The organism is Plesiomonas sp. (genome assembly GCF_051652165.1).
Lineage (GTDB): Bacteria > Pseudomonadota > Gammaproteobacteria > Enterobacterales > CAMTGL01 > Plesiomonas.
The window spans coordinates 173,015-230,685 of record NZ_JBOFTR010000004.1 but is presented as its reverse complement, the minus strand read 5'-3'; the positions used below and the strand labels follow the sequence as shown (position 1 = coordinate 230,685).

Here is a 57,671-nt window from a genome sequence, read left to right as displayed (position 1 = left end):
TTTCAGCTAACCGTGCAGCACCACCGGTGCCAAAAATAGCCTCATGATGACCGCATTCGCTGCAAATGTGCATGCTCATGTTCTCGACAATACCCACTACAGGGACGTTCACTTTTTCAAACATAGCAATACCCTTAGCAGCATCTAACAATGCAACATCTTGTGGTGTTGTAACCACGACTGCGCAAGTCACCGGTGTTTGCTGTGAAAGGGTGAGTTGAATATCACCTGTGCCTGGTGGCATATCAATCACGAGATAATCAAGATCGGGCCACCATGTTTCATTCAACAACTGCCCCAATGCACGGCTGGCCATCGGGCCACGCCAGATAGTGGCACTGTCGGCCTCAACCAGATAACCAATTGAATTGGTAGCAATACCGTGCGCACTGACAGGTACCATATGTTGCCCATCCGGTGAGGTGGGACGCTGATCTTCTGTACCGAGCATCATAGGCACAGACGGGCCGTAAATGTCGGCATCTAAAATTCCTACTTTTCCGCCTTCTGCAGCCAATGCTAATGCCAGATTCACTGCTGTGCTCGATTTGCCTACCCCCCCCTTGCCTGATGTCACTGCAATAATATTTTTGACACCTTTCACGCCCGGCTGGGTATTAGCACGTTTGAGTGTGGCAACATTGTATTCGATAATCCAACGGATCTGTTTTGCCCCTGTTGCGGCTAAGATAGGGGCTTCTACAGCTTCTTTTAAGGCATCAAACCCCGATTGCCACGCAAAAGGCATATTGAGCCGTAATGTAAGTTCTTCACGTTTGATACTAGCTTGTTTTAATGCCTGCAACTGGCTCAATGGCTGCAATAATGTTGCATGAGTGAAAGTATCTAAAATGGGAACTATTTTAACGCTAATATCCGACTCTACGCCGAAAAGAGACTTAAGACTCACTCCGACTACTCCTTTTATGATGAATGTGGTGTTTTTCTTATCCAAGGTTGGGGGAATTTGATCTGCAAATCAACCCTATTGATTATAGGCTGTGGGTAGCGACAAACAGAATGATGCGGTAACATCACAAGATTCGTAAATCTGATACTACAACAGTAGAACTATTATTATGTCTCTCGATGCTAAGGCTATTTCAGCAAGAAAACTTCTGGTCACCTGTGCTTTACCATATGCCAATGGCTCTATTCATTTAGGCCACATGCTTGAGCATATTCAGGCAGATATTTGGGTGCGTTTCCAGCGTATGCGTGGGAATGAAGCCTATTTTGTGTGCGCTGATGATGCTCACGGTACACCTATTATGCTCAAAGCGCAGCAAATGGGAATTGCACCAGAGCAGATGATTGCTGATGTCAGCCGTGAGCATCAACAAGATTTCGCCGGTTTTAATATCAGTTTTGATAACTACCATTCAACTCACAGTGATGAAAACCGTGAGTTAGCGGGCATGATTTATGGCCGATTGAAAGAGAATGGTTTTATCAAAACGCGGACAATTTCTCAGCTTTTTGATCCCGAAAAAAGTATGTTTTTGCCTGACCGTTTCGTGAAAGGAACGTGCCCAAAATGCAAAGCAGAAGATCAGTACGGTGATAACTGTGAAGTGTGTGGTGCAACTTACAGCCCAACTGAGCTGATTAATCCACAGTCTGCAGTATCAGGTGCAACACCCGTCATGAAAGAGACTGAGCACTTTTTCTTTGATCTGCCCTCTTTTGAAGGCATGTTAAAGGCGTGGATCCGCTCTGGTACACTGCAAGATGAAGTGGCCAATAAAATGCAGGAGTGGTTTGAGTCAGGCCTGCAACAGTGGGATATTACCCGCGATGCACCTTACTTTGGTTTTGAGATCCCTGATGCGCCGAGCAAGTACTTCTATGTCTGGCTTGATGCGCCTATCGGCTACATGGGGTCATTCAAAAATCTTTGCGATAAGCGCAGTGATCTCAATTTTGACGAGTTTTGGAACACTGATTCTACTGCCGAGTTATACCATTTTATTGGTAAAGATATTGTCTATTTCCACAGTCTGTTCTGGCCAGCAATGCTCGACGGTAGCCAATTCCGTAAACCAACCCATGTTTTCGTGCATGGTTATGTGACCGTAAATGGCGCAAAAATGTCTAAATCACGCGGCACGTTTATTAAAGCCGGCACATATCTGAAGCATTTAGACCCAGATTGTTTACGTTATTACTACGCGGCAAAACTCTCTTCTCGCATTGATGATCTAGATTTGAATCTGGATGATTTTATCCAGCGTGTTAATGCGGATATCGTGAATAAGCTGGTGAATCTGGCCTCACGAAATGCCGGTTTTATTGCTAAACGCTTTGACGGTATGTTGGCAGATAATCTGGCTGATTCGGCGCTGTTTGCTGAATTTACTGATGCCGCAGAGATGATTGCACAAGCGTATGAAGCGCGTGAATATGGCAAGGCTATCCGCGAAATTATGGCACTGGCAGACAAAGCTAACCGCTATGTGGATGAGCAAGCGCCATGGGTCGTGGCTAAACAAGAGGGCCGTGATGCCGATCTCCACGCTATCTGCTCAATGGGAATTAACCTGTTCCGTGTGTTGATGACTTACCTAAAACCTGTAATGCCAATGCTCAGTGAGCGTGCTGAAGGTTTCCTCAACACAACGTTAACATGGGATAACGTAGCGACCCCCCTGTTAAATCACAAAGTAAATACCTTTAAAGCACTGTTCAACCGTATTGATCCTGACAAGGTCAATGCCATGATTGAAGAGTCAAAAGAAGAGGCTGCGGCAGCAATGCCGGTAAAAGAGCCGACTGAGCTGGATAAAAACCCAATCTGCGAGACTATCGGTATTGATGATTTCAGTAAGGTTGACTTGCGTATTGCGCTGATTGCAAAAGCAGAGTCTGTGCCTGAAGCGGATAAACTGGTGAAGTTGACACTCGATCTGGGCGGAGAGACCCGTCAGGTATTTGCCGGTATTAAATCAGCCTACAAACCCGAAGATCTGGAAGGTCGGATGACCGTGATGGTCGCCAACCTTGCGCCACGTAAGATGCGTTTTGGCATCTCCGAGGGTATGGTGTTGGCAGCCGGTGACGGCGGCAGTGATCTGTTTATTCTTAGCCCTGATTCAGGTGCAAAACCAGGCCAGCGGGTAAAATAACCCCTCTCTCATTGCTATAACATAAAAAAACAGCACGCATTGCGTGCTGTTTTTTTATCTACTGCACATTTCGCCACGCAAGGTACGCTTAGCGCACTTCGTGCTGTAACCACTCTGCCAGTTCGCTCAACTCAGCCAGATATTCTGGTTGCTCAGCGGCACATTGCATCACTGCCTGCTTAATACTGTCAGCACTATATTGCACGCCAACTAACAGCTCAGAAAGACTCTCGAAGATGGCTGGCGTTAGGCTATCAGTAAATATTTGTGTTTCTGATATCACACCTTTTTCAACATTGCAGTGCAGTGTCATGCCACCCCAGTTAAAACGTTGATCAAGTGTATGCGTGAACTGTGGCGCTTTGCCAAAGTTCCACTCCCAGCTTTTTTGCTGAGCATATTGATCGGCGAAGTTGGGCAAGTCAGGCATATGTTCCGGCGAAATAATTTCGGGAACAACAGATGTTTGATGATGGTCAAAAAATGCCTGCTGTATAGCATCGCAAATCTGCGCATGATCAATACCGGCCACCAGCTCATTGAGGTTTGCCACCCGTGAACGTACTGAGGTAATGCCTTTGCTGGCTAATTTTTTAGGATCAGGGTTTAGGTAATCCGCCAAACGTGAAAGATCGGCAGCCAACAGCAACGTGCCGTGGTGAAAACCACGATCAGGTGTTTCACGGTATGCTGAACCGGAGATTTTACGCTCGCCGTCTGCGGTTTCCACTATTAGGTCATTACGGCCAGATGCACTGGCATCAATACCCATTAGATGCAGTGCATTGATGATTATCTGGGTTGATACCGTTTTATCGTATTCAGGTTTTGCTGCCATAAAAGTGAAATTGGTATTACCCAGATCATGGAATACCGCACCGCCCCCACTTTGTCGACGTGCCAACTTGACACCATCTTCATCCATCCGACGGGTATTGCACTCTTTCCACGGGTTTTGCCCCCGCCCTATCACCACGGTATCGGCATTGCGCCATAAATACAGCACGGTTTGATCGGCCGGCATTTGCCGGAAAATGCACTCTTCAACCGCAAGGTTGAACCAAGGGTCAACCGAGTGTGAAATGAAAACTCGCACTGTTTTGGGTGTGATGCTCTGCATGATAACCCCTTGAATAGGCTGTCTATCTTATTATCAGTTACTCTAGTCGATTACCTCTGCTGACAACAGTAAAATCAGGTATATCATCTGTTATCCCCAATCTATAAAACGGTTCTCTATCCCGCAAACGTAAAAAACCGCCTAAAAAGGCGGTTATGTATATGGCGGCTAAACATAGCTGCCAACTAAACATGCTTTTGGTAAATTACTCGAGCTCTTGTGAACCACCACCACTGACGGTCAGCACTTGGCCACTAACCCATGCCGCACCAGCAGAGGCTAAAAACAGCGCCGCATATGCGATATCTGAAGGTAGACCTAAACGCCCTAGTGGGGTTTTTTTCAGCATTTGATACTCAATTTCTTCGGTTAACACCGTTGATAATGCATGAGTGCGTACTGCACCAGGTGCAATAGCATTAACACGAATGCCGTGTGCACCCAAATCAAACGCGATATTGCGCGTTAGATGATTCAGAGCTGCTTTTGATGAGGCATATGAAGCCATATTGCTATTAATGTTCTCACCAGCCATTGAGGTGATATTCACTACCGAACCACCACCGTTATCCGCCATGTGTGGTGCACACAACTGACATAACCTAAATGCAGGGAATACATTGAGCTGATAAGCTCGCTCAAAATCATGCATTGGCATATCAAAGGGTTTTGGCCCACCACCACCTGCATTATTAACTAATAACGTAATTTTTCCGAATGCTTGCAATGTCTTTTCAATCAATGCATTCAGATCAGACTCTTGGGTAATATCACAAGCAACTGCAATAGCTTGACCACCCGTACCGATAATTTCATCAGCCACACTTTGTGCTGTTTTTAAATCAATATCAGAGATCACGACTGCTGCACCTGCATCAGCAAACACAGATGCAATGGCTTGGCCTATACCTGCCCCAGCGCCAGTAATAATGGCAACATCACCATCTAGTCTAAATACTTTTTCGATCGACATATGCTTATCTCATATTAGATATCTACTTCATTATAATAAATGCGCATAATCTGCCAGATGTGGCGAATTATGCGCATTGATAAGTGTAAATGTATCTAAATATAAACTTAGGGATATATATCCCACATTAGCATATTACTGCTGCGTGATCCGAAACGGTGGTGTTGTACCGTTTTCTGAACGAGGCATTACATCTAATGTTTGTATATATTTTGCAATATCAACAGCTTGTGCCTGCCAACCCGCACTCATTACACGAACCATGTCAGCATAACCATCTTTTTGCTGTGGCAAAGTTTGCACAAAACTTTGTTGCCAATGTTGATTATTATGCGTCAGTGTCCAACGACCACTGATCAGCACAGTACCATCGTAACGCCCTTGGAAACGATCAACTTGCACGCTCAATTGCCATGGCGTGGTTAACGTTGTGTTTGATGCAACCTGCCATTGTGGAAGTTGCGTCGTTAACGTTGCCGCTAAAGTCCGTGTTAACTGCGCAGATAAGTTATCTACCCATAAGTTTTGCTGTGTTACTACCATCTCAATATCGTTTGTTTGGTAAGCAATACCAGGGCCTGCCAAATAATCCGCGACAGAAACAGGGTTCACTAACAATACATTATTACTTTGCTGTTCTATTTTGGTCGCTGCAGGCTTTACCGCTAACTGATAGTAAGCAATATCTGGTGTACTGCTACAGGCAGAGAGTAGGAATGTACAAGCTACCACCCACTTTTTCATCATCAACCCTTTCCAATTCTCAATCATGTTATCTTGCCTTCTTAGGTTCAGGATCAGCTACCGAAGAAGATCCAAATATCAATGAGTTCGGTTTTTGATTAATCTTTTGTATTACTGGCTGAGTATCACGCAGCACTTTATCAAGTGATTGCAGATTATTATTCAAGCGATCATAAACTGGTGAGCCTGGATTTAAGCTTTTCAGTGTTTGCTGCAATTCGCTCAATGTTACACGTAGCTCTTTTGGCAATTGCTCATTATTGGCTTGTGTTGCCAATTTATCGAGTGTGCTTGCCAATTTAGACGTTGAACGTAACGTGTTTTGCATCTCTTTTGTTGTGTTAGTTGTTGCTTGTAACAACGCTTCAACAGGTAATTTATTGAGCTTATCTAGCACTTGTTGCACTTTAATCTCGATAGAGCTAAATCCACCTGCAACCGTTGGCATAACCTGAATACCATCAATATCTTTATGCAAGGTTATTTTAGGTGCATTTTCTACCATGTTTAAATCAACAAATAACTGGCCTGTGAGCAAGTTGCCTGTTTTTAACATCGCTCGCATGCCCTGTTTAATCGCCATATTAATGTCTGAACGTAATTCAGGTATCGTTAAGCGATCAGGCAAACGCCCAACTTCCAAACGGATCAATACAGGGATCCCACCGCCTGTCTCTGCTAACTTCAACTTATTATCAAAGTTATACGGTACGCTCATTACTGTACCAATACGTACACCTCGATACTCAACAGGAGCACCAGCACTTAACCCACGAACTGACTCATTAAAGAACAACACATAAGGAATAAATTTATCGTATAAGCCTTGTGTAATACTTTGCTTGTTTGCATACAATTCAAAAGAGGTATTTTGTGGGATAGACTCCCCTAAAGGCCAGCCTGTAGGAACTTCAAAGCTCACCCCACCACTCACCAGTGAACTTAGTGATGCCATATCAACACGGAAACCCTGTGCTGACAGGTCAACCGATACACCACTTGATTTCCAAAAACGCACATTACTGGTCACTAAACTGTCATAAGGTGCATTAATAAACAGTTGATAACGCATTTTACGTGCTTTGAGATCAAATTGACTCTGTTCAACAGTACCGACTGGATAACCACGGTACAACACAACATCACCTACCGTTAAGCTTGATGCATCGTCACTCATTAACTCAATACGTAAACCAGGTGCATCAGCAGGTGCAATGGGTGGTGTATCTAATAATGTAAAATCACGTGCAGGCTTTGCACTATTACCGGTTTTTAATTCAATATACGCACCCGAAAGTAGAGTGCCTAACCCTGTAACCCCTTCACGGCCAATTTCAGGTTTAACAACCCAAAATTGACTTTGATCATTTAGCATATTCTCTGTACCCGGATTTAAGCGGGCTGTAATAATTACATGCTTTAAATCAGAAGCAAGTTTAACAGTTTGTACTGTACCAACTTTTACACTACGACTTTGTATTTCAGTTTTTCCTGCCACAATGCCTTCAGCATTATTGGCTGTAAAGGTAATTAATGGGCCTTGATTACTGAACGTGTAATATACCATCCATAAACCAATCAAGATCGCTACGATAGGAACAATCCACACTGGCGATAATTGTTTTATTTTTTTTACTTGAGCCTCAGACTCACTATTATGACTCACGGTTTAACTCCTGTGAACGAGAAGAGGAATCCCAAAACAGTCTAGGATCAAAAGCCAATGCCGCTAACATGGTCATTATCACCACACCCGCAAACAGCATTGCCCCCATACCCGGATAAATACTCATCAAACGCCCGATACGAACCAATGCTACTAAAATAGCAATAACAAAAATATCAACCATGGACCATCGACCAATGCTCTCAACCATTTCGTAAAGCCAGTGTTGCGTGCCTTTATGTTGAGTGTCTGGGCGTGATGCAGCCCAGCATAACCAAAACATTGTTAACATTTTACTTAAAGGAACCAATATACTGGCAATAAAAATAACCACAGCAACAGGGTAAGATTTCATTCCCCACAGTAAAAGCACCCCTTCCATAATAGTAGAATATGAGGCATTGCCTAAACTCTCTGTGACCATCATCGGTAATAAATTCGCTGGAATATATAACACAACTGATGTTAGCAATAATGCTAATGTAATTTGTAAGCTAAAGGGGGTGCGCGCATAAACCCGAGAATTACAACGAGGACAATTTTTTTCACTTAATGGCATGATCTGAGAACAACAACGGCACACTTTAACTTGTTGTGATAACCCAGATTGACCAGCAATTAATGGTTTGACTTTTTTAGTCGGCTGAATAGCACTCCATAACCACTCTTTATCTAATTGCTGAAACGATCTAATTTGAAATACACAAAATAGGCAAAATGCCCAAAAACTGAGATCTAAACTAATATCGGCTAATGAGACTAATTTAACAAAACTAACCAGTATTCCAATTAAAAATATTTCAACCATGCACCATGGCATCAGCATAAACAAAGTACGGGATAAAAAAACTTTCGCAGGTAAAAATTTAAACCTTATAGCCAACGAAAGATAGATAATAAGCCCCATACAAAAAGCAGGTATACCTTGAATCATTAATAAAATAATTAATGACAGCAATTGGTAATGCTCATTAAATAAAACGGTTCCAGCCTGAATAAATAATATTGTATTTGTATTACCGACCGCTTGCATGGTAATAAACGGATACAAATTGGCCATTAGCAACATAATTAAACTGCTAAGTGCAAAAATAGCAGGTCGTAATGCAGGTTCAGGATGCCGAGAAACAATTTCAGCATGGCAACGCGGGCAATCACACCGAGAGCCTGAAGTGAGCTCAGGTACATTCACTACCAAATCGCACTGATGACAAATCATCTGCACAACGGGCATCGGCGTAAGAGAAGCCTCTGAGTAGGTGTCATCTTTCACTGTAGTCAATCACTGTAGTCAAATATATATTTTGGTGAAGTAAACAATTATATACTAACTCCACCTCTTTTTTGGGCTTTATTGTGCGGTCATACGCAGATACAATTCCCCCTAAATGTGATAAATCTAGAAACAGTATGTGCAATATCGTAATATATCTGTTAACGATGACACTTTGTTTGCCGGAAATAGGTATTCACACGTAAAGAGAGCAAAATAATACCACCACCAATGATTAAGCGAATCCAATCTGGGTGGTGATTCCATACTGCAAAATTAATTAACAAACCAGCAGGGATAAGTGCATTATTCATAACAGCTAACGTACCAGTATCAACTTGCGTTGCACCTTTATTCCACATGAAATACCCAACACCAGACGCTACTAGCCCAAGCCACAGTAATACGCCCCATTGTACGTGTGTTGTCGGCAGTTTTTGAATATCACCAAACAGGAAAAAGGCGAATACAGCAACAAGTGTTGCCCCTAGGTAAAACCAACCAAAAATAGCATTTTGTGGTAAAGTACGTGGTAAAGTTTCAATAAAACGCTTATAGCCCACTTGCCCCAAAGCAAAACAGACATTAGCAGCCTGCACCACTAAAAAACCGGCAATAAACTGCTGACTTACCGCATCATAGCGAATAACTAAAGCACCGATAACAGCCAGTAATGCACTAATGAGATATCCTGACATAAACTGCTTTTGCAAAATATCATAGATTAAGGTGACATAAAGTGGCGTAAGTACCGTAAAAAGCACCACCTCTGGCACACTAAGCAGTAAAAACGCGTGATAGTAAAATAAGTACATGACCCCTAACTGGCAAGCCCCTAATAGCATTAAAACTATTTTTTGCTGCCAATTGATTAAGCGTGGGCGCAAAAATGGCAACATGACAACTAGTGCCAAAACGACACGCATTAAGACACAAAACCATGCATCTACTTGTCCTGAGAGATATACCCCTATCAGACTGAAAGATAACCCCCACAATATTGTGGTTAAGATAAGTAATTGCACGCCCATATTCCGCAAGTTAAAAGAAAAAGCGGCTAATTGTAGCAAGATTCGTCAGACCATGTCGTCAGACGAGCTGCATCTAAAATATCGGTTTTAACATAAATGGTAGAATAAAAAGCGTTGTATTTTGTTGTCTGAAATAAAAAAACAGGCCTAACAGCCTGTTTTTTCAATGTATACAACGGGATATAAAACCAATATTTAGTATGAAATATAACCTACAGGCTTTACTTCATCTTTACCGCAGCGCGTCGGGTACGTACTGCGTTAGCTAAGTCGCGCAGCAGTAGTTCTGTATCATCCCACCCTAAACATGCATCTGTAATACTCTGACCAAAAGTTAATGGCATGTTAGCCACTAAATCTTGCCTTCCTTCAACTAAATGGCTTTCAGCCATAATGCCAAAAATAGCCTGATTACCCGCAGCAATTTGCGCACAAACATCAGCAGAAACAACGCGCTGGCGTTGATACTGCTTTGAACTATTAGCATGGCTAAAGTCAATCATCACTTTGCTTGGCAATTTATTTGAAACAAGCTCATTAACCACAGAACTAACATGATCAGCACTGTAATTAGGCTCTTTACCACCACGTAAAATAATGTGGCAATCTGGATTTCCGGCTGTGGCAACAATGGCTGAATGGCCAAATTTAGTCACCGATAAAAAATGGTGTGAGGCATTTGCTGCACTAATTGCATCAATAGCTACTTTAATTGTGCCATCAGTGCCATTTTTAAAACCTACAGGGCATGATAAACCTGATGCTAACTCTCGGTGTACCTGAGACTCTGTCGTGCGTGCTCCGATAGCACCCCAGCTCATTAAGTCTGCCATATATTGTGGGGTGATCATGTCTAAAAACTCACCGGCAGTTGGCATACCTAAATCATTAATATCAAGCAAAATTTTACGGGCAATACGCAAACCATCATTAATCTGATAGCTATCATCTAGATATGGATCATTAATTAACCCTTTCCAACCCACGGTGGTCCGCGGTTTTTCAAAATAAACGCGCATCACCACTTCGAGATCATCAGAAAGCTCTTCACGTAACTCCAGTAAACGCTTGCTGTACTCTAGTGCCGCAATAGGATCATGAATAGAGCATGGCCCGATGACGACTAATAGGCGATCGTCTTGATCATTCAATATACGGTGGATAGATTCGCGTGATTCAAATACTGTAGCCGATGCCTTTTCTGTGACACCATATTTCTCGAGTAAAGCAATCGGAGGCAATAACTCTTTAATCTCTTTGACTCTGATATCATCGTTCTGATAGCTCATATTTTTACATCCTGTCAAAATACTACCGTTCGAATCGGCACGGTAAAACTGTATTCTTTCAATCTGCCTGATCTTCTAGCGGATGTAAACTTATTCATAAATGGAATCACAACGAAACAATATGCTGCATATTTATGCGTATACAACCTTGAATCTTAGGGAAATAACACAAGGGTTTTATAACTATATGCAGTTCTTACGTAATACAGCACAGTAAGAGATATGTATTTAATTATTTAAATGCAAGACAGGATAAAACAGTATTAGCAAAAATACGATCTCAAAACATACTCAAAAATACGTCATATATTTTGCATGTTTCATCTATATCACGTTTTATCACGATACTTTTTGGTATTTTTTGCAATAGCACCTTTATTGTGACACATAATAGTTATGCATATTGCCGATAACAGTGTAGGCAAATATAAATATCACACCAAACATCATTCAAGCATTGCAGTGTTGAAATGACTCTGTGCTTAAAGCAGTGCGTACAAATACGCCGACACCTTACGATATTCATTCCTATTTACCTTTTTTACACCGTTAAACAATGAAGTCAGTCATGACGCGAATAGAGCAGCAAACGCCATTTGTGAACACCCTTACCTTAACGCAAAAAATTGCATACTCGCAATAGCTTGTAATGTTTTTGTTTACTCTGCCACAACAAATGAACTATCATGCTAGTACACAATTACACATAAGGAGTGTGTTAATGGCACAGCAAAATATCATTACCCCAACAGTCTCAAGCCGCCCTTCTATTCTTGGTGGTGCGATGATTATTGCCGGTACAGCCGTTGGTGCGGGCATGTTCTCTCTGCCTGTGGTGACATCTGGCGTGTGGTTTATCGGTTCAGTGGTGATTTTGTTAGCAACATGGCTGTGCATGTACGCCTCTGGTTTGATGATTTTAGAAGCTAACTTGAACTACAAAGTGGGTGCAAGTTTTGACACTATGGTCAAAGGATTATTGGGTAAGCAGTGGAATGCCATTAATGGAATTACTATTGCATTTGTACTGTATATCCTAACCTATGCTTATATCTCTGGTGGTGGTTCAATTATTAGCCACACATTAAATGCTGCATTAGGTCTCTCAATTAATCAAACTGTAGCCGGTTTATTGTTTGCACTAGGTTTGGCATTTTTTGTTTGGTTATCTACTAAAGCAGTTGATCGCCTAACTACTGTACTGATTGGTGGTATGCTGATTACATTTTTCTTCTCGACTTTTGATTTAATCGGTCATATACAACCTACGGTATTGTTCAACACCCATGATACACAAACCCAGTATTTACCCTTTGCGTTAGCGGCTCTACCTTACTGTTTAGCATCGTTTGGTTATCATGGTAACGTGCCAAGCTTAGTCAAATATTATGGAAAAGAACCCCGCCCTGTTGTACTAAGTTTATTAATTGGTACGCTGATCGCCTTGGCTATTTACATGCTCTGGCAACTGGCCATTTTAGGTAATATTCCACGTGATGAGTTTAAAGCTATTGTTAATCAAGGTGGCAATATTGGCAGCTTGTTAAAAGCACTCAGTGGCGTAGTATCAACCCAAACCATTGATAAAATGCTGACCGCCTTCTCTTATATGGCCGTTGCCAGCTCATTTTTAGGCGTAACCTTAGGGTTGTTTGACTATATTGCCGATCTCTTTAAATTTGATGACAGCTTAATCGGCCGCTCTAAAACAGCAGTTATTACCTTTATTCCTCCAACGATTGGCGGTTTAGTCTTCCCGAACGGTTTTATCTATGCCATTGGTTTTGCTGGTTTAGCCGCTGCAATTTGGGCTGCCATTGTTCCTGCGATGATGGCCCGCGCCAGCCGCCAAAAATTTGGTAGCCCAACCTACCGTGCTCCTGGTGGTAATCTGATGATTATTGTGGTTATTATGTTTGGGATCACCAATTTAATTGCTCAAATTTTGGCTATGTTTAATCTATTGCCTGTTTACCGATAATCTTAACCATTTGATTAATTTAAAAAATCCAGCATATCTCCCTATGCTGGATTTTTTTATAGTCAGCATTTTGCATTTACCACCTTATTTTCTGCTCTATAAAGCCATTATTATGGGATATTTACATATACCTATAATTGTTGATTCTCAGGGAAGCTGTGCATGCTCAACAGTAAAATCAAAACTAACTTAATTACTGGATTTTTAGGCAGTGGAAAAACAACCACTATCCGCCATTTATTAGCGTCAAAGCCTGAACATGAAAAATGGGCTATTTTGGTTAATGAGTTTGGTGAAATAGGTATTGATGGCGCATTACTGCGTGATCAAGGGGCTGTAGTCAAAGAGATCCCCGGTGGATGTCTCTGCTGTGTCGCCGGATTACCTATGCAGGTAGGATTAAACATGCTCATCAGCCAACACCGACCAGACCGTATTTTAATTGAACCCACAGGGCTTGGGCATCCAAAACAGGTGTTGGATATGCTGACCGGAGAGCATTATCAGTCGGTTCTTACGCTGGGTGCGACCTTATGTGTGCTCGACCCTCGCCATTTGAAAGATACTAAATACCGTGAAAATGAGAATTTTCGCGATCAAATCGCCGCAGCAGATGTGCTAATCGCCAATAAAACCGATTTATGTTCACCACAAGATCTCACGTTATTTGCTGAGCTTTCGCACTCATTATCTGAAACTGCACTGCAAAAAGAGTATTTAGCTGCACATCATACCGAGTATGCCGTACAAGGTAATATTTCGGTTGCCTTACTTGACTTACCGGCCTTCCCTCGATACATCACAACATCAGCTGCACATCAACATAAAGCGGTTGTATCCCCCATTAGTGCTGTACTTAATTTACACGGTAATGAACGCTGGCGAAGAGCTGAAAATCAAGGCCAAGGCTATTTTAGTTGTGGTTGGATATTTGATGCAGACACTCTGTTTGATATGACAAAAATTCTGGAGTTAGCAAGGACAGCACCCGTGATCCGTGTGAAAGGTGTTGTACGCATTGCTGGGGGAGCATTGCAGTTTAATCGCCAAGAAGGTGAGTTTCAGATTGAAACAGCTGATGTTGTGCCAACTGATAGTCGTGTTGAGTTTATTCACGATAGCCGCGCGGCATGGAACACTTTCCAACAGCAACTATTACAAGCACGGATTTGTTAAATATTGTGCGTTTTCATACTACTTTCTCGTGTAATGCTCCAGTGATACCGTTTTAAAGACTGATAAGTTAAAGGCTCTATTACCACAGTACCCATAAGAATCCACAAGACATAACAAAATTGTGGGATACAAATATTGTATCCCACAGATAAAAATTAGTTTAGCTCATCATCTGGCCAGTATTTAAAGCCTTGAAGCATTGCTTGTAGTGCCAGCCCATGCTCAGTTAACTCATATACTGTCACATTTTTAAAATCTGCAGGAACAGTCTGATTATTGGCTGCACCGCTGTCTTTCCATTTTGCGACCATTTCCGCGTTTGCACTTGCATCCCAACCAGAACGAATGAAGTTATCCATTGTTTTCTTATCATGGAAGATCACAATAACGCGCATATCTTGAACACCTAAGCCTAACCCTGCGCTGAGGCTCATCATACGCATATAAGTATCTTGATTGCTTTGATTATCATGAACTACACCAAATCCATACCCTAATCCAATCAAGGCAAGGCGGTTACTTTGTGTAGAGAAAACAGCATATCCTTTTGAATTACGGATTAAATCTCTCGTTTTTGGCTGCTGCTGATAGAGCTTATTCAATGTATCTTGGCGGATAGACTGAATATAGGCACGTTTTTGTTTTGGTGTATCTCCCGTTGCGCCACAACCGACTAATCCGAATACGATCAGTAATGAACACAATATTGCTTTTAATCGAACACTCATCCGCTTATCCAAGAACACACTTATGATGACAAACCGCGGACTATAAGCAATTACTCGCTCATGTTTTTAGCATTTTGTGCTAAAAGTAATGCAATTAAATGATGAAGTGTAAGGCTTGATGAATGCAGGCTTAAATAGCTTAAATAAACAACATCTATAAAAAACTGCACCTTACTCTGTTGGCTCTCCAACTTTTGGGGTGCAGTTCATATTCAAAAAATATCGATGAGTACAAGAGAAAATCTTAGGCTCAATTTTTGGAATATGAGCGAGATATCACCTGTATTGCGCTATTTATCGCTTACAAAAACATCATAATAATCATGGCAACCACACCACCGGTAACACCGATGATCGTTTCCATCACCGTCCACGTTTGTAGGGTTTGTTTTTCGGTTAGACCTAAGTAACGGTTTGCCAGCCAGAAACCGGAGTCATTCACGTGTGACAGTACAATCGCACCACCACCAATAGCAATGGTAATGGCTGCCAGTTGTGCACCGTTTAAGCCCAAACCTTCCAGCATAGGTAAGATCAAACCACATGATGTTAACATCGCAACGGTAGCAGAGCCCTGAATAACACGTACTGCAGCGGCCAGAATAAAGGCTAAGACCACAATCGGCAGGCCAGAACTTGCCAGCGTATTACCCAATGCAGCGCCTACGCCAGAATCAACCAGAACCTGCTTAAATACACCGCCAGCACCCGTAACCAGAATAATGATACCGGCCGGTTGTAATGCTGCACTACATACCCCCATGACATCATCACGGCTCATACCACGGCGAATACCCAACAGGTAGAATGCAGCCAAACACGCAACCATAATTGCGGTGAACGGGTGGCCAATAAACTCCAACCAGTTATACAGATCAGAACCTTGTTCAACAAAGCGGGCAGCAATGGTTTTCAGACCAATCATCAGCAACGGCAAGCCAATAAGCCCCATCGCCAGACCAAAAGAAGGTAGCTCACCACGCTCTTTATCATCGGCTTGCGCATGCTCTGGCAATGGAACATCAACAATTTTAGAAATCATTGAACCAAACAGCGGGCCAGCTAAGATCATCGCAGGGATAGAGGCCAGCAAGCCAAACAGGATCATGTAACCAAAATCAGCACCTAATTGTGATGCTACCAAAATCGGGCCTGGTGCGGGGATCAGGAACGCCTGACAAGTTGCAATACCCGCCAACAGCGCGATACCAATTTTGATTACGCTACCGCCGCCACGACGCACAATCGCGAACGCCACGCCAATTAATAGAACAACGGCAACATCAAAGAACAGTGGCAGTGCACAGATAAAGCCGGTAATGGTAATCGCCCAGTTAGCGCGATCTGTACCGAACTTACCCAGCAGTGTTTGTGCGATGCGATCAAGCGCACCGGTAGTTTCCATCACTTTACCAAACATTGCGCCCAACGCGACCACTACGGCAACAAAGCCCAGTGTTCCGCCCATCCCTTTTTGGATGGTCGCAGCAATATCAGCCGGATTCATACCAGAGAATAAGCCGGCAATCATAGAGACCAGAATCAGTGCAACAACCGCGTGAAGCCGAACTTTCATTACTAAAAACAGCAACAGGAGGATAGATCCCGCGGCGGTCATGATCAACGACATATCAGACATAGTGTTCATCCTAAGTGAGCTGTGTTTTACATCACAGTTTTTGTAGTTACGGGTAACATGTTACCCGTAACGTGCTATCGTAGAAACAGGTGAGTACAACCAAATTCCAAAATTGAGATTGAGGTCAAACTATGGCAGGTCGCAGCATTATCGTTATGGGTGTTTCAGGGTGTGGTAAGTCAAGTGTGGGTTCTGCACTGGCAAATGCTTTGAATGCTAAATTTATCGATGGTGATGATTTGCACCCAAAAGCAAACATCTTAAAGATGAGCGCAGGTAACCCTCTGAATGATGATGATCGTGCACCGTGGCTAGAACGTATCCGTGATGCGGCATTTAGCCTTGAGAAGAAAAATGAAACGGGCATTATTGTCTGCTCTGCGCTGAAACGTAAGTATCGTGATATGATCCGTGAAGGTAATGAAAACGTCACTTTTATTTTCCTCGACGGTACTTTCGAACTGATTTTCGAACGTCTAAGCAAGCGTGTAGGCCACTTTCAAAAAGAAGGTATGCTACAAAGCCAATTTGATACGTTAGAAAGCCCATTACTTACTGATGAAACGGGTATTTTACGCGTTGATATTGATGCAGAGTTTGATCAAGTGGTTGAACGTGCCGTCATTGCAGCTAAAGAGGTTAACTAATGCACCCTGTTATTGCCAAAGTTACAGCTCGGATTGCTGAACGCAGTGCACAATCTCGTGCGCGTTATCTCGCACAAATTCAATCTCAAGCTGCACAAGGTAAGAATCGCGCAAGCTTAGCCTGTGGCAACCTTGCCCACGCTGTAGCGGCCTGTTCTAGCCAGCAAAAAGGCCAAATTCTCGACATGACCCGCGCTAACGTGGGCATTGTCACCGCATACAATGATATGCTCTCTGCACATCAGCCTTATCAATTCTATCCTGACCAAATCAAAGCGGTTTTGGCCGAATTAGGACACAGCGCACAAGTGGCTGGCGGTGTTCCTGCTATGTGTGACGGTGTAACACAAGGGCAGCCGGGCATGGATATGTCTCTGTTCTCACGTGATCTGATTGCACAAGCTACTGCTGTATCACTGAGCCACAATACGTTTGATGCCACCCTACTTTTAGGCATTTGCGATAAAATTGCTCCCGGACAACTGATGGGTGCACTGGCCTTTGGCCATCTGCCAACAGCATTTATTCCAGCTGGCCCAATGCCAACTGGCATCAGCAATGATGAGAAAGTCAAAGTCCGCCAGAAATATGCAGCCGGTGAACTTGGCCGTGATGCACTGCTTGATATGGAGTGTGGTGCATATCATGCGCCGGGCACATGTACTTTCTACGGTACAGCCAACACCAACCAGCTGGTATTTGAAGCGATGGGCCTGATGTTACCGGGTTCTGCTTTTATCCCACCCAATACTGAACTGCGTAATGCACTAACCGATCATGCTGCCCGTAAAGTGGCGAGCATGGTACAAGGCGGCAGCGAGTACCGCCCGCTGGCTGACGTGCTTGATGAACGCTGTATGGTCAATGGTCTGATTGCCCTGCTAGCCTCTGGCGGCAGTACTAACCACACCCTGCACATGATTGCCGTTGCTCGTGCCGCTGGCCTGATTGTCACATGGGATGACTTCAGCGAACTTTCTGATGTTGTACCACTGATGACTCGTGTCTACCCGAATGGACCGGCAGATATCAATGCTTTCCAAGCGGCTGGCGGTGTTCCGCTCTTGCTGCGTAAGCTGGCCGAGCGTGGTCTGCTGCATATGGATGCCACTCCAGTATTTGGCACGATGGAAGATTACCTGAGCCTGCCGACACTGGAAAATGGCGCATTAGTATGGCAGCCGGTGATGGAAACGCGCGATCCGGCCGTTATCGCAGAAGGTGACAGCGTATTTAACACGACCGGTGGGCTAAAAGTACTGTCAGGCAACTTAGGCCGTGGCGTGATTAAAGTCAGTGCCGTTGCCCCTGAGCACCATATTGTTCACGCTCCAGTTGAGATTTTCGAATCTCAGCACGATGTAGAAGCAGCTTACAAAGCGGGTACGCTGAACCGTGATGTTATCGTGGTTGTTCGCCACAACGGGCCGGGCGCAAATGGTATGCCTGAATTACATAAGCTGATGCCAATTCTGGGTAATATCCAGAAAGCTGGCTTTAAAGTGGCACTGGTCACTGATGGCCGTTTGTCTGGCGCATCAGGAAAAATTCCTGCCGCTATTCACGTGACGCCGGAAGCGAGCAAAAACGGCCCTCTTGCTTATCTACAAAACGGTGATGTCATCACGCTTGATGCCACTCAGGGTACATTAAGTACTGATGCCGATCTGAGCCAGCGCGCAGCATTCCACCCAGATTTAACTGCCGAGCAGACAGGTTTTGGCCGGAATTTATTTAAAGTATTCCGCGAACATGTTTCCAGTGCGGAAACCGGTGCAACGGTGATTGATTAATCCACATAATTAAACAGCATAGCATTGTCGTTGATTGGATCACGATCAATCCGTGAATTGCCTTCGCACTTCATTTATTATGCTATTGACTCTGCGCGCACCCCGATGTGCGCGCAACTTTGTGTAATGCTAAGGAATAACACATGAATTGGACTGTTTCCCCTGCCGACGTTTTTGCCACTTCACCTGTCGTACCGGTTATGGTTATTAACCACGTAGCAGATGCTGTACCTATGGCAAAAGCACTGGCAGACGGCGGGATCACCGTATTTGAAGTGACCTTGCGTACCGATGCAGCACTCGACGCTATCCGTGCGATTGCTGATGCTATGCCAGAAGCCATGATTGGTGCAGGCACAGTGATTAACCCTGAGCAATACGACGCAGCCGTGGCTGCGGGTGCAAAATTCATCATCAGCCCAGGGTGCACCCGTGAGCTGCTTGATCATGCTAAACAGCACAGCACTCCGCTGATCCCAGGTGTTGCAACACCGTCTGAGGTGATGCAAGCGCTGGCACAAGGTTATACGCACCTGAAATTTTTCCCAGCAGAAGCAAATGGTGGCGTTACAGCACTGAAAGCCATTGCAGCCCCTCTGCCACAAGTGCGTTTTTGCCCAACCGGTGGCGTTAGCCCGAAAAACGTTCACGACTACTTATCAGCAAAATGTGTCGCCACTGTAGGTGGTTCATGGATGCTGCCTGCCGACGCCATTGCCGCACACGACTGGGCTACTATTACTCGTCTGTCAGCAGAAGCGGTTGCACTGGTTTCAGCTAAGTAAGTATTTACCGTAGTCTCGGCTTTATCAGCCCCTATTGCGCAAAAAAAAGACCGAATATTCGGTCTTTTTTTTATTCTGTTTTATCATTACCGCTGAAAAGCGATAATCGCCGACTCACCTAATGGCAAAATCAAATGCTCTCTCCGGCATCAAGCCGATAGCCCAAATCATATACCCGCTGCGTTCGCACCTCTCCGGCTAAACGAGCCAATAGTGATTCGGCTGCAAGCTTACCCATTTCACGTCGTGGTGTGTGCACACTGGCGAGCTTAGGCATAATGGTCTGCCCGATATCATGCCCGTGAAAACCGGCTATCGCTACCTGTTGCGGAATCGCAATGCCCAGACGCTGGCAGGCAAAAATGGCCCCCACAGCCAAATCATCGTTAGTGCAGAAAATACCATCGGTATCAGGATAACAGCGCAGTGTTTCTTCCAACAATTCAGCACCCAACGAATAAGAAGAGGCGGCCTCAGTCATCACATGCCGCGCTTCTAGCCCATATGTGGCCATTGCACGAATATAGCCATCAAAACGCTGCTGCGTCCGCACATCCATCCGAGCGCCCAGATACACTATCTTGCGATAGCCTTTTTGCAGCATCAGCGTAGTCATATCAAAACTGGCCGCTTCATTATCTAGCCCCACAGCCAGTTGAATGCTGGGTGAACGGGAGTCCATAATCTCGACAACCGGAATACCCGCAGTTTCAATCATTTTTAGCGTACGGGGCGTATGGTAACTTTCCGATAAAATCAACCCATCAACATGGTATGAGAGTAATGAGGCTATCCGAGTCTCTTCCACCGCAGCACTGTAACCATAGTGCGCGAGCATGGTCTGATAACCTTTTTGCTCCGTCACCGATTCAATGCCACGCAACACCTCCGAAAATACTTGGTTGGTCAACGAAGGCAGCAATACACCAATAGCCTGACTTTTTGCGTTCGACAAAATATCTGGTGCTCGGTTGGGGATATATCCTAAATCCTCAAGGGCATCGGCTATTTTTAGCTGAATAGGGGCAGAGACTTGTGAAGGGTCACGCAAGTAACGGCTGACCGTCATTTTCGTTACACCGACGACATCCGCGACATCTTGCAAAGTTGGCCGTTTTTTCTTCATTTTATCTACAAATCAAAAATGATGTTACCTGTAACATAACATGTCTCTCTGATTCAACCTATAACTTTACGCATAAAATTCTTACGCTTAATCATAACGTCTACTCTTTATTATCAATAAGCCAAATCAATATCAGAATAATAAATACTGCAATTACCTGAAATCGTCAAAATAATGTCACATCCTCAGTGTACGTGACATTTTTCTAACACTGTTTTTTTAGTTGTATTATGTTTCAACGTATTATTTAAATATAACGCACTATAATGAGTTTTTATTCCCCCGTAACATTAACTTAATTAAAAGTTAAAAATAACTTGAATAGCACTTTCTAATAAGATATTTCTTAAAAAAGGGAGTGTATTATTTTATATGATAGATAGAATTTATAAATCTCTCTTTCATATTGAGCTGAATATAGAGAAAGTAGATTTAAATTCACTATACAGATCGCAAAATTTAGCGCAGTAGGTGGTCATCTTGTCGTAACAGGTGAAATACTAAATGCATATTGTCAGTGAGGTTTTTCTATGCACACTTTACACGACCATCAGCCATTTTTTACACCTGAAGAGTACTTGCAAAACGCAAGCTTCTATATCCCTGAGCGGGAGATCCCCTTTTTTGATCAGAAGATAGATGATGCGATCACTGTACCAGTACAGTGCAATCATGAAATAACAATGATCATTGGCATTGAAAACATGGAAGGAAAAGTGTATCGCGAGATCACTGCATACACTTTTGACGATTTTACTGATTTGATAGCTCAACTCGCGCGATTGCATTTAGTAGATGTTTTTCCTGCAAGTTATTATGTTACTAGCGGTTATGATAGCCGTTTACGTTTTACGCATTAAACCCTATCGTTACACTAAAAAGCTATCTGCGTAATTATTCTACCTTAGCAAGTCAGACACACTATCTATAGTGTAATGCTCTATGTTAAAAGTAAACCCACTATACTGACTAACAATGAACGCCAATATACAAACTATATGCAGCTACAGATACCTAACCGTTATTTTAAGATATAAATAAAGTAATAAGGAAAAACAATACTCTGAAACGCACTTTAATAATAGTCTGATATTTATCACCGTAAAATAAGATCTATGTTTTTAGTGTCTTTTATTTATATCCTTTAACAAGGCTCATGATTACAACCAGAGTTCAGCATTATAGTTCTTTATGTTTAACCATGAAAATCAGATAATAATCTAAGCATACCCGTTGAATACTTGACTTTATAATAAATCAAACATAATCACACTACATATAACTTAGCATGCCATGCATAAAGGTAGAATAAATGCCGTATTTTAATTAATGGTTCATTCATTTACTCTATTGATCATTACTCCTATAAATAACCACTATTATTTATGATTGTATATGGTCGCCAAGGTCAATTTGTTATCATTAATCAATTAAAAAATCCATCTTGATTCTGTATATTCTCTTTGCAAAAACACGAATAAACCCCTATCCCTTTTCTATGTTTATTTTTTTAGTTATTGCTTTTGACTTTGTTATAACACAACGTTTAAAAGAGCAGTAACAAAGTCAATACCATTTATAACTTTGCGTTTTCTTTTACATTACAGAAATGTGAAATATTTAGTTTCATTTTCTTTTATTATAAAAATCATATAATTAAATGAAAGTATTCATTACTTTGTTAATAAATATTTACATAGCTAAAAAAGTAAAAAAATATTGGTAATATTAACGGTTATGTCATGTTAGTAACGTAAAAAATACGCATCAATGCTGATGGTTGTGGAGCTTTGGAATGATTAATGTGGATGATGTTTTAAACAAGTATATACCGGCGCTGCCGCAGCACACGTGGCTCTATCGCCCCGTGAGTGCAGTATTAAAAAATCTACTGCATGAACAAGATTTACAAACATTTGCCCATGATTACCCAAGTGTTACTGGCTTTCAGTTTGTTGAACAAGTACTTAATTACTTTAGTTTCAGTGCGATTGTTAATCCGAGCCAACTTGAAAATATTCCTGTTACAGGGCGTGCAGTTTTTATTGCAAATCACCCCATTGGCTCTCTTGATGGTTTAGCATTGTTGAACCTCATTGGCAAAGTCCGCTCTGATGTCAGAATTGTTGCGAATGATCTCTTATTACAAATTAAAGCTCTCACTTCTCTGTTGTTGCCAGTTAATAATATGGGCGGAGGCACACCAAAAGAGAACTTAAATAAGATCAATCAATGGTTAGAGCAAGAGGGTGCATTGATTATCTTTCCTGCCGGAGAAGTCTCTCGGTTACGTCCTAATGGCATTCAAGATACTCTTTGGCACAGTGGTTTTTTACGCATGGCCAGCCGCGCACAAGCGCCTGTGATTCCGATTCATATCACAGGAAGAAATTCAGCCATTTTTTATGGTACATCTATGCTGTACAAGCCTCTCTCTACGTTACTACTTGTACAAGAGATGTTTAACCAAACACACAAAGCGATACAAGTTCGTATCGGATCGCCAATCCCCTATCGCCATTATCACTCACTTTGTCACCTACCATTAAAAACTCGCATTAAGTTATTTCGTAAGCACCTTTACCTCATTGGGAATGATAAAGAGGGTGTACTACCTACTGAAATTGCTATTGCACACCCAGAAAATCGCCAATCACTGCGTCAAGCTATTTTTGCTTGTGAGCAATTGGGTGTGAGTAATGATGGTAAAAAAATCTATTTGTACCGTTATCAACCGAACTCTCCAGTGATGCGTGAAATTGGCCGCTTACGTGAACTGGCATTTCGTGCTGTAGGTGAAGGCTCTGGGCAACGCTATGATATAGATGGGTATGATAAACATTATCTGCATATTGTGTTGTGGGATGATAATGAACTTGAGATTGTAGGTGCTTATCGTTTATGTGATACCGCTACGACACTTCAAGAAAAAGGTCTAGAGGGTATTTATACACACTCTCTGTTCCATTATGACGAAGGTATGACTCCTATCTTACAACAAGGATTAGAGCTTGGCCGTAGTTTTGTACAGCCACGTTACTGGGGATTACGTAGCCTTGACTATTTATGGATGGGCATTGGGGCCTTTTTAGCAAAAAATCCGCAATTTCGTTATCTTTTTGGCCCTGTCAGTATCAGTAACGGTATGCCACCGGAAGCAAAAAATTTATTAGTTTATTTTTATCAAACTTATTTTACAGCCGAACATGCTGTCGCACGCTCTCGCAGACCGTATGAGTTAACCACCGATTTACAAAAAGAGCTGCAACAGCACTTTAACGGAAATGACTATGTACAAGATCTCACCACACTAAAACTCTTGTTGCATCATTTCGGTGTACAGATCCCAACACTGTATAAGCAGTACAGTGAGCTCTGTGAGCAAGGTGGTGTGCAATTTTTAGATTTTGGTACAGATCCTGACTTTGCAGACTGTATTGATGGGTTGGTTTTAGTCGATACAACCAAAATTAAGGCAAGAAAACGCCAACGTTATATTGATGTTCACTTTGCTACAAATGCCTAATATTGTGTCTATTTATACGTAAAATAATATACTTTTGAGAAAATAGTCACCTACAAAAAAACAAAGCCCTCTATACTCTCAACACAGGGCTTTATTTTTTGTATCACCTTTTATATAAAATATGCTTTTTATATAAAACAGAAGCAAGAAACGGCCATCACTAAACTGATATGGCTTATTTACCCCATGTCCGCACCGGCCCGGTGTCAATGTGTACAAAATTACTCTTTGGATAATAGCCTACACCACCTGCGCGCATTTTTAGTGCAGCTTTACGTACATTGCTTAAAGATGCACCCTCAATACGAAAATCAACCGCACGTGCCAGTGTATGGTAGCTATGTTTTGCTACACCACTAGAACGGTGACGTAAATTATTATTTGTTTTTGGTGATCGATAACCTGAAATAAGTTGAATCTCACCTTTTGCGCCGAGCATTAACTGCACTCGATACAACTGCTCAAACAGTTTTTTATCTATTTTCGTCACCTGATTTGCACGGTAATCACGCAGCAAAAAATTAAGCCGAGTTAACTCTTCAGACACATAGTTTTTACCATCAAAAAACTCTGCTTTGACTTTTTCGCCTGTATTAATATTACTTAGAGTCAGGACTTTAGGTTTTGATGTAGAGAGTGATGCCCAAGCCTGCCCAGGTAATAACGAGCAACCGAGTACTACACCACCTAAAGCAAGCCATTTACGACGGCCGTGATTAACATCTTGCTCAAGATTTTGCATAATTTTAGTGATTACTATCCGGTTAATTATAAATAAACGCTATAAATAGCAGCAGCACGAACCTTAACTGGCATGACAAAGCTAGTCAACCTCTGCTAACAGACCAATATCTGACAGATTTTTTTACAACTCATACAGCTCAGACACTTCGTTTACTTTTTCATTCTTTTTTAGTGCTGTTTTTATGATCTAAATCACAAAAAAAAGCTAAAAATGAGAACTCTCCCCAACTATCGAGAATATGACAGCCCCTACTCTCTTTTTTTCTATTTTGTCGGTGATATTCAATTTCAGGTCTATGCCGTAACATGGTGTTCTATGATGACCACTAACCAAGCTACATACTTATCATAAAAAAAGAGAGCATTTCTGCTCTCTTCTCTTTAAAACTTAGTATTATACTCGTATTAGTTAAGCAATGTCCGCAGATTATCGCGAATTAGCGTACTAGCACGAGAGACTTTATCGTAATCATATATATCAGTTCGATACTGAACTTGCCCACTGTCTGCAACCCAAGAAGAGAGATAGTAAATTTGTACCGGTACGCGTTCACGAATAGGTACATAGGTCGTTTTACCTTTGTTCAAAGTAGAACTCACACGCTCTTGATTCCAACCCACATCTTTTAGCAACATGTCTGCTAATTGTGCGGCTTTATTGACGCGTATACAACCTGAGCTTAATGCACGTATATCCTTACCAAACAATCCTTTAGATGGCGTATCGTGCAAATAAATGGCATCTGAATTTGGCATATTAAACTTATAACGCCCTAATGAGTTATCATCACCAGGTGCTTGTTTTAAGCGATAGGGAAAATTCTTATCTGACATTTTTGACCAATCAATGTCATACGGTGAAATTTCATACGCTTCATTAGTCCAGTCACTTAAAATGACATAACCATGTTTTGCCAAATAGCTTGGATCACGCTTAATTTTTGGAATCAAATCTTCACGGATCAGACGATCTGGCACTGTCCACGGCGGGTTTAATACCACGTTATTCAGTTGGCTATGCATAAACGGGGTTTTACGCGTTGGTCGCCCTACAATAACTTTAGAGTCAAGGATCTCTTTGCCACCACGGTAATAGGCTAAATGATAATCAGGAATATTAACCCAGATCCCATTCACTTTTTCTGTTGGTAACAGGCGTAAACGCTGCATATTTAATGCCAGCAATGCTGCGCGTGTTTGTGGGTCTTGATTGAGCCAAAAACGCGTCCGTGGACCAATAACACCATCAGCCTCTAAACCATGCTGACGTTGGAAATTCTCAACGGCATCAACCCGTGTACCGCTATATACATCGTCGCTAACATCAGTAACAGCATCAGGTAAGTAACCTGTCAATTGTAAGATATGATCCAACACCGCAACGTCGGGGTTTGAATCCCCTGGCCGCAACGATGGGCCATTTCCTAACTGTGGCCAACCCTCATCACTTTCATGGATAAGACGTGCTAACGCTTTTTGCATCAGTGCATATTGCCGATTTTGAGGCGCAAGACTGTTAATAAAAGCCAATTCTGTAGCATTATCTTTCGCTTTTAACCACTGCATGATGCGCTTTTCAGTTGGTGTGGCTAAAACTACAGGTGTTGTTTTTGTATATAGCCAGCTATCGCCTTTTGCTTTAATTTGATCAACATAGCTTAAATACCCTAACATCGCATCAGAGAGTACAATGTCTTTTGCCATTTCAGACAGCTTTGGATTAGACAGCTCTTTGACCCATTGAGTAAAACGAGGGCTAACACCTGCAAGGGCTAACTCATTTAATTGCAGTAAAAATGCCTCTTTTACTTGCTGATTTTGCCAAAGCGGTTGCATGTGACTTGCGGTGTATAACTTACTTATCTGTTGAGGAAAAGCAAGTACGATACTCGCAGGTAAAATTTGGTCAATACGCGGTGTTGCAACACGGCTATTTGCGTGCGCAGCCCCTGCTGTTGCAGCCATTGCTATTGAAGGTTGTGCTAACAAAACAGCTAACAGCAAACAACCTAGCTTTTGAGTTACCTTTAATGAGCTCATGTAAATTCAACTCTTTTATTTTCATTATTGTTTTTTGCACACTGACACCACTGCTTTTACAATACTGCGCATTTGTCATGGCGCTTACGTATTGTTGTGTACAAACTCACATCATTAAAATATAGGATAAAAAAAGCATACCTTGATCATCGCAGCTGATCTATTGCTCGTCACATTAATTAACGTAAAACGCACGTCTAATCATAAAATAAAGAAAATCAATACATAAAATAAAAAGCCAGACACAATCTATTATTACGCCTGGCTTTTTTTACCATTTACAGTGCAATTTTAATGCCCTGTACCTATAGGTAACACAGCACTAATGTGTAAATTAAAATGTATCTTCAATTTCAACATTACGATCTGTTACTAAATCTGTATTTTGTGTGTGATTATCTTTCAGCGTTTTTGCCTCTACACCAAAACCACGCAAACCAACCACATGCACGTGTTCGTGATTTTTAAACACTTTACGTACCAGTTTGTAGGTTGTCCCTTTTTCTGGACTGATATTTTCCGGTGCAGCAATTAGCAGTTGCATATCTAAGCGATCACACAGTTCAAATAGAGTGGAGATAGATTTCGCATCCAAACGCGCAGCTTCATCAAGGAATAGCAAACGACATGGTGCGATATCTTTGCCGCGTAAACGGCGTGACTCCTCTTCCCAGCTCTGCACCACCATCAGTAAAATGGCCATACCAGTACCAATCGCTTCACCGGTAGAGAGTGCGCCACTTTCTGCTCGTAACCAGCCATCTGAACCACGGCAAACTTCCACTTCCAGTTCAAGGTAGTTACGGTAATCGAGCAACTCTTCACCCACAGTCTGTGGGCTACGCTGACCAATATCAATATGTGGATTCAGGCGCTGATACAGTTTTGCCAGTGCTTCAGAGAAGGTAAGACGCTGATTAGAGAACAAATCTTGATGCTGTTCACGCTGCTCTGCTAAACCATTGAGCAACATGGCATGGCTTTCACGCACATTGACTGACAAACGTACGCTCTGCACCTGTCCAAACGAGATATTTTGCAAACCCTGATTCAGCATGCGGATACGGTTCTGCTCACGCTGAATCGTCTTACGCATAATATTGGCCACCGCTTCAGCACTGATAGCCAAACGCTGCTCACGGTTGGTCAGCTCTTCGGTCAGACGCGCCAGCTCAATTTCCATCTGCTCAATGGCATCCACTGGATCATCGGTGCGGATAATATCTTGTCGAATACGCTCACGCAGATGCTGATAAACCGCGATATAGAACAGTACTTTCTTTTCAGGATGACGTGAATCTTCCGATGTGCGCAGTACATCACGCAACATTTCATTATTCGCTACCGCCTGACGCAGCGTACCCAATGCTTTATCCGACATTGAGCGCAGCTCATCTGCCGACAAGTAAGCCAACTCACGCTTATGTAAACGGCGCTCTACATCATTGTCGCGCGCCAAACGCAATACGGCACACCAGTTGGCTTTTGCACTCACCACTTGTCCGCGTAGCGTTAGGTAATCACGCTCAAGTTTGCGCAGACGTTTTTGCAGACTGTCCATCTCTGCTTCTACGATTGCGGTTTGCTTCTCAAGCTGGCTACGGCGCTGACGGTTATGGCTCAGTTGTGTGTGCAGTTCATCACGGCGAATACGTGCCCGCTCTTCTGCACCACTGTCGGCTCGCACACCCAAATCCTGCATCTCTTGTTCAAGCTCTTTGAACATATCGCGCTTGGCATCGGCTGCACTTTTCAGTGACGCCATCACTTGGTGATACTGGCTGTGTTGGCTTTGTAATTGACGCAACTGATCACGACAACGGCTACGTTCGGCTTCAGCATGGCTCAGTTGTTCACGCAGTTTCTCCGTAAAACCGGAAGATTCCCCAACCATACCCACCGATTCTGCGTAAGCAAAATAGGCGCGGCGTTGAACCACTTCCGACAGTGCAAACAGCTTTTGCTTGGCTTCACGCTGGGCACTTTGCGCGTGGTGATAATCAGCCTGAAGATGTGAGTACTGCTCAGGATCACTTTGCAACACATTGACTACTGATTCTAGCTGTTGCAAATGCTCGCCATGCTGCTGAATATGACGCTGCGCAATACGCGCGTTATCCAGCTCTTCCCGCAACTCATCAACACGGTCAATGAGGGTTTCATCCGCCAGCAATGCACTGAGTGGAACAAGGCGGTTGAGCATATTTACGCACTCACGAGCCTGCTCTGCTTGTGAACGCAGTTGTTTCTCGGTGGCATCCGCCTGACTCAAATCACGATCAATATCACTGCGCTGTTGAGTCAGCAGACGAATCTGCGCTTCCGGATCGGCATCAAACGCGGTTGCGAGATATTCACCAACAAAGCGGCTAAATGTCTGGTGTAAACGCTGTAATTTTTGTACATCAAATGACAGCGTTGCATATTTCTCAGCCAGTGTTTCACGTTCAGTACGCAGTATTTCAAGACGATTTTCACGTGCAGCACGGCCAAACAGCGGAACAGCCGGAAAACGCGAGTAACGCAGTTGACGATCAGACACTTGTACAACAACCGCGCCTTCGAGCTCTTGTGTCTGGAATACGCTGTCGTCAAAAGATTGGGGATCACCTTCGATCAAATAAAGATCTTCAGGGCAATCATCAAGCTCGGTGAGCAGATCACGTATGGCGCTAAGATCTTGCACTACAATACCGTGACGTGCAGGGCCATACAGTGCAGAGAAATAAGGTGCGTCATCAATGGTGACATCATCATAAATCTCAGAGAGCAGCACCCCACCTAGACGCTCGGCCAATGCAACCAAACGGCCATCTTCTGCCCCGCCAGGCTGCGCCAAACGCTCTATCTGCGTCTCAATATCGTGCTTACGGGCAGCAATATGATCTCGAACCACCGTTTGCGCACGCTCATCTTCTAGCAGGCTTTGCATCTGCTGCATGACGGCCTGACTGTCTTCGAGCGGTTGTCCGGTCTGCGCACTTAAGTTGTTCAGCGCATCTTGTGCTGCTAGCCACTGAGGTGCACGCGCTGATAGCGCGGAAACTTGGATACTAATCTGTTCACGCTGCTGGCGCAGGTGATTACGCTGTTCAAGGTGTTCGGCAAGCTCGGTATTAATACTCTCGTGGTTTGCCTCTTGCTGTGCCTGTTCATCGGCCAGCTCTGCGGGGTGATCCAACGCCACACCGCTGCGTTTGATGTACTCATTAAGCAGACGCTCGGCCTCTTGCTGAGATCGTAAACGCTGCTCAAGCTCTGCCAGTTGCGCACGCAAAGGTTCTGCTCGTTCGGCAAAATGGCGCTGAGAGGGCTGATTGCGCAGCAATTCCCGTGCAGTCTGCCATGCATCGCTACGCGCGACCTGACCGGCAATACGGCACACCAGCTGATAGGCCCTTTCAAATTGCCCAGATGCGGCCTGTGCGACATTGATCTTTTGCTCTAATCCCAACAGTTGTTCAGTCAGAGCCTGTTCGCGAATGGCAAACTCCTCTTGCCACTGCGCGGCATTTTCTGCAGTGAGATCGGGCAACGCACACAGTGCACGGGCTTTTTCAAGCGCCTGTACTGCCTGCTGATATTGCAGTGCGCGGGTTTGCTGTGAGTCAAGCGCCTGCTGATAGTCAGCTAATTGTGATTTCAGATCATCAACATCAATCTCTGCGCCTTCGGCACGCTCTTCGGCATCGGCCAGACGCTCGGCTGACTCTTCAACCACTTCCGTTTGCTCTTCCAGACGCATTGAAAGCTCATCGAGATCGTCACGGTAACGCTCAATTTTCTCTTGCTGACGCAGTGCCGTCATCACCAGATTTAGGTGATCAGCAGCAGCTTGGTAATCGGCTTCTAAATCACTTTCTGCCCCTTGATGCTCAGCCAGTTCACGCCCCATTTCGACCAAGCGGTATTGCTGACTAACCAGTTCGCTGCGCGCACCAAACCACTCGCGGCGCATATTCATTACCGCTTCAAGGTGCTGACGGCGCTCATTGGCATGGCGCATGTAGTCGGCAGCAACATAGTGAGTCGACTCAGTGATCAGTTGCTTGAACATGTCGCGATCAGACTGTGTGACACGAATGGCTTCGAGTGTCATCCGGTTTTCACGCAGTGCCGCTTCCATATCCTGAAAGGCTTTACGCACACCCACGTTTTCAGGCAGCAAATAATCACGCAGAGAGCGAGTAATGGCGCTGGAGATCCCTCCATACAGTGAGGCTTCAATCAGGCGATAAAACTTACTACGATCAGATGCCGAGCGCAGACGTTTGGGGATAATTCCCATATCAAACATCATACTGTGGTAATCAGTAATTGAGTTAAATTGCTTAAACTGCACACCTTCCATGCCATCAACCAAATCGCGCACTTCTGGCAACTGACGTACACGTGCTTGTGAGTCAGAGAGCTTTTCAGTCAGCAATTCCGTCGGATAACTGGCCATGGGCAGGCCTTGGATCATAAATGGCTTAATATCCACTTTCCGATCACGCCCCGCCACCTGCTGTAAACGCACACCAATCAGCACGCGTTGATGGCGTGAGTTAACCGTATCAATCGTGGCATAGCAAACGCCGGCTTTAAGTTTGCCGTACAAGCCTTTATCACGTGAACCAGAGGTTGCACCCGCTTCGGTGGTATTACGAAAGTGCAGTAACGTTAGATCGGGGATCAAGGTGGTGACAAATGCCGCCATCGTGGTGGATTTACCCGCACCATTTCCGCCAGATAGCGTGGTGACCAGATCATCAAGATCAAAAGTCCGGGCAAAAAAACCGTTCCAGTTTACCAACGTTAATGAGCGAAATTTACCGCGTTCGATCATATTCGATTATTCCTCGCCATCATCAACGAAAGCGTTACTGTCTGCATTATCATCACGGCTATCGTCTAAAGATAGGCTCTCTACGGCCATCGCTTCCCCATCACGGATCATGCGTAGCTGCGCTTCACGCGGATCATCACCACTGCGGACATCAGCCCCAAAACGAAATACTGCTTCTGAAATTCGAAACTTTCCACTGTCACCAATCATCACCACCATACCAAGGCGGCGCAAACGGTTCATCGAGGTGTTTACTTTATCATGCAGTTTTTTGCGATCTAGATCTGAACCGGTTGAACGGTTGTTCACCAGTTTGAGCAACTTGCTCTCATCGGCCAGATTCATTAGCTCATCATGCAAGTCAGCAACGGTGAAGATCCCCTCTTGTGCCAAGCGTTCCGGGCTAAGATAGAGATAACACAACACTTTTCCGACCAACATATCAAGTGCTGAAAGCACGCTACGCGCAATCAAGGTTGTTGAACGCGGGCGTAAATAGAAGAAGCCTTCTGGTGCGCGGATCAGTTCAACATGATAACGGCGGTAAAAATCATCCAGCTCTGACTGAAAATCCATCAAAAAAGCGTGGTTGTCTAAATCGTCTAATCCAATATGTCGGCCTGAACGCAGCATGCTGTCAAGCACAGGGAAAATTGGGTTTGCTAATGCCTGCGCTAAACGCAGTGGCATATATTGTTCAATATTCATCGATGACATGGGCCTGTACCTTGGCTCCGTGGTCGTTAATGGCCTGCCACTCTGGTTGCAGGCCGGCAAAATCAGCTTTCGCTATCCCAAGCCGTACGGCGTGATCAACGAGTAGGCGTGATACGTCAAAGTGGCGGGCATAAGGAAAACGCTGGAGAAAATCGTGAAGTACATGGCCTAAATCGAGTGGGCGATTATGCTGACGATAGTCAATGAGCAGTGCATCAATACTGTCTGCGAGCTGCTCATTAAGATCAGCTAAACTTTCATACTCAAGTTCAGGAGGCAGCAGACCAGTTGCTTCTTCATCACGCAATGTCAGTTCTTCATCACGCATATCTAGCAAGCGATCGGCATTGGCGTGCAACAATACCCATGGCATATCAAAGTAGTCGTGAATAGACTGGCGTAGACGCTGACCAAAAATCCGATTTTTATCCATATCAATGGCAGTACGGATAAATTTATGCACGTGCCGATCATAACCAATCCACAGGTCAATCGCTTGCTGACCCCAGCTGATAATGCGATCAAGTTTGGCTTGCAGATCAAGCACCAGTTGATCAACAAAGTTCAAATCAGCCCGATTGAGTGTAGCATCTTGAATCTGTAATAGGCGTGATTGCAGTTTATCACCGGCCGCTTCAAGGGTATCTTGCAACTCGCGCAGGTTTCCTGAGGTTTCATCAAGCAGTAGTTCACAACTTGTCATTGCGGCACGCCAATCTTTACTTAATAACGCAGCAATATCCTCTTTTACTGACTGCTGCTGTTCATCCATCAAACGCTGGGTAAGATCGATACTATCAAAGATCTCAGCAACCGAGTATTTTAACGGCGCATACACGTTACGTCGCCAGTGTGGCTCTTCACCACCCTCTTCAGCCGCTTCTGCGGCACGCTGAATTTCATCGGCCACAATAGAGAGCTGCACCGACAAGCGCAGTGCAGAAAACTCTCGTTGGCGGATATAATAATCCGTTATCCCAATCCCTAACGGAGTTAGGCGATAAATTGACTGCCCCTCTGTCAACTCACTGGTAAAACGGCTAAGTAAACGCTGACGCACCAGATCATTGATGGCATTGTTTGCACGTTGAGTCAGGGTTTCGGTGGCCAATTCAAACGCCGTAGTGACATGGCGAAACGCATCAACCAATTCACCTTCCGACATTTCACCGTCAAAACGCTCACTGTTCAATGTGGCTATGGCCAATAAAAACGCTAAACGCTCTACCGGCAGTGCAATCGAGAAATCGTTTTTTCTCGCCCAGGCGACCAGCTCAGGTACGGTCTGGGAAAACTCACTCATGCAATATCCCTTAAAAATTCTACATGCCGTAAATGTGTGTATCAGGCTTATGAGCCATGACATGAATATAACGGCCAAGGCTGATATAAGGCTCTTGCCGACAAAGCTGTTGCTCCATTTCAAGCAACAGTTCAAATTTTGTTTCCCGATGAGATTTATCTCTTAGGAAATCGTGCAATACCCTAACACCGGTTTTACCACTAATGTTTAGACCTAAATCAGCCAACCATTGATATACCTGTTCAGGCTTTCGAGGGTGAGTAGGCACCAGTGTTTTTCTTTTGCTCAGTGGCATACCCGCCTGAATATACTCAAAATTTCCACCCACTAAATGATGATGACGCATGCCATTATAGTTATAGAACATTAATGACATTGCTCCACCTGGTAACAGAAGATCTGTCAGGTTTTCTAACACTTCAATAGGCTGCTCAACCCATTCAAGTACTGCGTGAAACAATACCAGATCTACCGGAGCGGCTAAATGATTACCCACCTCTTGTGCTGAACTGTGCACAAAGTGCATCTGCTTTGCGACACCATCTGCCTGCGCAGCTTGCTCTGCTAATGTGAGCATTTCACCAGAGATATCACACAATGTAATAAAATGACCTTGTGCCGCTAAAAAACGCGACAATTGCCCCATCCCCCCACCAGCGTCAAGAATACGAAGTGGACGAGCAGGCAGTGTTGTGAGGAGTGTTTCTAAATCTTGTTGTAACACAGCTTCACGGATACGACCTTTAGCTGAACCATAGATATTGCGCGCAAATTTATCAACAATACCGTCAAAGTTACGATCTTCAGACACTTGCAGTACCTATATTCATGCACAGAGCCACTATTTTGACATATTCTTTCAAGAAAAATGCTATTTGTCTGTCTGATTGGCTTTTTCTTATGCAATTCATTATTAATTAAGGTTAGATATGATAATGCTTATCAATTCTTTATAGAATTAAGTGTATAAAAAAAGCTCTGAGTTCTAAAAATTCAGAGCTTTATCATAAAAAATGAACCTTATTAAAAAGAGAATGGCTAAATCACCATGGCCATGCTGTCTGCAATCACATCATCAATCAGTGCATCAATCTTGGTGGTATCAAGATGATGTGCTGATGTGATCATGTGTGCAACATCTCCTGAAATTGCCAAACAGTGTTTTTTCCATACGTACTCAGAAGGTTTTGGGAAAACAACAGTAATTGAGTTTTTATTTCGCCATGCGGGGATCCCGGCATCATTAAAACGTTTAACCGCATATTCTGCTTTATGTAAGCAACGTTGAATCCGGCGGCGCTGCTCTTCTATACTGATAGATTTTGCCGCAACCCATAGCATAATCGGCGTATGGCCGTTACGTGATCCGGTAATCGTTTTATCGTGCGCAGCAATATAATCAATTTCAACTGAAATCTTATCGACATTCTCTTTTTTCGCAATGGCAATACCACATGGAATTGGTGAGCCGATCATTTTATGGCCAGAAACAGAGATAGAATCAATACCATCAACAAAATTGTATGGCTGTGGCTCATCAACAAACGGTAAAATCATACCGCTAAGTGCAGCATCAGCATGAATATAGTACTCCTTACGCGCAATACCCAATTCTGCAATCCGATTTTGGATAATATTGATGTTATCAATAGCACCGCGTACTGTTGTCCCGATATTTGCAAAAATGATTGGGTGCTTTTCATTATTTGCTTTAATTCTGCTAATTAAATCATCATAGTCCATTTCACCATTATCTGTTGACTCAACAATACAGTGATCAATTCTCAGTAACTTGACGATTTTAGCTACTGAATAGTGAGTATCTTTTGAAAAATACAATCGGCTAGAAGGAAAAAGCTCCCGTGCTAAATAACAACCAAACATATTCCCTTCAGTACCGCCATTGGTTACATACCCCCAGCATTTTTCAAAAGGAATTTGATATAACTGACTAAAATGTTCAATGACTTCTTTTTCAAAATCAAACGAATTTAAGAGATAATTACAGTACTCAGACCAGTCACCACAATTATTAATCGAAAAACGCAAAAATCGCTCTAAAATCGTGTAATCAAAATCAGCAGACTCAGGATACCCTAGATTAAAATATTGATTCTTTACACAATACGCCCAAAACTTATCTAATGTATTTTGATCTTTAATTGATAGAGACATGATAATACCTTTAATGTGTTTTGCAGAAGTTCACGAAAACATGAATATTTCTTCTCCGTAAACCTTCATGGTTGAATATTAAATAGAGAGATAAATAGATAAAATAAATTGCAATATTATTTGGCATGCACAGCACTATGCGAACATATAGCACTTTATTTTATTGATATATCCTGAGAGAGACTTCCCACTTCTTCTTTATGTTTTCTAACTGCAACATAAATATACAGAGGAATAGTAATCATCACCATTAAAATCCCCCAGTACAAAGAGTTATTTCCAGAACCTAACAGTGCATATAAGCAGTAGGCGAAGGCAATACAAACCAGTACCAGATAAAATTTAAAGACTGATGTTTTAGTGAGATCTTTATTAATCATTAAAATAGGTAATGAGATAATGGCATAAATATAAGGCAATAACGATGCAAATACCGATAACAGAATAATAATCTCAAACTGTTTTGCTAAGTTTGGTGATGCAGTCATAAACAGCACTAAACTCATCAAAATACCGGTAAATACCAGACTCTTCATCGGCACATCATTTTTATTGGTATCGCTAAAAAATGAAGGGAAAATACCATCTTTTGCCGCAGCACGTGGTGCTTCAGATTGTAAAATCAACCAACCGGATAACGAACCAAAGCAAGCAATAATACTCAGTGCAGAGACAATTTTACCAGCCAGTGGGCCAAACATGTAGCTGGCAGCAGCCGCAAATGGCGCTGGCGAGTGAACCAAAATTTCATGGGGAACAATACCCATAATAACTGAGCAACTGCTTACATAACATACTGCAGTAATTAGCAAACCAAACACTGTCGCTTTTGGTACTGTGCGTTCAGGATCTTTGACTTGACCGGTTGATACGACAGCTGACTCCACGCCTAAAAAAACCCACAATGCAATAGAGGCTGCACTCATCACTGCACTCAAATCACTCTTGCCAGTTGCATTATAAACTTGGGTGAAATTATCAGGCTTAAACCAAAACCAGCCTAAAAAGCCTACACCTAATACAACAACTAACATACAACCAGCGGTAAATGATTGTGAACGCCCAGCAATATTAGCCCCGCATGATCCGAGTAAAATAAACCCCCATAAAATAATAATTGATGTAATACAGCTATAAATTGGCTGATGCAAAATAGGGAAAAAATAGCTAAGATACCCGACACCTGCAACTAATAGTGCAACATTACCAATCCAGGCGCTAATCCAATAGCAAATTGTTGACTGAAAACCAACAAAAGGGCCAAATGAGTCTTTCGCGTAAGAAACAATACCGCCAATTCTAGGATTAATAAAACTTGATTTGGCAAACACGAGTGCAAGTGAAATAACCCCGATAATAGTAATTACCCAACCCCATAATGAGATATACCCAATACCTGCAAGATTGGTGGGTAGCATAAATACACCCGACCCCATCATATTTGACGCAGTTACTAATGTAAGAGCTGCCAACCCTATTTTATGTGCATTTTTACCTGACAATTCTGCCATGACGTAGACCTTATCCATATTATAATTATTAAAAAACATGACTATCGAAAAAAAAGCAGCAGCATGCCGTAAAATTGTATGAAATTAATCCACCATACAATAATAGATATTTTTACACGCTGCTTTTTATTGTTGAGGCAATGTTATTTAGTCATTCGTGGCAATTTACGATCGGCCAGCCAATCATTTAATTGCATAGTATTTAGGCTATGAAAGCCAGTAGAAGGAATCGCATTTCGTGCCAATGTAGCATACGGTGCACAAGTTAATGCAGTGCCAATTTCACCCGGTTTCATTATGGAATAAGCAAAGCCTACATAAGTACGGTCGAATAATACATGTGAATCTTCACCGCATGATACAACTGACCATACGACTGATTTACGGTGTTCTTTAAGGAAGGAAATCAAATCTGCTTCATTATCATTTTTTGTCCACAAACCGGCATCTTCAATAAACAAGTCTGCGCAATTATCACGATCTTTTGACAGTGAAATGGCAATAAATGACCAAACGCCATAAGCCTCACCCTCTTTAAGTTCACCGGTTACTGGGCGATAAGATGTCACACTTTTATTAGCACAAATAACATGTGCACCAGGTAGTAATGGAAAGCGGCGATTAGCTTCACTGCCAAAGAGCTCTTTACCCGCATCTAATAACGGCTGCGCATCATACACTTTTAGCATAGAACCATCGTACTGTTTAGCTTCTAATACTGTTGATATTTTATTGTTATAAATATCTTCATGTATTGCTAAGTCATGCCCCCACACTTGACCTGCTAACCCACAAAAACTTGAGGCTGTCAGCATATTAATTTGACCAACATAGGCATCATTACATTCAGAGCGATCATACGCAACAATGCCATCAAGCAGCATATCATCTGTTTTATATACTGTACCGGAAGAGACTTTTAAAACAGAGACATAACCTAATCCTTGTGCACCTGGTGCTCCATAACCATCACAATATTGTTCAAATGGGCTAATTGCAGTTTTATCAATTTTAGGTGCGCGCATTTTATATATCCTCATTATAAGTACAGGCCAAAGTTGCCTACTAAACTAAGAATAAAATACGGGAGTCCCAATATTGGTTGGTGATACGTGTCACGTTTTTATATTCACCACAATTTTAAGCGTAATCAAAATACTCACCTTGTAAGTGAATATTTAATTTATACATAGACATATAAATTCAGTTAGCTTAATGACACATTTTATCTAATACATTTTATTATAAATAAATGAAATATTAATTTAGTAATTGCTAAGAAATAAATAGGCATACTGTGCAAGCCACAAGACGTAAAATAAATTACATAAACGAGGCTTAACTTCACTTTGCTTAAAATAGAGTAAAGACACTATTTTTTAGTATTCATTTCACTTATTTTGTTACAATGTGTTTAATTACCTTTCTTTTTATATCTATATATTATTTAATAACCATAGTTATAAACAGTGTTATAAATACATCAACATAACAATAGTTATATATATGCTATATAGAAGGAGCTGTTATGTTTTCTGGACGCAATTCTCTAAAATCTACAGTCTTTTTGCTTTGCAATAAAATCTCGTTTAAAGCGGTGAGTATTGTATTTGGCGTACTTCTATTGTTAAATATTATCGATATTATTATTGAAGTTGCTATTAGAAAAAATCCAAGCATTCTGTTACACCTACTCAATTACACGACGACTTACTAAAAAAAGACACGAAACGATTACATTTATGTAAAGCAACCTATCCTCTCTGTTATCATTTACGTCAATGAGTGAATAGATACGTTTCCTATACTCTGGGCTATTACACTGTTTTTCCGAAAAAGACTCGTTTATATTGTCAACACAGAGAAACGTAATCAGCCCTATATGCTAATGATAAATAAAATATTTTTTGTATTTCACTCTTACTTTTCTTATCCCATTTTTGGTGTTTCTCCAGTGATATGGCCATTCAGTACTCTTTGTCATCATATGAATAAGTATGATGTATTTTCTACATCCCTCACAAAAAAGGGGTAATAATGAGTAATTATGCAATATAGTTCTCTTTCTTGGCTGCATGTACTACTCTATTTTGTCAGAGTCAGCCCTAAAGGATGCCTATGTTTGAGCTCAAAAAAATTATTGGCGCACTGTTGATGCCTTTACCAAGCATAATCTTCGTTATGCTAGTAGGCATATTATTGTTATGGTTCAGCCGATGGCAACGTAGTGGACGAGGGTTAATTACCCTAAGTTGGTGTGCGTTATTGTTATTATCTAGCGAACCTATTGCTGATCGATTACTTAAACCACGTGAAGATCAGTTTCCAGTGTACCAACCGAGCGGAGATGTCAGCTATGTTTTGGTACTCGGCGGCTCGTATCTGTACGATCCTCTACTCCCACCCAGTTCACAAGTTGGGCGTAATACATTAGCGCGTATTGCCGAAGGTATTCGAATTTATCGTATGCACCCCAAAGCCAAGCTAGTATTCAGTGGTGCACCTTCTGCATCAGAAGTGAGTAGTGCTCGTGTGGCAGCTCAGGTAGCGTCCAGTTTAGGTGTTCCAAAAGAAGATATAATTTTGATTGAAACACCGCGTGATACAGAAGATGAAGCCGTAGCAATGAAAGCCTTGATTAATAATCAGCCAGCGGTATTAGTCACCTCTGCGAGCCATATGCCGCGTGCGATGCGCTTATTTGCTCAAAATGGTATGCACCCTATTCCTGCACCGGCTAATCAACTCTCTTCTGAAGGAAAAGGCCATATTTGGGAGCAATACCTGCCCGCCGCGAACTATATGGAGCGCAGCGAGCGTGCATGGTATGAATTACTTGGTGAGTGGTGGTTAACACTGAAGTCTGTGTAATACCCCTAACATTAATGGTGTTATTTTTGAGGTATGTCGCTTACCCTAACCACGGAGTAAGCTGTTTGTTATATATCGCCAACATATTGTGATCGAGTTTTCCTTTTTTTAATCCACATGCGATCTCATCCCACACTTTATACAACCAACGGCGCGCTGCAAATTGCTCAGCAACTGGCGCTCTTTGTAAATAAGTTGACAATACTTTCTCTGCAAAAGGTTCACAACAAAGGTGAATTAAATCAAACTCGCGTGGAGCACACTGCATTGGACCGGGATCAATAGCCGCAATTAACTGATCAGTTTTAGCATCTTTAAGTAAATTACGTAGCTTAAAATCGCCGTGTACAAGCACAGATGTATCATCAAATTCAGAAAAAAACTGATCATACTGCTTAAGTGAACGATATAGTACAATTCGCTCGTCATAATCACAAAAGCCTATATTTGCTTCAACCATTGACCACAAACGGGTTAAATATTGTTGATACCAATTTGGCCATAACTTATCACTTAACTCACCACTGAGCCCTGAGAGCCCTTGGCTATCAACCCGATGCCAACTCAATAAACAATCTGCAATTTGCTCACTCAATGCCAATGAACGGTTAGCACTACGACAAGGTGCAGTTACGCTAATTCCCGCTAAACGTTCCATCAAAACCACTTCTTTAAAAACAGCACTTTGCTCAGAGTGGTGTACGCCATAAATAGTAGGCATACGCACCATTGCGTGGCGAGCTAAAACCGACAGTTTGCTGATTTCGCTCTCGGCCATTCCCCTCATTGGGTAGGCTTTTGCAACCACAGGAAAAGCGATATTACTGCTGTCATACAGTGCAAAAACCGTTGAAAATACACCTTTCCCTACTATCTCCGTGCGCGATACTTTCTCACCCAGTAATAGACTCAGCTCCTCTGTTAGGCACTCCATAGCCTCTCTCCATGCGTTAATGTATCAATACCTTTATGCTTTATCTGACATCATTCCACCTTATGGATCAAACAAAAAAGCCACCTCTCGGTGACTTTTTAATCAAACTTAGTACTACGTTGGCTTTCACGCTAAAATTTGACGCACTTTATCTAAATCTTCTTGCGTATCAACCCCTGCCGGTGGCGCTTGTTCTGCTATAGCAACATGAATTTTCTCGCCGTACCACAGTACCCGTAGCTGTTCAAGGCTCTCTATTTGTTCAAGCTGGCTTGGTATCCAGTTAACATATTGGCGGATAAAGCCTGCTCGATAAGCATAAATACCAATATGCCGCTGATAAAAATTACCCACCTGTGTTTTTGTACGCGCAAAATTATCACGATCCCACGGAATTGCTGCGCGTGAAAAATAGAGCGCATAACCTTGCTGATCGGTCAGTACTTTTACTGCATTCGGATTAAAGACCTCTTCAGCTTCTTCAATACGTACTGATAATGTTGCCATACGCGCTTGATTAGCCTGTGCTAAATTATTAGCCACCTGACGAATAATTGCTGGTGGAATCAATGGCTCATCACCTTGTACATTAACAATGATCGTATCATCAGCAAAATTATAGTGTTCAATAACCTCAGCTAACCGTTCAGTACCCGAATTGTGATCAGCACGTGTCATGCACACTTCACCACCTGCGGCCGTCACTACGGCTGCAACATCGAGATGATCTGTTGCCACAATGACACGTTCAGCCCCTGCACGTTGTGCCTTTTCCAACACATGTAAAATCATTGGTTTTCCGGCAATATCTGCCAATGGCTTACCGGGTAAACGCGTTGATGCATAACGCGCAGGAATAATCACAATAAAACTCATGGTAAAATCTCTTCTGCTGTGAGCTCACGAGCGCGCACTTCCAGTAATACTGGAATACCTTCCGTAATAGGGTAAGCCAGACGATCTAATTTACAAATCAACTCTTGTTTCTCTTTATCATACTGCAATTTCCCTTTACAAACAGGGCAAGCAATAATCTCAAGTAGACGGTGATCCATACGTCATCTCCTCTTTATTATTTGCGCAATAATTGTTATTTATGCACCAATTTTTGCCGTAATTTTTGCTAATAGTGCACTGCCGTTTATCTCTGGCAATTGAGCCTTTACTGGCAAATACCACCAATTAGGCTGGATAAAATCCCGACACTTTACGGCATCTTTTTCTGTCATCAATAAAATTTGCTTATCGGATGTCAACGCCATAAGTTGTTGTTTGCTATATGCCTGATGATCAGCAAAAGCAACACAGCGGATAGGTGTCGCGCCCAGTGTTTGCAAAGTGGCAAAAAAGCGGGGTGGATGACCAATACCGGCCATTGCCACTGTTTCAGGTAATGCGTCAACGGTGCGCTGTTCACCGGTTAATAGATTAACTGCACAGTAAGCCTGTAACTGCATCGAAATTTCATCTGGCTGTGCATCGCCACCATTCACAATCACTGCATCTACAGATTGTAAACGCGATATACTCTCGCGCAGAGGGCCAGCTGGTAACAAAAAACCATTACCAAAACGGCGCTGACCATCAACAATAACAATTTCAACATCACGCGCCAGTGCATAATGCTGTAAACCATCATCAGTAATGATCACATCAACAGTATGTTCAGCCAGCAATGCCTGCACTGCACAGCTGCGATTTGGGTCAACAGCAACCGGTACACCGGTACGCTGATAAATCAGCACAGGCTCATCACCCGCTTGCGTGGCAAGAGTGTGTTTATTGAGCAGCAGCGGATACTGCGTAGCCTGCCCCCCATAACCACGAGAAACAACCGCGGGCCGAAACCCGCGCGCTTGCAACTGCTCCACCAGCCAGATGACCATCGGTGTTTTACCGTTACCACCGACCGTAATATTGCCGACCACCACCACAGGAACAGGCGCTCGCCAGCTTTTTTTCCAACCTAAACGAAATGCACTGCGCCGTGCTGCGCTGATCAGCGCAAAGACCCCTGATAGCGGCAATAACAACCAACACCAGCGTGAACGGGAGAACCACAAACGCTCTATCATGTTACGCCTTACACCCCAAACTGCATTCTGTGCAACTGGGCATAAGCACCCTCTTTTGCCAGTAACTCAGCATGCTGACCACGCTCAACAATTTCGCCTTCATCAATCACTAAAATTTCATCGGCGCTTTCAATGGTCGATAAACGGTGTGCAATCACCAATGCAGTTCGGTTTTTTTGCAGCTCATCTAAAGCTGACTGAATAGCTCGCTCTGATTCGGTATCTAATGCTGAAGTTGCTTCATCAAGGATCAGAATTGGACAATCACGCAGCAATGCGCGCGCGATAGCAATACGCTGGCGCTGACCACCAGAAAGTAGCACGCCGTTTTCACCCACTACCGTATCAAAACCCTGATCCATTTTTTGAATAAATTCGGCAGCATGCGCAATATCAGCCGCTTGCTCAATATGTTCACGGCTATATTGTTCCGTGCGGGCATAGGCAATATTGTTGGCTACGGTGTCATTAAACAAGTGCACTTGCTGAGAAACTAAGGCAACTTGATTGCGTAGGTCAGCCAGTTTGTATTCACGTAGCTCATGCCCATCGAGCAAGATTTCACCCGATTGGATGTCGTAAAATCGTGTCAATAAATTAGCGATGGTTGATTTTCCCGAACCCGAACGGCCAACAAGTGCAACCGTTTTACCCGCAGGCACAGTAAAACTGATATTTTTCAGTGCAGGAGTCTCTTTGGTCGGGTACGTAAAAGTGACATTACGGAACTCAAGATCGCCTTTTGCACGCTCAACATGGCGTGTACCCTGATCATTTTCAGGTTGCATGTCCAAAATGGTAAACAAGGTTTGGCATGCTGCCATACCACGCTGGAACTGTGCATTCACATTTGTCAGTGATTTAAGTGGTCGCAACATAGCCATCATTGAGGAGAATACGACAGTGATAGTACCAGCACTTAATGTCGACATAACGTGTGGCATCGAGGCAACATAAAGCACCACACATAAAGCACTAGAGGCGATGATCTGTATCAGCGGGTCTGAAATTGATGTTGCCGAAACCATTTTCATCGCTTGCTGGCGCATACGGTTACTGACTTCATCAAAACGCTTACTCTCTACCTCTTGCCCCCCAAAACTCAGTACCACTTTATGGCCTTTTAGCATTTGTTCAGCCGAGGCTGTAACATGCCCCATCGTATTTTGCATATCTTTACTGAGTTTACGAAAACGGCGCGATATTAGTCGAATGGCCATTGCAACAACAGGCCCAACAACAATCAAAATGACAGATAACTGCCAACTGTTATAAAACATCATCCCTAAGAGGCCAATAATATAAGCCCCTTCACGTACAACAGTAATCAAAGCGCCTGATGATGATGATGCAACTTGCTCAGTATCATAGGTAATACGCGAGAGTAATGTACCGGTTGACTGTTTATCAAAAAAAGAGACAGGCATCTGCATCATATGCTTAAACAACCGCTGGCGCATATGCATAACCACTTTACCTGACACCCATGACAAACCATAGTTTGAAACAAAACTGGTCATTCCGCGCAATAACATCAAACCAAACAGCGCAAACGGCATAATCTTTAAAAAACTGTTGTCAGCACTCCCAAAACCATCATCTAATAACGGTTTTAACAGTGATATCATTGCCGTATCAGTGCCGGCGTTAATTATCAATGCAATAGCCGCGACAATAAGACCTAACCGGAAAGGTTTGATCATGGGCCAGAGGCGACGAAATGTTTGCCACGTTGTTAGGTCTTTATCATTTAGCATGTATTTAGCCTACTTATTACAATTAACGCTATTCTACTCTGTTTGCACAGAGTCAGCCAAATTGAACATGTTTATCGTACGCCTTAAGGCTAACCTCGTGGCGAATCTACAGGGTTATCTGTATTATTATTGTACAGTTTTTGGCCCTCTTAAGCGGTTATCAATAAAAGACCCAAACTGCTGGTGATACCATACTGGTGATATATCCTGCCGATAACGCTTTATTTGATATTTATTATCGTAAAAAAACACACTCATTTGACCCGATGTTATTGTATTTAGCACACTAATTTGCTGCTGTTGGTAACGTGCAATAATTTCTGAACGGGGATGTTGCCACTGATTAAAACGCCCAGCAGAAACAAACGCATAATCAGGGTTCACTGCCTGTAAAAATGTGGTGGTTGATGATGTTTGGCTGCCGTGGTGTGGAATGGTCATTATATTAGCCTGCAACTTATCCCCTAACTGCAATAAGGCCAACTCCCCAGCTTTTTCTATATCCCCAGTCAGTAAAAAACGAAATGTGCCATCTGTTATCAAAAGTGTACAAGAATCAGCATTACCCGCTTTTTCCACCTGCGTGAGCGGCCAAACAGCTTCTATGCCGAGCTGCTGCCATGTCCAACGATTACCTCGGTGGCAACTTCCACTTTTTATGGCTTGATGATGCAAAGTGCCCGAGGTGCGAACCCATGCCTGTGGAAAAGCATGCAGTAAATCAGCCAGCCCACCCGCATGATCATTATCTTGATGCGAAAGAATCACACCATCGAGCACCCACCCCTGCCAATGCAAAAAGGGTAATATCTGACTTTTTGCCATACTCCCCCCCTGCCAACTACTGCCGGTATCATACACAATGGCATGCCCATTACGGCTTAGAACGACTGACAACCCTTGCCCAATATCCAGCATATCAACTCGCCAGCGTGGTAAGAGTGTAAAGAGGGGTGCAGAGATCACCCCTATTAGCATTAGGCTAAAAATGGGCATTGTTCGGTATAGGTGTAATCGCCACAAAAAGAGCGCGATAAAGAGTATAATACTGAGTATGACACTCCACTGTGGAAGCCCGTGCCATTGCGTTGCCAATGGGGTGATTACGTGCCATAAAAGAACAATAGTATAATCAGCCAGTGTCCAACAAAATGTTGCTAAAGCAGGAAACCCTACTAGCAGTAATGCAGCTAAAATCAGTGGTACAGTGATAAAAGTGACTAGCGGAATGGCTATTAGATTCGCCCAAAAGCTGTACAAAGGAATGCCATGAAACATGGCAAGTTGTACGGGTGCAAGCAGCAGTGTTAACCCAATTTGAATATGTATCCATTCTGCCGGGATGCGCAGCCAAATATGCCGACGCAGTACGGCAGGCAATGGAAAAAAATGCCCAAGGATCATTAACACCATAACCGCCAGACAAGAGAGCCAAAAACTGTCAGACAACACAGTCAAAGGGTCATATAGTAGCAATATTGCCATGACACAAAGCAGTAACGTAACAGGCCGTAATTGCCACTGGCCATAGCGGGCAAACATCACCAATAACATAGCAAAGAGTGTTCGTTCGGCAGGCAGTGCCCAGCCAGCAATCCACACATAAATAACTGAAGCCAATCCCATTGCAATAAGCGGTGCTACGGGTTTAATGCGGTGTGCCGGTAACAAATATTGCGCTATTCGTATCAGCATAAAACCACACAACCCAGCAAACATCACATGCAGACCAGAGATAGCCATTAAATGGGCAATGCCACTGTGCTGAAATACTTGCCAGCGGGTATCACTGATCAAAGCCCGTTCACCAAACGCTAACGCAACGAGTACATCAGCATTGGGTAATCTGTGCATTTGTATGCGAGCTTGTGTAATTAAACGCTGACGTAATGAACTTTCACTGATCACACGTTGGCCAGTTTTTATCACTCCAGTAGCGTGTATACGGTTTGCTATCATCCAGCGTTGTACATCAAACCCACCTTGATTTATTTGCGCAGAGAGAGGAAATAATTTTGCTGTAAATTGCCACGTTTCACCGGCTCGTAAAGGGGGCGCATTTTTCCATGATAAACGGGCTAAAAATGACTGTTTTTTACCTTCAATGGCGGTAATGTGTGCCACAGTGAGTTTATTATCTGTACCAAACAGTTCTGGGCTTTCTATTTTCGCAGTTATGTTAATATAGCGGCCATCATATGCTGTTTGTGCTATATCAGTTTGAAATTGACGTGCTGTTGTGGTTGCGACAATAAAAGAGACTCCTACAATAAGTAGGTTAAAGGTCAACGGCGTTCGCCCAAAGAATAAGAGAAGAACAACGGGAGCTATCCCGATCAACATGAGCCAAGAGGGTAATGCAGTGAGCCACATTAACGGTAAAATACCCGCAATAATTGCCAATGCGGTGCTATCTACAATAAAAAATCGCTTCAATGGTGTATGACCATGCTAAAACAGCTGATTAAAAAGCATCTCCCATCACAGGAGTCTATTCGTGCTCATAAGAGTCTGAGCATTCTCAGCCGTTGGCTACACCATGCCAACTTGTGGAATTTAAATCGTCGATCTGCTTCCGGCGCTTTCGCTGTCGGTTTATTTGTTGCATTCATTCCTTTGCCGTGCCAGATGTTATTGGCTGCTTGTGGCGCTATTTTATTGCGTGTTCATTTACCTTTATCCATTGCCCTCGTTTGGTTGACTAACCCTCTGACTATGCCTCCTATTTTTTATTGTGCCTATAAAGTGGGATCATGGATTTTAGGAACGCCTCGTTATGAAGGGAAGCTGCATTTTTCAATGGAGTGGGTCATGACACAGTTTGATACGCTGTTTATTCCCTTTTTATTTGGTAGTTTTATCTGCGGTATTATCGCAGCGTTTATTGGCTATTTCTCTATTCAAGGGATCTGGCGTTACTCGGTAAGCCGTAACTGGAAAAAGCGTCGTCTCGCTATGCGTAATATTGCACCATAATCTTTTAAATTTATCGCAGCCCAGATATCAACTTGTCGTATTTTATAGTGTGAAGTCTATCAGTTAAGAGAGACACAATATTAACTTTACTTCTCTTTTGCATTTCTCACCTTAATGCAACAAAAAGGGCACTCATTGAGTGCCCGTAGTCTTTTATTGAGCTCACTAAACGTATGCAATTCTATACACTGTTTTTGTGATTGATACGTAATGCTAATGCATAGTCAGTATCAGGCCAAGCGTAATGATACTATTTTCTAAGTATAATATTTTCCAGCCTTATCGAGACTGTATTCTAGCAATTACTTCATGCCGTTTGATGTTCTGTTATCGATAGCCTCGCGCCAACCGCCCAGCCAATGTGATCGTGCATCAAGAGTTTGATATGGACAAAGCTCTTTCGAACGCCCTTCTAATCCAGCAAAGTAACCACGTGAATGAGCACGTTCTAAACGATCCCGTTTTTGTCTCTTCATTCCGGTTTTCCTCGTGTTGGTACGGAAGCCTCGATGAGAGGTTATCCACCCCTCACCATTAAGAATCGGACAATAACGGGGCAAATTCAACGCGCAAAAATCAGGCCAATGTCATTTTTGTGATGCGATACTCAGGTTCATTACATACAAAAAGGCCATCATACCTTGCACCTTACAGTGTAAATATGATGGCCTTATGACAGTTTTGCGAAACAACCCACGCTATTTCAGTAGGTTATCCTTTACTAAACGTTGTTTTTTAGATTTTCCAACTCTTCCCAACGCTCAAATGTTGTTTCGAGCATTTGCTCTACTTCAGCCAATTCATTTAAAACAGGTGTTGTTTCTTCGTGCGATTTTAGAAAAAAATCAGGGTCATTCATGATCGCTTGCAATTGAGCAATACGAACTTCGTGTTTCTCTAGCTGGGCAGGTAGTTCATCAAGTTCACGCTGCTGCTTATAGCTCAGGCGTACACTGGCAGAGCGGCGTGCAGGCTGCGTACTCTCTGCATGACTGTTATTTGCCGTTTTCGGTTCGGCAGATGCTGCTTTTACCGGTGCAGCTTTCTGCGTGGCGCGCGTGGCATGTGTCGCTTCCTGCTGCAAACGTGCATCATGGTAACCACCCACATACTCGGCAACATGACCATCACCCTCAAACATCCAGCAACTGCCGACGGTATTGTCGACAAACTGACGATCATGGCTGACCAGCAGCAGTGTGCCCGGATAATCAGCTAAGATCTCTTCGAGCAGCTCAAGCGTTTCAATATCGAGATCGTTGGTTGGCTCATCGAGGATCAGCAGGTTGTTCGGCTTTAATAGCAATTTCGCCAATAACAGGCGGTTACGCTCACCACCCGACAGCGCTTTTACCGGTGTCATCGCACGGCGTGGGTGGAACAGGAAATCTTGCAGGTAGCCCAGAATATGGCGCGGTTTGCCGCCAAACATGACTTCTTGCTTCCCTTCCGCAACGTTATCCATCACGGTTTTCTCAGGGTCAAGCTCGGCACGGTACTGGTCAAAGTAGGCAACATCCAGTTTGGTTCCACAATGTACACGGCCAGATGTTGGTTGGATCTCGCCCAGCAACAGTTTGATTAATGTGGTTTTACCGCAACCGTTCGCACCGACCAGTGCAATTTTATCACCACGCATAATCTGTGAGGTGAAGTTGTCGAGCAGAACTTTGCCATCCACTTCGTAGCAGGCATTTTCCAGTTCAAAGACAATTTTGCCGGAGCGTGATACATCTTCAATTTGGATTTTTGCCGAGCCCATGACTTCACGGCGCTCTGAACGCTCACGGCGCAGGGCTTTGAGGGCGCGAACACGGCCTTCATTACGTGTTCTACGGGCTTTGATCCCCTGACGGATCCAGACCTCTTCTTGTGCCAGTTTTTTATCAAACTCGGCATTTTGCTGCTCTTCTACCCGCAGGGCTTCTTCTTTGCCTTCCAGATATTTATCATAATCGCCCGGCCATGACACTAATGCGCCACGGTCAAGATCAACAATACGGGTGGCCATATTGCGGATAAATGCACGGTCATGCGAGATAAAGATAATGCTGCCTTTAAACTCTTTGAGGAAAGTTTCCAACCAACGAATGGTATCCACATCAAGGTGGTTGGTTGGCTCATCAAGCAGCAGAACATCAGGTGCACACACCAGTGCACGCGCTAATGCAGCCTTACGCAGCCAGCCGCCAGAAAGTTCAGACAGTGCCATATCTTCTTGCAGATTTAACTGCTCCATCACCTGATGGATACGGCTTTCAAACATCCAACCATTGCAGTGATCCAGTGCTTCTTGCAGTTTTCCCATTTTATTCAGATTTTGCTCTGACGGGTCACTACATACCAGTTGAGAAATGGCATGGTAATCTTTCAGCAAGGTAGCGACGTGCTCGACACCTTCAGCAACGTAGTCAAAAACACTGCCGGTTGCATTACGCGGTGGATCTTGTTCCAAACGCGAAATCACAACGTCTTGCTGTACCTGTAAACGGCCATCATCAAGCTTTTGTTCACTGGCCAGCACTTTCATCAGTGTCGATTTGCCCGCACCGTTGCGGCCAACTAAACAGACGCGTTCGTTCGGTTCAATGTGCAGTTCGGTATGATCAAGTAGCGGTGCATCGCTGTAAGAGAGGTATGCACCGGTGAGGTTAATCAGCGCCATTGGCTAACCACTCCTGTAATTGCGTTAAGTCAAAGGGCCAGCCGAGCTCTCGGCCAGCTAAATCGCATAAGACGGGGATCCGGATGCCATAACGGGCTTCCAATGATTCATGTCCGGCAATATCAATACGTTGGCAATGTGGCGCTATGCCGCACTGCAAAATTATCTCCCACGCCATCTCACAGAGATGACAATATTCCGTGTGGTAAAGTCGGTATCGCATCTGCAACCCTGTTGTCCTTTGGTTTTCAGTCGTGTATCACTTGAAAGCCCGCAATCTGCGGGCTTTTTTATCGATTCAAAATGCAGTGCATTAAGCGGTTTGTTCGCGGTGTTTCACAATCCAGCAGTTATGGATCTGACGGTTACGCGCAAAATCAGCCGATAATGACAAATTAGTAATGTCATCAGCATCCAGACCGAGTGCCGCCAAACCTTCCATATCCATTTTGAATCCGCGCTTGTTGTTCGAGAACACAATCACGCCGTCATCACTGAGCAGACGCTGCAAATTTTGCATCAGCTTTAAGTGATCACGCTGCACATCAAATGACTCATCCATACGCTTTGAGTTTGAGAATGTTGGCGGATCAATAAAGATCAGGTCAAACTGCTCATCGGCATTTTCCAGCCAGCGCAGACAATCGGCCTGCACTAAACGGTGCTGACCTCGGATATTATTCAGATTGAGGTTTTGCTCGGCCCAGTTCAGATAAGTCTTTGACATATCTACCGTTGTGGTGCTACTTGCGCCACCTAAAGCGGCATGTACTGTTGCCGTACCTGTGTAAGCAAACAGGTTAAGGAAGCGTTTTCCTTTCGCCATTTGCCCCAACATGCGGCGGGTTAATCGGTGATCAAGGAACAGGCCTGTATCCAGATAGTCTGTCAGGTTTACCCACAAGCTTGCACCATATTCGTGAACCACAAAGTAATCGTCCTGATTGGCCATTTTCTCGTACTGAGATGTGCCTTTTTTGCGCTCGCGGACTTTCAAAATCACTTTATCGGCTTCAACACCGGTAACATCAAGCACGGCAACAACCAAGTCAAACAGACGATGACGTGCCTTTTGCTCTTCGATCTCTTTTGGCGCGGCGTATTCATTGATCACGATATGATCAAGATAGCGATCAATGGCAACGTTGTAGTCAGGCAAATCAGCATCATACAAACGGTACGCTTCCAGACCTTCATCTGCGGCCCATTTGTCGAGCTTTTTAATGTTTTTACGCAGACGGTTGGCAAAATCTTCCGCACCTTTTAGGCTACGCGCGCTATTATCTTGCTGCTGTTCTGCAATTTGGTAGTTTTTCTGGATACAATCCAGCGGGCCGTTTTTCGCTTTAAACTGACGCTCTGCACGCATTTGCAGGCAGTTCAGCAGCTCTGGCGCACCGCTGAACAGCGATACACGCCAGCTGCCAAACTCTTGCTTCAAACGGCGGCCAAATACGGTGTGCAGTGCAATCAGAGCCGGTACGGAGCCTAAACGCTCACCGTAAGGTGGGTTAGAGAGCACCGTACCACGCAAATTTTCGGCTTTCTGTGCGGTACTCAGTGGATTGGTCAATGCCACAGCATCGGCACGCTTTAAGCTAATCAGGCTGGTTAAACCAGCATTGCGGATGTTGGTTTGCGCACGATCAATAACGCGCTGATCATTATCGATACCAAAGAACAGCGGTGCGGTTTTGCTCACACCCGCGTTTGCACGCACTTGTGCATCATCACGAATCGCTTTCCAAACATCGCGGTCATGACCTTTCCAAGCCAAAAAGCCCCACTGCTCGCGCCACAATGCTGGCGCCATATCGGAAGCCATCATCGCCGCTTCAATCAGCAGTGTGCCTGAGCCGCACATTGGGTCGACCAGCGGTGTACCGATTTTCCAACCAGAACGCAGTACTAATGCTGCCGCTAAGTTCTCTTTGAGCGGCGCTGCACCAGTACGATCACGATAACCACGTTGGTGTAAACTCGCGCCGCATAAATCTAGCGAAAGCACAGCTTCTTCTTTGTGCAGATAAACGTTGATACGGATATCAGCATCCTGACGTTCAACGCTTGGGCGCTCACCCACTTTACGGCTGAAATGGTCAACAATCGCATCTTTAACCCGCACAGCACCAAACTGGCTATTACGGATCTCATCGTTTGTTCCGGTAAAATCAACGGCAAAGGTATCCTTAACATCAAAGATATTTTGCCAGTTCACACTGCCTGCGCCGAGGTACAAGTCTAACTCACTGAAAACTTTAAAGGTGGCCAGCGGAAGTAAAATACGCGAAGCCAAACGGCTCCACATCATGCTGCGGTACATTATTTCAACAGAACCTTTGAAATGAACGCCGCCTTGCGTCAGTTTACACTCTTGTGCACCTAAGCCTTCTAGCTCAGTTTTCAGCAGTTCTTCCAATCCCCGGGCAGTTGTTGCGAACAATGATTTCATCGTAACTCTGATTTTAAGAAAAATTGTTATCTATTATACGCGTATCACAACGTAAAGTCCGTTGAATAAACGCACTCAACCGGAATTGTCTGTTATTCTATATAGACAGTTTTGTTATTAGAGACTAAAAAGCGCCCGTAGGCGCTTTTATCAAAAACAGTCATCACGAAAGGCTTATACCGTATCACACAAATGATAATGGCGATTTGGCCGCTGGCGTAACACGCCTTCTGAAACCAGTTGTTGAAAAATATGGTCAACTTGTTCAACAGGCAGTTGCAAATGTTGAGCAACATATTTTTTACTGCATTTCACATGTCCAGCAAGTAACCCTTCACGTACACGCTCAAATGGGCTAAGAACAATTTCTTCAATTTCAGGGGTAATCTCTGCATCTCTGTGTTGTTCTTCACATTCAACAACCACGGTGGTTGATAATACAGTCTGTGAAGCAACCCATTTACGGCGAAACCGATTCTCTTCACCAATTAAACCCACAAAAAAAGCGGAAAATACATCCAATAACAGTGAAAGAAAACAGACTAAAACAAACTGTACTTGAGATGTAGAGAGGTGCATACCTTCAGCTAAACTGCTCATCAGCCCTAGCATGGACGATTGCTCACTTACCGGCTGGGCATCACGCTCACGGCGCAATGCATCTTGCTGTAAACGCAAAGCTGAGTTAGCATCTTGCATGCTTTTTACACCGCTAGAGATACGATCTAGCTGAATGTATTTCATGGCGGCTGTTTCATTAAGCTGAATTTGCCGATCAATAGCAGCAATTTGCTCATCATAACGAGAAACTTCACGCTGGTGCTGCGCTTCAACATTTAAAGCTGTATTAGTTGCACTGTTAATGCCACCGATACTGCCACCAATCGAAATCATTGCCAAAATGGTATAAAAAAGCAGTGCAGAGAGCGACCCACTCAGATCCCGACGTGAACGCCGTTCACCAAACTCATACCAGACATAAAATTTCCCCAATTCAAAAATAACCGCCAATGCACCGAACAACCATTTCATCATTGGGTTGTCATCTATTGACAAAAACAGTAAAAGAGAAAAGATAATCGACGCTAAAATTGCAGCACCGGTAAAGCTATATACAATGGTTAAAGCAAACCATTCTTTCGGATACCTTACGGGTACTTGAGTCTGTGTTGTCATGAGTGGTTACAGCATAAAATCAAAAAAAAGAAAACAATAGCCTTATATTATAAACTTACTGAGTTATGTTTGCAGTTTTATACTGCGGATTTATCCATATATCTGCTTTTTTGTATAAAGTTACAGCACTTTATTTCTCTTTGTATCAAGCCCCTACCTCAATGCGGCAGGGGCTTACTAAAAAAAATTATGCGGTTGTCAATAGAAAAATATTCAACGAAACCACCAGCACAACAATCACTGCACCTATCCCTTGAATGATCTTGCTATTAGTTAGGCCTCCCATTAACGCACGTTGGCTTGTAAAAATAAGCAGTGGAATGAGTGCAAAGGCAATACCAAAACTCAATACCACTTGGCTTAACACCAAAATAGAGCTTGGATTTAAGCCAACAATGATGACGATAAATGCAGGCAGCATGGTAATGGATCTTCGCACCCATAATGGAATTTTCAGGTGTGTAAAGCCTTTCATAACCACCTGCCCTGCCAATGTTCCTACCACCGTTGACGATAAACCAGAGGCAATCAGGCTAAGTGCAAAGATAGTCGCCGCTGCTTTACCCAGTAACGGTGTTAGCGTGCTATAGGCTGTTGTTAAATCAGCTATTTCAGGATGCCCATTTAGATGAAATGTTGCCGCAGCCATAATCACCATGGCCATATTGACAAACCCAGCAATGGTCATCGCAACGGCTACATCAAGCCGTGTAGAGCGGTAATACAGGCGTTGCTGATGAGCGCAATCTGTTGTCATACAGTCTGCACCTTGCCGCTGTGTCAGCGCAGAGTGTAGGTAAATAACGTGTGGCATAATTGTTGCGCCAAGAATACCGGCTGAAAGATAAATGGCATTATTGTTCGGTTCATTAGGCCAGAATGAATCTTTGGCCACTAATACCCAGTTAGGGTGAGCAAATTTCAGTTCAATGAGATAGGCAACAGCAACAAACAGTAAAAATGCCCCGATCACAATCTCTAAATATTTAGGGTTACGGCTTTGTACTAGCAAAATTGCACTGCTAATAACCGCGGTCAACAGCGCACCTTCAAGCAAACTGATACCCAGCAGTAATTTAAACCCAATAGAAGCACCAATAAATTCAGCCAAATCGGTGGCCATTGCCATGATCTCAGCTTGTATCCAATATCCCCATACACAGACTTTGGGCAATTTATCACGCAAGTGCTCGGCCAAATTTTTGTGTGTTGCTATACCCAGTTTTGCTGATAAAAGCTGAATCAACATTGCCATTAAACTTGATGCCACAACCACCCAAAGCAGCGTATAACCATATGCAGAACCGGCTTGAATGTTCGTCGCAAAGTTACCCGGATCAATATAACCAATAGCGGTGATAAAGGCAGGCCCCATCAGCGTTAAAGCAAACCGTGGATGTCTGTTTTTTGTTACTGTAATTCGACCATTTTCCATTTAGCCCCACAAAACTCTGCTATGATATAAGATTCAATCTCTACTTTATTCTTGTTGTATCACGGTGATACTGCGTTGTATGACAAGCATATGTCTCTTTTAATTAAACACGAATGCAACTTTTTTCATGCCTATTTTCATTGTTGTATCAGGCAGTTAATAGCCTTATTACGTATTAATTTTTCTATAACTCTAAATAGAGCATAAACGTGAGAAATAATAATAGGTTCTGTTTTTTTGTTTAATTTAACAACCAAGTGTAACCAGACACGTATCTCGTACAATAAATAAGCCTGTGAAATAAAAACCACAAACAAGACAATGAGCCATAAAATAATTTGGCAATTTTTATTATTTATTTTAATTACACTTTGCAAAAAAACGATTATTGGTACACGCTTTTTAGAGCCAGAAAATTCATGTCTAACAATATTTATCCACACTCAATAATCTTTTTAGATAACTCAATATTGTGAAATAGAATGAATCAGGGAATTATCGTCATAACATTAAAATGGGAAAATACCGTATGCGATAAAAATAAACAGCAATAAACACATCGAGTTAGCAAAATAAGCGCATCAATAACGCATAAACATCTCAAGAAATGGCCTGAGGTTACCTGCATTTGTCCTCAGAAGCATTGTTGTATCTGTAAGATATGAAATCGGAGCTTATGTATGTCATCTGCAAATACAAAAAAGATAGGCTTAATTGCCTGTACCGGCCTTGTCGCAGGTAACATGATGGGAAGCGGTATTGCGCTTTTACCGTCAAGTCTTGCTTCTTACGGCTCAATTACTATTTATAGCTGGGCTATTTCACTGGTAGGCGCACTGGCGCTGGCTTACGTTTATGCACGAATGGCAACTGTTAACCCCCAATCTGGCGGGCCAGTGGCTTATGCGGGTGAAGTTTCACCTATTTTTGGTTTCCAAACTGGTGTGTTGTACTACCATGCCAACTGGATCGGTAATCTTGCTATTGCGATTACTGCCGTATCCTACCTCTCCACTTTCTTCCCGATTCTCAATGAACATATTCCTGCGGCTATCGCCTCGATTGCTATTGTGTGGTTTTTCACCTTTGTTAATCTGCTCGGCGGTGGGTTTGTCAGCCGCTTAACCACTATTGGGGTTGTATTGGTACTGATCCCCGTTGTGGGTACTGCGCTGTTTGGCTGGTTCTGGTTTGACTCAGCTACATACGCCACAAGTTGGAACGTATCTGCAAAATCAGACTCAACCGCCATTACTCAAGCCGTCATCCTCTGCTTATGGTCATTTATCGGCGTGGAGTCTGCTTCTGTCAGTACCGGTTTGGTGGATAACCCAAAACGTACCGTCCCAATGGCAACAATGCTGGGTACAGCCCTTGCCGGTATTATCTA

43 protein-coding genes (2 of these 43 running past the window's edge) are annotated in these 57,671 nt (G+C 43.3%); 11 read left to right on the top strand and 32 right to left on the bottom strand.

Features of this window, described 5'->3' with window-relative positions:
* Positions 1-910, bottom strand: the 5' portion of a protein-coding gene (gene apbC, locus ACRC53_RS03510; RefSeq protein ID WP_438642180.1) for an iron-sulfur cluster carrier protein ApbC. 203 nt of this gene lie to the left of the window's left edge; the window shows 910 of its 1,113 coding nt (coding positions 1-910); it begins with the start codon at positions 908-910; its stop codon lies off the left edge, out of view.
* 169 nt (positions 911-1,079) lie between these two features.
* Between apbC and metG the strand changes: the two genes are divergently transcribed.
* Entirely contained in the window at positions 1,080-3,125 is a 2,046-nt protein-coding gene (gene metG, locus ACRC53_RS03505) for a methionine--tRNA ligase (protein ID WP_438642179.1), read from the top strand.
* An 88-nt stretch (positions 3,126-3,213) separates the two neighbouring features.
* On the opposite strand, the gene ACRC53_RS03500 is transcribed toward metG, so the two are convergent.
* The 7 genes from ACRC53_RS03500 to aroG form a co-directional block, all read right to left on the bottom strand.
* Entirely contained in the window at positions 3,214-4,245 is a 1,032-nt protein-coding gene (locus ACRC53_RS03500; RefSeq protein WP_438642178.1) for a lipoate--protein ligase, read from the bottom strand.
* Between the two features lie 205 nt (positions 4,246-4,450).
* Complete coding sequence (gene hdhA / locus ACRC53_RS03495; protein WP_438642177.1) at positions 4,451-5,218, bottom strand: 7-alpha-hydroxysteroid dehydrogenase; 768 nt, start codon at positions 5,216-5,218, stop codon at positions 4,451-4,453.
* A gap of 135 nt (positions 5,219-5,353) precedes the next feature.
* Entirely contained in the window at positions 5,354-5,989 is a 636-nt protein-coding gene (locus ACRC53_RS03490) for an ABC-type transport auxiliary lipoprotein family protein (RefSeq protein WP_438642176.1), read from the bottom strand.
* Position 5,990: 1 nt separating this feature from the next.
* Positions 5,991-7,628, bottom strand: coding sequence for an intermembrane transport protein PqiB (gene pqiB / locus ACRC53_RS03485; protein ID WP_438642175.1), 1,638 nt, complete (start codon positions 7,626-7,628; stop codon positions 5,991-5,993).
* Positions 7,618-8,901: a PqiA/YebS family transporter subunit gene (locus tag ACRC53_RS03480; RefSeq protein ID WP_438642174.1), complete on the bottom strand. Its 1,284-nt coding sequence runs from the start codon at positions 8,899-8,901 to the stop codon at positions 7,618-7,620. The genes pqiB and ACRC53_RS03480 overlap by 11 nt, the downstream gene beginning before the upstream one ends.
* A 161-nt stretch (positions 8,902-9,062) precedes the next feature.
* Positions 9,063-9,926, bottom strand: coding sequence for a carboxylate/amino acid/amine transporter (locus ACRC53_RS03475; protein WP_438642173.1), 864 nt, complete (start codon positions 9,924-9,926; stop codon positions 9,063-9,065).
* Between the two features lie 227 nt (positions 9,927-10,153).
* Positions 10,154-11,221, bottom strand: coding sequence for a 3-deoxy-7-phosphoheptulonate synthase AroG (aroG, locus tag ACRC53_RS03470; RefSeq protein ID WP_438642172.1), 1,068 nt, complete (start codon positions 11,219-11,221; stop codon positions 10,154-10,156).
* A 721-nt stretch (positions 11,222-11,942) separates the two neighbouring features.
* Between aroG and mtr the strand changes: the two genes are divergently transcribed.
* Both mtr and ACRC53_RS03460 read left to right on the top strand, forming a co-directional pair.
* On the top strand, positions 11,943-13,202 hold the full coding sequence (gene mtr, locus ACRC53_RS03465; protein WP_438642171.1) for a tryptophan permease: 1,260 nt from the start codon (positions 11,943-11,945) through the stop codon (positions 13,200-13,202).
* 162 nt (positions 13,203-13,364) lie between these two features.
* On the top strand, positions 13,365-14,378 hold the full coding sequence (locus ACRC53_RS03460) for a CobW family GTP-binding protein (RefSeq protein ID WP_438642170.1): 1,014 nt from the start codon (positions 13,365-13,367) through the stop codon (positions 14,376-14,378).
* A gap of 155 nt (positions 14,379-14,533) precedes the next feature.
* Here ACRC53_RS03460 and ACRC53_RS03455 read toward each other — a convergent pair whose 3' ends face one another.
* Entirely contained in the window at positions 14,534-15,106 is a 573-nt protein-coding gene (locus ACRC53_RS03455) for a hypothetical protein (RefSeq protein ID WP_438642169.1), read from the bottom strand.
* Between the two features lie 301 nt (positions 15,107-15,407).
* Positions 15,408-16,745 (bottom strand): gluconate transporter, encoded by a 1,338-nt coding sequence (gene gntU / locus ACRC53_RS03450; protein WP_438642168.1) that lies wholly within the window; start codon positions 16,743-16,745, stop codon positions 15,408-15,410.
* A 131-nt stretch (positions 16,746-16,876) separates the two neighbouring features.
* Between gntU and ACRC53_RS03445 the strand changes: the two genes are divergently transcribed.
* From ACRC53_RS03445 to ACRC53_RS03435, 3 genes are all read left to right on the top strand, one after another.
* Positions 16,877-17,392, top strand: coding sequence for a gluconokinase (locus tag ACRC53_RS03445; protein ID WP_438642167.1), 516 nt, complete (start codon positions 16,877-16,879; stop codon positions 17,390-17,392).
* Positions 17,392-19,185 carry a phosphogluconate dehydratase gene (gene edd / locus ACRC53_RS03440; protein WP_438642166.1) on the top strand — a complete coding sequence of 598 codons (1,794 nt, stop codon included), beginning with the start codon at positions 17,392-17,394 and terminating at the stop codon, positions 19,183-19,185. The genes ACRC53_RS03445 and edd overlap by 1 nt, the downstream gene beginning before the upstream one ends.
* A 143-nt stretch (positions 19,186-19,328) precedes the next feature.
* Positions 19,329-19,970, top strand: coding sequence for a bifunctional 4-hydroxy-2-oxoglutarate aldolase/2-dehydro-3-deoxy-phosphogluconate aldolase (locus ACRC53_RS03435; protein ID WP_438623370.1), 642 nt, complete (start codon positions 19,329-19,331; stop codon positions 19,968-19,970).
* A 130-nt stretch (positions 19,971-20,100) separates the two neighbouring features.
* Here the strand turns inward: ACRC53_RS03435 and gntR are convergent, their stop codons facing one another.
* Positions 20,101-21,096 (bottom strand): gluconate operon transcriptional repressor GntR, encoded by a 996-nt coding sequence (gene gntR / locus ACRC53_RS03430; RefSeq protein WP_438642165.1) that lies wholly within the window; start codon positions 21,094-21,096, stop codon positions 20,101-20,103.
* A 530-nt stretch (positions 21,097-21,626) separates the two neighbouring features.
* On the opposite strand from gntR, the gene ACRC53_RS03425 reads away from it, so the two are divergent.
* Both ACRC53_RS03425 and ACRC53_RS03420 read left to right on the top strand, forming a co-directional pair.
* The gene (locus tag ACRC53_RS03425; RefSeq protein ID WP_438642164.1) at positions 21,627-21,956 is read left to right on the top strand and encodes a hypothetical protein; all 330 of its coding nucleotides are present in this window, start codon (positions 21,627-21,629) and stop codon (positions 21,954-21,956) included.
* Positions 21,957-22,891: 935 nt separating this feature from the next.
* The gene (locus tag ACRC53_RS03420; protein ID WP_438642163.1) at positions 22,892-24,622 is read left to right on the top strand and encodes a GNAT family N-acyltransferase; all 1,731 of its coding nucleotides are present in this window, start codon (positions 22,892-22,894) and stop codon (positions 24,620-24,622) included.
* A gap of 175 nt (positions 24,623-24,797) precedes the next feature.
* Here the strand turns inward: ACRC53_RS03420 and ACRC53_RS03415 are convergent, their stop codons facing one another.
* The 9 genes from ACRC53_RS03415 to hdcA all read right to left on the bottom strand — a co-directional run bounded on the left by ACRC53_RS03415 (position 24,798) and on the right by hdcA (position 38,965).
* Positions 24,798-25,364 (bottom strand): DUF882 domain-containing protein, encoded by a 567-nt coding sequence (locus ACRC53_RS03415; protein WP_438642162.1) that lies wholly within the window; start codon positions 25,362-25,364, stop codon positions 24,798-24,800.
* A gap of 407 nt (positions 25,365-25,771) precedes the next feature.
* Complete coding sequence (ldtD, locus tag ACRC53_RS03410; RefSeq protein WP_438642161.1) at positions 25,772-27,406, bottom strand: L,D-transpeptidase; 1,635 nt, start codon at positions 27,404-27,406, stop codon at positions 25,772-25,774.
* A gap of 334 nt (positions 27,407-27,740) precedes the next feature.
* Complete coding sequence (gene mukB, locus ACRC53_RS03405; RefSeq protein WP_438642160.1) at positions 27,741-32,234, bottom strand: chromosome partition protein MukB; 4,494 nt, start codon at positions 32,232-32,234, stop codon at positions 27,741-27,743.
* Between the two features lie 6 nt (positions 32,235-32,240).
* Positions 32,241-32,951, bottom strand: a complete 711-nt coding sequence (gene mukE, locus ACRC53_RS03400) for a chromosome partition protein MukE (RefSeq protein ID WP_438642159.1) — start codon at positions 32,949-32,951, stop codon at positions 32,241-32,243.
* Positions 32,932-34,254 (bottom strand): chromosome partition protein MukF, encoded by a 1,323-nt coding sequence (mukF, locus tag ACRC53_RS03395; RefSeq protein WP_438642158.1) that lies wholly within the window; start codon positions 34,252-34,254, stop codon positions 32,932-32,934. Before mukF ends, mukE begins: the two co-directional genes overlap by 20 nt.
* Positions 34,255-34,273: 19 nt before the next feature.
* A complete protein-coding gene (gene cmoM, locus ACRC53_RS03390; protein WP_438642157.1) occupies positions 34,274-35,065 on the bottom strand; it encodes a tRNA uridine 5-oxyacetic acid(34) methyltransferase CmoM in 792 nt (263 codons plus the stop codon).
* 227 nt (positions 35,066-35,292) lie between these two features.
* Positions 35,293-36,429 carry a histidine decarboxylase gene (locus ACRC53_RS03385; protein ID WP_438642156.1) on the bottom strand — a complete coding sequence of 379 codons (1,137 nt, stop codon included), beginning with the start codon at positions 36,427-36,429 and terminating at the stop codon, positions 35,293-35,295.
* A 155-nt stretch (positions 36,430-36,584) separates the two neighbouring features.
* On the bottom strand, positions 36,585-37,940 hold the full coding sequence (locus ACRC53_RS03380; protein ID WP_438642155.1) for an amino acid permease: 1,356 nt from the start codon (positions 37,938-37,940) through the stop codon (positions 36,585-36,587).
* A 143-nt stretch (positions 37,941-38,083) separates the two neighbouring features.
* Positions 38,084-38,965 carry a histidine decarboxylase, pyruvoyl type gene (hdcA, locus tag ACRC53_RS03375; protein WP_438642154.1) on the bottom strand — a complete coding sequence of 294 codons (882 nt, stop codon included), beginning with the start codon at positions 38,963-38,965 and terminating at the stop codon, positions 38,084-38,086.
* Between the two features lie 1,093 nt (positions 38,966-40,058).
* Between hdcA and elyC the strand changes: the two genes are divergently transcribed.
* Positions 40,059-40,811 (top strand): envelope biogenesis factor ElyC, encoded by a 753-nt coding sequence (gene elyC, locus ACRC53_RS03370; RefSeq protein ID WP_438642153.1) that lies wholly within the window; start codon positions 40,059-40,061, stop codon positions 40,809-40,811.
* Between the two features lie 40 nt (positions 40,812-40,851).
* On the opposite strand, the gene ACRC53_RS03365 is transcribed toward elyC, so the two are convergent.
* From ACRC53_RS03365 to ACRC53_RS03340, 6 genes are all read right to left on the bottom strand, one after another.
* The gene (locus ACRC53_RS03365) at positions 40,852-41,745 is read right to left on the bottom strand and encodes a phosphotransferase (protein WP_438642152.1); all 894 of its coding nucleotides are present in this window, start codon (positions 41,743-41,745) and stop codon (positions 40,852-40,854) included.
* 126 nt (positions 41,746-41,871) lie between these two features.
* A complete protein-coding gene (gene kdsB, locus ACRC53_RS03360; protein ID WP_438642151.1) occupies positions 41,872-42,621 on the bottom strand; it encodes a 3-deoxy-manno-octulosonate cytidylyltransferase in 750 nt (249 codons plus the stop codon).
* Positions 42,618-42,800: a Trm112 family protein gene (locus ACRC53_RS03355; RefSeq protein WP_438642150.1), complete on the bottom strand. Its 183-nt coding sequence runs from the start codon at positions 42,798-42,800 to the stop codon at positions 42,618-42,620. The genes kdsB and ACRC53_RS03355 overlap by 4 nt, the downstream gene beginning before the upstream one ends.
* A gap of 39 nt (positions 42,801-42,839) precedes the next feature.
* The gene (gene lpxK / locus ACRC53_RS03350; RefSeq protein WP_438642149.1) at positions 42,840-43,820 is read right to left on the bottom strand and encodes a tetraacyldisaccharide 4'-kinase; all 981 of its coding nucleotides are present in this window, start codon (positions 43,818-43,820) and stop codon (positions 42,840-42,842) included.
* Positions 43,821-43,828: 8 nt separating this feature from the next.
* Positions 43,829-45,577, bottom strand: coding sequence for a lipid A ABC transporter ATP-binding protein/permease MsbA (gene msbA, locus ACRC53_RS03345; protein WP_438642148.1), 1,749 nt, complete (start codon positions 45,575-45,577; stop codon positions 43,829-43,831).
* Positions 45,578-45,703: 126 nt separating this feature from the next.
* Positions 45,704-48,013, bottom strand: a complete 2,310-nt coding sequence (locus ACRC53_RS03340) for a DNA internalization-related competence protein ComEC/Rec2 (RefSeq protein WP_438642147.1) — start codon at positions 48,011-48,013, stop codon at positions 45,704-45,706.
* A gap of 12 nt (positions 48,014-48,025) precedes the next feature.
* Here ACRC53_RS03340 and ACRC53_RS03335 point away from each other — a divergent pair, with 12 nt between their 5' ends.
* Positions 48,026-48,553, top strand: coding sequence for a DUF2062 domain-containing protein (locus tag ACRC53_RS03335; protein ID WP_438642146.1), 528 nt, complete (start codon positions 48,026-48,028; stop codon positions 48,551-48,553).
* A gap of 302 nt (positions 48,554-48,855) precedes the next feature.
* On the opposite strand, the gene rmf is transcribed toward ACRC53_RS03335, so the two are convergent.
* The 6 genes from rmf to ACRC53_RS03305 form a co-directional block, all read right to left on the bottom strand.
* Positions 48,856-49,029, bottom strand: coding sequence for a ribosome modulation factor (rmf, locus tag ACRC53_RS03330; protein ID WP_438623391.1), 174 nt, complete (start codon positions 49,027-49,029; stop codon positions 48,856-48,858).
* A gap of 245 nt (positions 49,030-49,274) precedes the next feature.
* A complete protein-coding gene (locus tag ACRC53_RS03325) occupies positions 49,275-51,218 on the bottom strand; it encodes an ABC transporter ATP-binding protein (RefSeq protein ID WP_438642145.1) in 1,944 nt (647 codons plus the stop codon).
* Positions 51,205-51,441 (bottom strand): glutaredoxin family protein, encoded by a 237-nt coding sequence (locus ACRC53_RS03320; RefSeq protein WP_438623393.1) that lies wholly within the window; start codon positions 51,439-51,441, stop codon positions 51,205-51,207. Before ACRC53_RS03320 ends, ACRC53_RS03325 begins: the two co-directional genes overlap by 14 nt.
* Before the next feature lie 90 nt (positions 51,442-51,531).
* Complete coding sequence (gene rlmKL / locus ACRC53_RS03315) at positions 51,532-53,670, bottom strand: bifunctional 23S rRNA (guanine(2069)-N(7))-methyltransferase RlmK/23S rRNA (guanine(2445)-N(2))-methyltransferase RlmL (protein WP_438642144.1); 2,139 nt, start codon at positions 53,668-53,670, stop codon at positions 51,532-51,534.
* Between the two features lie 174 nt (positions 53,671-53,844).
* Entirely contained in the window at positions 53,845-54,846 is a 1,002-nt protein-coding gene (locus tag ACRC53_RS03310; RefSeq protein WP_438642143.1) for a hypothetical protein, read from the bottom strand.
* A gap of 187 nt (positions 54,847-55,033) precedes the next feature.
* Positions 55,034-56,281, bottom strand: a complete 1,248-nt coding sequence (locus tag ACRC53_RS03305; RefSeq protein WP_438642142.1) for an Nramp family divalent metal transporter — start codon at positions 56,279-56,281, stop codon at positions 55,034-55,036.
* Between the two features lie 680 nt (positions 56,282-56,961).
* On the opposite strand from ACRC53_RS03305, the gene cadB reads away from it, so the two are divergent.
* A protein-coding gene (cadB, locus tag ACRC53_RS03300) for a cadaverine/lysine antiporter (RefSeq protein ID WP_438642141.1) crosses the window boundary here: on the top strand, positions 56,962-57,671 show its 5' portion. 613 nt of this gene lie beyond the right edge of the window; only the first 710 of its 1,323 coding nucleotides appear in the window; it begins with the start codon at positions 56,962-56,964; the stop codon falls past the right edge of the window.

Coding starts and splice junctions, on each gene's coding strand:
- kdsB (WP_438642151.1), bottom strand. CDS start 42,621: ATGAGTTTTATTGTGATTATTCCTGCGCGTTATGCATCAACGCGTTTA.
- rmf (WP_438623391.1), bottom strand. CDS start 49,029: ATGAAGAGACAAAAACGGGATCGTTTAGAACGTGCTCATTCACGTGGT.
- ACRC53_RS03445 (WP_438642167.1), top strand. CDS start 16,877: ATGGCAGGTCGCAGCATTATCGTTATGGGTGTTTCAGGGTGTGGTAAG.
- edd (WP_438642166.1), top strand. CDS start 17,392: ATGCACCCTGTTATTGCCAAAGTTACAGCTCGGATTGCTGAACGCAGT.
- ACRC53_RS03490 (WP_438642176.1), bottom strand. CDS start 5,989: ATGATTGAGAATTGGAAAGGGTTGATGATGAAAAAGTGGGTGGTAGCT.
- mukF (WP_438642158.1), bottom strand. CDS start 34,254: ATGAGTGAGTTTTCCCAGACCGTACCTGAGCTGGTCGCCTGGGCGAGA.
- ACRC53_RS03380 (WP_438642155.1), bottom strand. CDS start 37,940: ATGGCAGAATTGTCAGGTAAAAATGCACATAAAATAGGGTTGGCAGCT.
- ACRC53_RS03310 (WP_438642143.1), bottom strand. CDS start 54,846: ATGACAACACAGACTCAAGTACCCGTAAGGTATCCGAAAGAATGGTTT.
- mukB (WP_438642160.1), bottom strand. CDS start 32,234: ATGATCGAACGCGGTAAATTTCGCTCATTAACGTTGGTAAACTGGAAC.
- ACRC53_RS03325 (WP_438642145.1), bottom strand. CDS start 51,218: ATGGCGCTGATTAACCTCACCGGTGCATACCTCTCTTACAGCGATGCA.
- hdhA (WP_438642177.1), bottom strand. CDS start 5,218: ATGTCGATCGAAAAAGTATTTAGACTAGATGGTGATGTTGCCATTATT.
- lpxK (WP_438642149.1), bottom strand. CDS start 43,820: ATGATAGAGCGTTTGTGGTTCTCCCGTTCACGCTGGTGTTGGTTGTTA.
- gntU (WP_438642168.1), bottom strand. CDS start 16,745: ATGTCTGATATGTCGTTGATCATGACCGCCGCGGGATCTATCCTCCTG.
- gntR (WP_438642165.1), bottom strand. CDS start 21,096: ATGAAGAAAAAACGGCCAACTTTGCAAGATGTCGCGGATGTCGTCGGT.
- ACRC53_RS03425 (WP_438642164.1), top strand. CDS start 21,627: ATGCACACTTTACACGACCATCAGCCATTTTTTACACCTGAAGAGTAC.
- ACRC53_RS03355 (WP_438642150.1), bottom strand. CDS start 42,800: ATGGATCACCGTCTACTTGAGATTATTGCTTGCCCTGTTTGTAAAGGG.
- ACRC53_RS03455 (WP_438642169.1), bottom strand. CDS start 15,106: ATGAGTGTTCGATTAAAAGCAATATTGTGTTCATTACTGATCGTATTC.
- mukE (WP_438642159.1), bottom strand. CDS start 32,951: ATGTCATCGATGAATATTGAACAATATATGCCACTGCGTTTAGCGCAG.
- aroG (WP_438642172.1), bottom strand. CDS start 11,221: ATGAGCTATCAGAACGATGATATCAGAGTCAAAGAGATTAAAGAGTTA.
- rlmKL (WP_438642144.1), bottom strand. CDS start 53,670: ATGAAATCATTGTTCGCAACAACTGCCCGGGGATTGGAAGAACTGCTG.
- ACRC53_RS03420 (WP_438642163.1), top strand. CDS start 22,892: ATGATTAATGTGGATGATGTTTTAAACAAGTATATACCGGCGCTGCCG.
- metG (WP_438642179.1), top strand. CDS start 1,080: ATGTCTCTCGATGCTAAGGCTATTTCAGCAAGAAAACTTCTGGTCACC.
- ACRC53_RS03435 (WP_438623370.1), top strand. CDS start 19,329: ATGAATTGGACTGTTTCCCCTGCCGACGTTTTTGCCACTTCACCTGTC.
- msbA (WP_438642148.1), bottom strand. CDS start 45,577: ATGCTAAATGATAAAGACCTAACAACGTGGCAAACATTTCGTCGCCTC.
- ACRC53_RS03365 (WP_438642152.1), bottom strand. CDS start 41,745: ATGGAGTGCCTAACAGAGGAGCTGAGTCTATTACTGGGTGAGAAAGTA.
- mtr (WP_438642171.1), top strand. CDS start 11,943: ATGGCACAGCAAAATATCATTACCCCAACAGTCTCAAGCCGCCCTTCT.
- ACRC53_RS03460 (WP_438642170.1), top strand. CDS start 13,365: ATGCTCAACAGTAAAATCAAAACTAACTTAATTACTGGATTTTTAGGC.
- ACRC53_RS03500 (WP_438642178.1), bottom strand. CDS start 4,245: ATGCAGAGCATCACACCCAAAACAGTGCGAGTTTTCATTTCACACTCG.
- ldtD (WP_438642161.1), bottom strand. CDS start 27,406: ATGAGCTCATTAAAGGTAACTCAAAAGCTAGGTTGTTTGCTGTTAGCT.
- ACRC53_RS03320 (WP_438623393.1), bottom strand. CDS start 51,441: ATGCGATACCGACTTTACCACACGGAATATTGTCATCTCTGTGAGATG.
- elyC (WP_438642153.1), top strand. CDS start 40,059: ATGTTTGAGCTCAAAAAAATTATTGGCGCACTGTTGATGCCTTTACCA.
- ACRC53_RS03335 (WP_438642146.1), top strand. CDS start 48,026: ATGCTAAAACAGCTGATTAAAAAGCATCTCCCATCACAGGAGTCTATT.
- hdcA (WP_438642154.1), bottom strand. CDS start 38,965: ATGCGCGCACCTAAAATTGATAAAACTGCAATTAGCCCATTTGAACAA.
- ACRC53_RS03305 (WP_438642142.1), bottom strand. CDS start 56,281: ATGGAAAATGGTCGAATTACAGTAACAAAAAACAGACATCCACGGTTT.
- ACRC53_RS03415 (WP_438642162.1), bottom strand. CDS start 25,364: ATGCAAAATCTTGAGCAAGATGTTAATCACGGCCGTCGTAAATGGCTT.
- ACRC53_RS03385 (WP_438642156.1), bottom strand. CDS start 36,429: ATGTCTCTATCAATTAAAGATCAAAATACATTAGATAAGTTTTGGGCG.